The following is a 55814-nucleotide window of genomic DNA, read 5'->3' on the forward strand; positions in this document are numbered from 1 at the left end:
CTGCGCAATGCGCTCTTCACCCATGTGCAGTCGATGCCGATCCGATTCTTCTCGGAGACGCGCACCGGCGAGATTCAGAGCCGCCTCACCAACGACGTGTCGGGGGTGCAATCGGTCGTCAGCGATGCGGCGGCGAACCTCGCCTCAAGCATTGCCATCGTCGTCTCAACGCTGGTGGCGATGACGATCATCGACTGGCGCCTCACAGCAGTAAGCGTTGCCGTTGCGCCACTCTTCCTCTTCTTGAGCTCAAAGGCCTCAGCGGCCCGCCGCAAGGCGAGTGGCGAGGTGCAGACGGCACTCGCCGACCTCACGGCAATTGCCGAAGAGCATCTCTCAGTGGGCGGCGCACTCTTGGCGAAATCATTTGGTCGATCTGAGGCTGGTGCCGAGCGCTTCACACAACGCTCCGACGAGCTCGCCACGCTGCAGTTGCGACAGGCGCTCACCGGCCGCTGGGTTGGCGTGGTGGTGCAGGTGGTCTTCAGCGGCATTCCAGCGCTGGTCTACTTCGCCGCCGGTTCACTCTCTGTCGCTGGCGCACCCGACGCGCCGACGATCGGCGACATCGTCGCCTTTACCACGCTGCAGAGCCGACTCTTCTTCCCGCTTGCCTCACTACTTGGCCTACAAGTAGAGATTGGCGGAAGCCTCGCGCTCTTCGAGCGCATCTTTGCCTATCTCGATCTTGTCCCCGAGATTGTTGACGCGCCGAACGCGGTCACGCTGACCCGCTCCGGCGTTCGCGGGCAGGTCACCGTGCACGAGGTGAGCTTCCGCTACCCGGCGCCGCCAGCAGGGCAGGGGCGGCAGCGGCGTGATTCCTTCGGCCTAACCAACATCTCATTTACCGCCGAGCCCGGAAGCCTCACCGCCCTCGTTGGCCCATCGGGTTCAGGAAAGAGCACGATCTTGAGTTTGATTCCGCGCTTCTGGGATGCGAGTGCGGGCTCAGTGCAACTCGATGGTGTGGATGTGCGCGGCATCAAGCTGCGATCGCTCGGCGAGATGATCGGTGTCGTAACGCAAGAGACGCACCTGCTGCACGCGAGTATCCGCGACAACCTGCTCTATGCGCGACCAGAGGCGACCGATATACAGATCCTCGTGGCTCTCGAAGGGGCGTCACTTGCAGCGCGCATCAAGGAGCTGCCGCAAGGGCTCGATACCGTCGTGGGCGAGCGCGGCTACAAACTCTCCGGTGGCGAGCGTCAGCGTCTGGCCATTGCCCGCGTGCTCTTGAAAGACCCACCAATTCTCTTGCTTGACGAGGCGACCTCGGCACTCGACTCGGTCTCGGAGCGTCATGTGCAACAGGCGCTTGAACGCGCCATGGCGGGCCGCACCACCATCGCCGTGGCGCACCGGTTGAGCACCGTGGCGTCGGCGGATCAGATCATCGTGTTGGATCACGGCACCATCGTTGAGCGCGGTCGACACGAGGAGTTGCGTGCGAAGGGCGGCCTCTACGCCGAACTCGCGGCCGTACAGTTCGGGCTCCACGCGTAGTCGCTGAGGGGTTACGGCGCTAGACTTCCCGTATGCCAATTGCCGCCACCTCGCGTCGCGCTGCTCGCCTCTGCGTCGCGCTGCTCGTCGCCGCACTCAGTGTTTCGGGCCACGTTGCCACGCCAGTCTCCGCGACAGATCCTGTGGACTGGCGCGCCTGTGCGGCACGCCCCGTGCCATTTCCGGTGGCACGTGCCGTTGATCCCACACTTGCCAAGGCCCTCTCCGCCAAGGTCGTCGCCTGGCAGAAGGCGCGTCGGACTCGCCACCCAGGCGTCTCGGTAGCCATTCGCTGGGACGATGGCCGCAGTCTCACCGCTACCGCCGGGATTGGTGACACCAAGAGCAGGCGTACCGTCACCGCATCCATGCCGTTTGCCATTGCGAGCACCAGCAAGGCGTTCACCGCCGCAGTTGCCCTGCTCCTAGATCACTGCGGAATCATGCCGCTCAGCACGCACGCTTCGACGCTTGTCCCCGAAGCTGACGTGAAACCAGAGGTCACCATCGCCCAGTTGCTCTTGCACCGATCTGGCATGAGCGATTGGCTGACCGACAAAGATTCAAGAATGGGGTGGCTGAGCAGAAATCAGAACGCAAAGGTCACACCCCTAACGGCGGTGCAGGGCCTACTTCCGCCCACAACCGTTGGGAACTTCTCGTATTCCAACTCGGGCTTCACCCTCGTTACGATCGCTGCCGAACGTGCCACTGGCGTCGACTGGAAGACACTGGTGCAGTCGTTGCTGCTTGATCCAATGGGTATGACCGAAACGGGATGGGGGCCAAAAGTAGGGGCGGCTCGACCACATATGGGCGGTAAGCCGTACGGGTTTGCTGGATGGGGGCCGAGCAAGGCGGTGGGAGCAGTGCTCCGTGGCGCAGGAGACATACTCTCGACACCGCGTGACCTCGCCCGTTTCGCGGAACTCTTCTGGGGGAATCGACTCACCGAGGGAGAGGCAACGCTCGCCATGAATGGCATTGGGCTCCAGACATGGTCATCGTGGCTCTACAACTACGGCACACAAGTAGATCGAACCTGGCTCGGCGAGCTACGCAGCTACGGCCATAACGGTGGATTCTCGGGCGTCACAAGCTCCCTCCATCGCATCCCCACATTAGGGATCACCATCGCCGCCGTGGCGAACGGCTCACCGACGACGAACTCGTTCGCCGATGACCTTGTGCAAGAGCTCTTCAAGTTGATTGATCAGCCCGCCGTTGATGGAAGCGGCGTGCCGCGCTTGACCGCTGCAGATAGCGGAGATCCAGAGCCACCCGACGCGCCAGTCGTCCTTCCCGCCGATTTCTGCGGCGACCTCACACCGAGCAGCAGCAGCGATGCGCTGGCGGCCCGCTGGATCGCACTCGGCTCAACCGATGGTTGGACGGGGAGCACCACAACGATGGCTGAGCTGCCTGATGGGCGCCTCGCCGTTGGCGGCACTGGTCTCACGATGGCCGCAAGTGTGGGGGTGGCGGGCCTCGCCGTGCGCGACCCACGAACCGGCACATGGCAGGCACTTGCTAACCTGAAGACCTCTGCCGGACGCGTTGCCTCCGTATACGCGCTCGTCGTCGATGCCTCTCGAAATCTCCTCTACGTCGCCGGAAACTTCAGTAGTGTGACGCGGGGTAACCGTCGCGTTGCGGTTGTCGGGATCACCCAGCTCAATCTGAAAACAGGCATCTGGTCGAAGGTTGGCACGGGGCTCAGCGGAAAATCGATATCAGTCAGAACACTCTCACTGGACGCGGTGAGCGGCAACCTGCTGGTCGGGGGCCACTTTAAGCGTGCGGGTGGCGTCGCCTCGGCAAACATCGCCACGTGGAGCCCAGCACGAAAGCGATGGCTCGCCCTTGGCACCGGACTGAAATCTGACGTTGTCACCGTTGCACTTGCAGGCGACGGCACGGTCTACGCGGCCGGTCGGTTTGTTGATGGGTTGGTATCAACATGGAACCCGACAACAAAAGTGTGGAGCACGATCGGCGATGCTCGCCTCTTCTCTGATCTTCCGACGAGCATGGTCGTGGATTCGCTCGGCCACCCGTTGATCGGGCGTGGTGTTGGCTGGTACGGCGAAGCGATCCAGAAGATTGAACCTGCCGCTCCCGGCGGCTGGATCGCGTTGGGTGGTAGCGTTAGCTACCCGCGACGCACGGCGTGGGTCACAGCAATGGCCACGCTCAACGACGGCACCGTTGCCGTTGGTGGCTACTTTGCAAAAGCCGGCGCGCTGGATTCGCCGAACCTCGCCGTGTGGGATCCCATCACGCAGCGGTACACGACCATCGGCACAGGGCTTGTGATTGAGCCCGACGCCCTCGCGTCGAGCGCATTCGGAACGGTGTACGCCGCCACACGAGTGCGCAGCGCAGCACCTGGTGGCAGCGGTGGGCGCTGCATCGGCGTCTGGGCGACCCAGGCACCTGGCGCCCCTGTTGGTGCAACGCTCACGGCGGGGAGGGGCACCATTCGCGTCGACTGGACGCTCCCTACTGATTCAACTCTGACGAGCGGCTGGATCGCCACCGCCACGGCAAAAGGTCGGACGACCCGCAGCTGCACCCTTGCTGGATCTACGGTCAACCCAGCCGCAGGAACCCCTGCGCACTGCACGATCACCAGCCTCGTCAAGGGAGTTACCTACAAGGTGACACTCGTTGCCTGGTCTGCACCGGCCGGACCGTCGCCGCGCGTTGATCTCGGAAAGATAAAGACGCTTCGCTGATGTGTCGTAGTACCCGTGCGGCGTGGAGCGCCGTGGCCCTCGCCCTCGTACTCATCGGCTGCTCGGCTGCGGTGGCTCCAACTACGTCGACAATTTCATCACCAATCACGCGAACGCAACCGTTCAAGGTCGTTGGCTACGTGACGCCAGCGGCAAACATTGATGCGATTGACTTCTCGCTCTTAACGCATATCAATTACTCGTTCCTCATTCCACGAGCGAACGGCACCGTACGCCCATTCAGCGCGCCGAATCACTTGCGCGCTGTCGTTTCGCAAGCGAAGAAGCATGACGTCAAGGTGCTTATCGCCGTTGGAGGTTGGGGCTGGGATAAGGAGTTCGAGACCCTCGCAGCTGATCCGGCGATTCGCGCAAAGCTCGCGAAACTTGTGGCAGAGTTCTGTGCCACCTATCAGCTTGATGGTGTTGACATTGATTGGGAGTATCCAAACGTAGGTGCGTCGGCGGCACACTTCGCTGCACTCGCGGTCGCCTTCCGCTCGGCGCTCCCGACGGGTGCGCTCGTTACGGCGGCAGTGCTCGCCAACGCGACAGATGCGGAGGGGGTCTCGACAGACGCCGTTGAACAACTCGACTTCATCAACCTGATGGCGTACGACGGACCGAGAGACGATCACTCCTCATTTGGAGCGGCGGAGCGGTCGATCGCTAGCTGGCTTGCCCGAGGCATTGATCCCGAGAAGCTGGTGCTCGGCGTGCCGTTCTACGCTCGGCCGGGGAACGCCACCTATCGCACGTTACTTGCGAACGATCCAGTGACTGCCAGTGGTGATCGAGTTCTCTTCAATGGGGTTGAACAGAACTACAACGGGCCAGCCACGATTCGGCGCAAGACAGAGCTTGCCCTGCAGTTAGCCGGTGGGATCATGATCTGGGAGCTGTCGCAGGATGCGCGTGGCAGTGACTCTCTGCTGCGAGTGATTGGCGAAACTGTTGCCGCCCCCTAGGGGTATCCTCCCCCCATGCAACCTCTGCGCATTGAGAGCCTCTCCAACCCGGTCGTGAAAGGGCTGCGCGCCCTGCGCACGCCGAAGGGACGCGACGAGCAGCGCCTCTTCTTGGCTGAGGGTGAGCGCACGATCGCCACCGCCACGGCCGCGGGCTGGATCCCCGAGATGCTGCTGACCGCTGGGCCACTCCGCGCCCCCATCGACGGTGGAGCAAGCCACGCGCGTGAGTCGTTCTCGGTTACGACCGAGGTGCTCGCCAAGATCACCGGCCGCGACAACCCACAGGAGCAGCTCGCCGTCTATGCCGACCCTGCGCCAGAGGCCCAATCATCTGCGAGCATTGATCCGAGTCGCGCTGCGCGTTGGCTCATGCTTGAGGCGCCGCGCGACCCTGGCAATCTCGGGAGCGCCATTCGCAGCGCCGATGCCTGTGCTGCCGGCGGTGTGATTCTCGTTGGTAACACCTGCGACCCGTACTCCATTGAAACGGTGCGCGCCACGATGGGATCAATCTTTACGGTGCCGATCTATCGGGCAACATATGAAGAGGCAGTCGCGCTCTTGAGGCGCTGGCCGGGAAGCACGGTCGCCACAGCACTCGACGGAGCGGCCGATTACAGCGAGCTCTCATACGCAGCACCAACCATGATCGTGATCGGCACCGAGGCGGATGGCTTAAGCGCCAACCTGCGCAGCGCCTGTGCAAGTGCCGCACTCATTCCCATGCTTGGCACCGCTGAGAGTCTTAACCTTGCGGTGGCATCCGCGATCATGCTCTACGCCGCAGAGCGGGCGCAGCGCTAGCGCGGTAGCAACTTCGCGATCTCAACCTTGAGTGGAGCGGTGAGACTCCGTGAGAACGTCTCTGTCATGTGATCCTCGTCGCGATATATCAGAATGTTCCCGGCAATTGGCGAGCAGGGCCATGCGGCGCAAATACTGCCGGTGAGATCAATAAGCTGCGCCCCCGAAAGGGTGGCCGCCACGCGCTCTGCCACGCCAATCTCACCATTGTCTACATCGCCCTGGGCGAAGAAACAGGCGCGAATGTCGTTCGGATGCTTCGAGAGGCAGGCGGGAACGTCACGACCAGGGTCTGGCGTATCGACGATGATCGCCGTTGCACCAGGGAGTCGAGCGACCATCGCGCCGAACGCGGCCCCAGCCAGTTCTGGCGTGTCACCACCGCCGATTGGTCGGAAGGTGCGGCGATTCACGATGATCGTGAGCGCCGGCTTGATTTTATTGAGACGCGCCACCGTCGCCTCGTTGAACGCGGTGCACTCACGATACTCACGCTTCAGCGCCAGGTTGCGCTGCACGAGGGTGGTGAACGAGCACGACACCTTCACGAACGTGAGCAGACGCCAGCCGCGCTCCAGCGCGATTGCTTCGATGGCGGGGAACCAGTGCGAGGCGTGCGAGTCACCAACGAGGGCGATTGTGATCGCTGCGCCCTTGACGCCGTACTCGCACTTTGGCGGTGTCACTACGCGCTCAAATGCGAGGCAGCCGTCGCCGCGTAGCCGCTCCTCATCATCGCGCGCCGATGTTAGCGATGGGGTCAGATCTGCTGGCAGCGTGATTGGGCCGTCGCTCGCCACCGGCGAGCCCGAGGGGCTCGGTGATGGCTGAACAACAACCGCAGGCGCTGCGAGCCCAGCTGCGAGACCCTGCGTGAAGAGGGTGACAGCGAGGATTCCCGCAACGCCAGCACGAATGGCGCTCCATGAGGTGGCGCGCCGTGAGCGATCTCCGTAGCGGAAGGGCTGCTCAACAAAGCGCCAGCTCAGCCACGAGACGCATATCGCTGCAGCAACGGCCACCACGCTGTCAACGCTGGTGAGGTCGCGCTCGAGAAACATGGCGGGGAGGACGAGGAGTGGCCAGTGCCACAGATAGAGCGAGTAGCTGATCTTGCCGAGGAAACGGAGCGGCGCGGCGGCGAGGAGGCGCTTGGGCCCGCTCGGCGCAGCGCCGCCATAGAGCAGCGCAACGGCACCCGCCGTCGGCAGAATGGCGGCGAGCCCCGGATACGGCATCTCCGCGGTGAGGGCCACGCCCGCAAGCGCAATAGCGGCGAGTCCCGCCCACGCAGCAGCACCCGCATGTCGCGAGGTACCCACCACGCCAATGAGAGCGAGGAGACCACCAGCCCCAAGCTGCCAGACGCGCGTCGGCAGTAGGTAGAAGGCGCGTGCTGGCGAAGCGTCGGTGAGCCACACGCTCAGTGCAAAGGAGGCGAACACGGCAATAAGGAGCGCCGCGCTCAGGCGCCGCAAACTGCCGCCCCGCCACGTGAGCAGCACGATGAGGGCCGGCCAGACGAGGTAGAACTGCTCCTCAACACTCAGTGACCAGAAGTGCAGGAAGGGCGACGGGCTCGATGTTGGTGCGAAGTAATCCACCGAACCGATGAACCGCATGTTGGCGATGGAGAGCGCCGACGCGGCACCATCTGCCGCCAACTCGCTGCGATTGAGCGGCGCGGCAATCAGTAGCCCAACCAGTGAGATGAGCGCCACGGCGACGAGGGCCGCTGGGAGGAGGCGACGGATTCTCCATGCGTAGAACTTGGCAATACTCAGCCCGCCAGGCTGCTGTGATTCACGCCAGAGCTTGCCGGTAATGAGGAAGCCGCTAATGACGAAGAACACATCAACGCCAATGAATCCACCGGGCGTCCCCGGGAGACCCGCGTGAAACAGAAGTACGAGGAGGATGGCGATGCCCCGCAACCCCTCAATGTCGGGGCGGAACTCGGCAGTGTTCTTCGAAGCCTGCATCAGGCTATTCGCAGATCTGCGGCTTTGCTACCGGCACCGGCCGCGTCGAGGTTGTCGTTTCAATGTATTTACCGATGACGACCATCTTTGTTCCGTCGTGGTGATCAGTCTCTGAGGTCTGCAAAACGACGCGGCCATTCGGCACATCGCTGATGTCGGCCCAGCTCAAGATGTGCTGTCGCACCTCGATCACGCGGTAGCGAACGCGCATCAGTTGTTGTCCGGCACCGTTCGGCAAAACATCCACCTCAATGACCTGGCCGAGCATCTGCTTTGGCGTCTTGTCGAGGAGTCCACCGAACTCCCAGTAGCGGCCATGTGCGTAGATAAAGAGGATGCCGGTCTTCCCGTCGGCCTTCCCCTTGCTCGGCATCCACTCGGCGACGCGGCACCAGGGGAATCGTGGCGAGCCATCTGTTTCGAGTGGCGGGCGCACCACAGGGAGGTTGATCCAGACGCCGCTCACCAAGACGCGGACAGGGTCACCGGCGACCGAGGGGACGAGCAGGCTCGGATCTACTGGTGGGAGGGGTGGCGGCGTGGTGCGCGATCGCTCAGACGGATCGGACGGGTCCGCCTGTGGGGTAGGGGAGCCACTTGCGCCGGTTGATGGATCCTCAGTGACCACCACCACCCCGCCTGGGGCCCAGGGTCCGATCTGCTGATCAATCCCCCACGTGACGAGCGCACCCGCAGCGAGATTGAACGACGTTGCGAGCAGGATCGTTGAGCCGATATGCCGAAAGGGCATGCGCTCACGCGGAGTGCGGCTCTTGGGCTTCATCGGCGGCAACATGGGGAGAGTGTAGTGCGGGATGGCACACTACCCCCATGCCACGAGACACCCGCGCTACCGACCTTGGAATCCGCATCGGTCGGTTTACCCCGGGCCCAACCGACGGAATCACCGATGTGGCGGGTGTGCGCGTTGCGGCGATCACCATCATCAAGGGCAACGGTGCGCTTGAGCGCGGCGTTGGACCAATTCGCACCGGTGTCACCGCCATCCTTCCGCGCCCGCTCGCCGAGATGGGGCATCCTCTCTTTGCTGGCACGCATCGGCTGAACGGCAATGGCGAGCTTACGGGGTTGGAGTGGATTCGCGAGTCTGGTTTTCTCACCTCGCCGATCTGCCTCACCAACACGCATTCGGTCGGCGTGGTCCATGACGCGATGATCGGCTGGTCGCTGGACCACGTGCCAGACGCGCCACCGTGGAGCCTCCCTGTTGCGGGTGAGACGTGGGATGGCGTACTGAACGATGTGAACGGTTTCCATGTCACCGCGGCGCACGCACAACAGGCGCTCGATGCTGCCGCCGCCCTACCGAACGGCGCACCAGTGCCGCGCGGAAATCAGGGCGGTGGAACCGGCATGATCTGCCACGGCTTCAAGGGCGGCAATGGCACGGCAAGCCGCAAACTCCCAGCAGAACTTGGCGGATACACCATCGGGGTGTTCGTTCAGGCGAACCATGGCCGTCGCCACCGACTAACGCTGTACGGAAAGATGCTCGCCGCTCCCGGTGGCCCACTCTCCACCGAGCACTACCCACTTCCATGGGAGAAGGTTGCTGCTGCGCCAAAGCCCGATGATCCGCGCGGCGGAGCAGGCTCCATCATTGTGATCGTCGCGACGGATGCGCCACTCCTGCCGATGCAACTCGACCGCCTCGCGCAGCGTGCCGTGATCGGCATCGGTCGTGTCGGTGGCGTTGGTGAACATTCGTCGGGTGATTTTGTGCTGAGCTTCAGCACGGCGAATGGGCATCTCCCCGCAGAAGACCTGGAGCCGAAAGAGCCGTTTGAAGCCTCGATCACCATGGTCGTCAACGCGCACCTCTCAGCGCTCTTTGAGGCGACCGCTGACGCGACGGAGTCGGCAATCCTGGACTCGCTCTTCGCCGCTGAAACAATGAGTGGTGCTGATGGCACCACAGCCGTGGCGCTCCCGCTTGACATCGTGCGTGCAGCACTGAACTAGGATCAACTCATGAATCTGCTCAATCCCCTCCGCAGCGATGAGTGGCCACAGAGCGTTCGCCTCATCGCCTGGGCGACACTCGCAAGCCTTGCTCTCGTCGCCATCACGGCGGGGCTTGGCGTAGTTACTACGCTCATTTCAGCGCAAGGCCCCCTCCTCTACGCGCTGGCTGGTGGGTGGCTCCTCGCGACGTTAGCCGACGCTCCAATCAACCAGCTGGTGGCACGCGGCTGGACACGTACACGGGCGGCACTCCTTGTGTGGATTGCTGGTGCTGTTCCAGTCATCATCATCGCGATTGAACTTGCGATCGCGTTCGCTCGATCACTCGGCGGCATCATCGCGGGGCCAGAGCCTACTCCGGCTGATGTAGGCGTAATGGTAGAACGACTAGGTGCCCTGCTCGCCTCTGTTGGGCTCAGCGTGGATCTCGTTCCTCTCGCAACAACGGTGATTCTTGCGATTCGCGAGGTGGCAACCTCCCTGCAATCAAATATTGCGGCGATCGCTGCGGGTGCCATTGGTGCGCTTGGCCCTCTGATCTTGGCGATCGGCATTGGCATCATTCTCTCAGCGAATCCTGCCCATCTTGACTCCGTTGATCAGCTTGCAACGCGCGGGCGAGTCCGCAGCGCACAGCGCTCACGAAAGATTCTCGAAGAGATCATTGCGCGGTTCATCGGTCGCCATGTCGCACTCGGGTTTGTCTACGGCGTAGTCGTTTATGTCGGCGCCACGATTGCCGGAGCGGATGGGCTTCTCGCCGCAGTGCTCGGCGGTATTGTCATGGCGATTCCATCCATCGGGCAGGGTGCTGCGGTACTACCGCCACTCGCGCTCTCCATACTCGCCGCTGGCCCTTACGTTCTTCCCGGTTCCATCGTGATCATTGTGGGCTGGCTCCTCTGTGCCACACAGCTCGCGCCACGACTGATGAACGGTGTGCTGCGCCTCTCAGGAACCACCGTCTTCATTGCGGGCAGCATCGGCGGGCTCGTGGGCGGCGTCCTCGGCGCGATCTTCGCCTTGCCAGTTGTTGCCGCCGTCGCTGCGATTCGCCGCGATGAGCCCCCCGTTAGCGTCAAAATGGTGAAGCGAGCCGCAAAGGGTAAGCGCCGCTAATTCACCCCGCCGCGCGAATGCGTGGTGACTCCGCACAGGTGTAGCCTCTGGGCATGCCTTCACCACGAACTCGATCTCGCGTCGCCCCAGCCTGGCGTGGGCCGTTTCGCCATCGAAATTACCGACTCTTCTGGTTCGGGCAACTCGTCTCGCTGGCGGGCACCTGGATGCAGTCCATTGCCCAGGCCTGGTACATCACCGAGCTCACCCACGAGCCGGCGTGGCTCGGCATCATTGCCGCCGCGCAGTTCACTCCGGTCATGATCCTCGGCCTCTTCGGCGGTGTCCTTGCCGATGCGCTGCCGAAACACCGCGCACTCATGGGAACTCAGGTCAGTCTGATGACCCTCGCACTCCTTCAGGCCACCCTCGTTGCAGCGGGGCTCATGACGCTGTCCCTCCTCGTCCTCATGGCCGTCCTGCTTGGCGTGGTAAACGCTGTCGACATGCCCGTACGTCAGTCGTTCTTCAGTGAGATGGTTCCCGAAGATGAGGTTGGCCGTGCTGTGGCAATGAACTCAGCCATGTTCAATGGCGCGCGCGTAATTGGCCCGGCGATCGGCGGCGTGCTGATCGGCATTATCGGCGTCGCGGGATGTTTTGCCGTGAATGGTGCAAGCTTTCTTGCCGTGTTGTTGGCGCTCATCTTTATGCGTGCCGATGAACTGCGACCCGCGCCGCGCACTCCACGCCCGCGCACCGTTGCCGACGTATTGATCAGCCTCGCAGAAGGAGTGCGATTTGTGGCGCGCACGCCCCTCATCGCCCTCTGCGTGTTTGTGATCGGCGTGGTCTCTGGCGTGGCGATGAATTTCAATGTCATCATCCCGATCCTCGCCCGAAGTGTGCTGCAGGTTGGAGCACCAGGCCTCGGCTTGCTGATGGCCGCGATTGGTCTCGGCTCGCTGAGTGGGGCGCTCGCTGTTGCCATGCTCCGCAAACCCCGCACCGTGGTGATCGTTGGTGGAGCTGCAGCGCTCGGGATCCTCTCGATCGCTGCGGGACTCACGAGCGGCAGCGGCGCAGGGTGGGCAGCAGTCGCCACTGGCGTTGCTCTCTTTGGAGCCGGGTTCGGCGCTATCGCCATGGCCGCCACTGCGAACGCCTCGATTCAAACCTCTACGCCACCGGCGTTGCGCGGACGAGTGATGAGCGTCTACACCACCGTCTTTGCCGGCTCCACACCAATCGGTGGCCTTGGCACAGGCGCGGTAGTGTCACTCATTGGCGCCCCAGGCGCGCTGATCGTTGCTGGTGGGCTTGCGCTCATCGCCACGGCGTACGCGGCGGCGCGGTGGCGGGCGATTCTGTAGTTACGGAATTCGTACGCGGCGCCAGGAACTCTCGTTCCCTGCCGCATCAATAAGGCGTACCTCAACGGTGACACCACGCATCAACAAGACAATCTTCCCACTTGTGGATTTCAGGAACGGGCCAATCTCGATCTCATTGCCAACAGCAAACCTGAGCGGCTTCTCATAACCAACGCGTACCTCAATGGCAACGGCTCCCGAGCCCGTATCGCTGCCAAAAACCGTTAGGAGATACGGCGGTGGGTTTCCGTGAGGTGCCCGACCTTCGCGGACTCGAACGCTGCTGATGCGCGGATCGCTACGATCGCGCCCAGCGGTAACCGCGAACGGCGTCCGCTCTGAGCCGCCAACGAAGCGCATCCACACCGTTGCGCTTGAGGTACCAAGTTGTGGAAGGCGTGACCAGCTACGCACATCACGGAGGGTGTACGTGCGTGCGTTACGGAAGCTTTGTCGATCTGCAACTTCAACGGCACGTGCGCCTGCAGGTGCATAGTCGCGCAAAATCTGCAGCGCAAGGTCGGCATCAAAGGGTGTGCTCGCGGTGGCGGCAGCGAGTAAATCGCCGAGTGTGAGTGCTGGTGGCGTTGGTGTTGCTGGCTCATCACTTGGAGATGCCTCGACATCGCCGCCCTCGCCATCTGTCGCATCAGGGTCTACGGATGCATCAGGGCCAGTCTCGTCTCCTGGATCTTGCCCCGGGTCAGGCGTCGGCTCTTCATCGCCAGGAGGCGAGACATCGGGAGCAAGGCTCTCGTCTGGTGCCACGCTCTCATCGGGAGCAACGCTTTCGTCGACGATCGGATCCCCGCCGATCGGCTCTTCGTCGGCCGCGGCGACTAGGCCAGCACCCCAGCCAAATGTTCGCGGCGCGGCAGCGGAGCCAACGATCAGGGCGACCAGGGCTGCGGTCGCAAGCCAAGGGGTGCGCTGAGTCCTCTTCATGTTCTTAGTCTGGCAGGTGCGCGTGCCAGCAGCGTGGCACGTGCAGGACCCTTAGTCGACTACGAGAAACGCCTCGAACTGCCATGGGTCGGTTGGGAGCGGCTTCGCAGGGTCTGGGAAGAGCTCAAGGCGGTCCTGGAGCGGCGTCCAGTCCACTGTGCCAGACCAGCGGGTGCCGATGTAGCGACGAACGTCTGCCAGGAGCTCGTTGTGCGGTAGTTCGTCGGGTACTCGCAGCCCCTCGCTCGGATGCCGGAGCAGCCACGCCACTGCAGCAATGACCGAACCTGCAACCTGCAGGGTGGTGGCAGAATGCCCTGCCAAGTTCAAGCGCGCCTCATCAATCGACAAGAGCGATCCGCTCCACCACGCCTTGAGCGGGTGACCAAGGAGAAGAACGCCAAGGCGATCTTCGCCTCGAATGATCTCATTGTTCAGCAGACGGAACCGCTCCGGATGTTTCCAGTTGTTGCCGCGAAGCTCGTGCACCGAGGCGATCGCTGAGTCCGATGGGCAGTAGGCGTAATAGACGGTTGGCCGGTATTGCGCCGCACCATCCGCAGTTCGTACGGTGAGCCAGTCGCTCATGGTGAACGACTCACCGTGTCGAATGAGCATGCCGATCGTTGGTAGTCCCTCGCTAGTGGCGCGAGCAGGATCTGCGCCAGGAACCCAGGTGCGCACCAGTGTCTCCATGCCGGCGCGCTGAATCAGGATCTGATTGTGTGGCCCATTGTCGGCATGGGCGAGGCCGCGCGGGGGAAGGGTCTTCTCGTGCGTTCCCCACCCGAGCTCCGCTGGCGCGACTCCCTCTTCGTAGAACCCCTCACCCGACCAGGTGTTGACGAACTCACCGACCTCTTTCGGCTGATCCGTGTGCTGCGTATCGCGTTCCGCAATTTGAATCACCTTGACACCAGAAGCCTCTGCTATGCGCCCGTGATCGCCCGCGATCAACGCCTCGGTAAGGGCATCGCGCGTGGAGCCTGCGACGAGGCCGCGCTTGAGAAGTTCCGCGCCTAGCTCTTCAAGCGCAAATTTCACCTCATGGCTGACCCAGCCTGGATTCGCCCCGTGTTCCACGATCGCACTCGGGCCGCCGTTGTCGCCCCAGCCCTTGATCATCTCGCGCATCGCCATGTGACGGGCGTAGAGCGTTCGCGAGGTTGGCTCCTGCTCTGCAATGTCGGTGTACGGCTCCCACACCTCGACGCTGGTGTTCAGGTATCGCACGCCAGCGGCACGACACCAACCAATAATGGTGTTTGCATCAATGTTCCACGCCAGATCAAGGAGTAGGTCTCCGCTCGACAGTCGTTCAGTTAGAAAGCTGGCGAGGTTCTCGCGGGTGACGGCAGCCTGCTCGTAGGTCACCCCTGCCGCGATGGAGTCGGTGATGCGGTGGCGCGTATCGGTCATCTCTACGACCCGAATGGAGCGGGGATCAAGCCCAAGGTCACGGATCAGCAGCGGTACAACCGCTTGTCCGATCGAGCCACAACCTAGAACCAGTGTCCGTGCCGGGCGCGGCACCGCTGCCGCAACCATCGGCGCGTTAGATGTCACTTCAGCGAGGCAATGAGGTCGGCGACGAAGCGCGGACCATCAACCTTCATCGGTACTCGTACGAGGGGAGGCGTGGCATCTTTGCCGCCGTTGCGCTCTCGTGTTTCGCGAGCGTCGGCCGCTGGGGTCATCCAAGCGCGTCGGTCAATGATCGTTGTGCCGCGCGTTGGGCCGGTGGTGTTCACCTCTACCGCGCGATCGAGCCACTCCGTCATGTAGGTGGGGTCAGCGACGATGCCAGCAGCGAGCGGATCATGGAGTGGGCACTCGCGCGTGCCGAACGTTCGCTGATAGACATCGAGGTAGTGGCTCAACACCTTCAACGCGAACTTTGAGCGCACCGAGCCGAGCGCCTCGATGTCAGCAAGCTCCTTGGTGCGGAGTCGCGTGACCTGGGTCACATCAAGTCCAACCATGGTCACCGGCCACTCGGCACCAAAGACGAGGTTTGCCGCCTCAGGGTCGTGCCAGATGTTGGCCTCAGCGGTAGCCGAGGCGTTCCCCTCGTGGGCTATCGCGCCACCCATCACCACGACAGAGCGCACGCGCCCAGCAAGTTCTGGGTCAAGGCAGAGGGCGAGCCCGAGGTTGGTGAGTGGGCCAACGGCGAGGAGATCGATCTCACCAGGCCGCTCGCGCGTCAGGCGCAGGATTTGCGAGACCGCATCCTCAGTGATTGGCCCGCGCTTTGGCGCGGGCTGGTTGGTATTGCCGAGACCATCTTCACCGTGCACCCACTCGGCGGTGGCGAGCGGCTGCGCCATCGGCCGGCGTGCGCCAATGGCGACCGGAACGTCGTCAAGGCCGCAGAGCTCAAGGAGGCGGCGGGCGTTGGTGGCGGCAAGGTCAGAGGGGATGTTGCCGTGCACACTGCCAACGGCGAGTAGCTCAACGTCGCTGCGCCCAGCGAGGTGCAGCATGGCGATCGCGTCATCGATCCCCACGTCGGCATCGAGCAAGATCTTTCGGCGTTCCATAAGGGGGTGAGTGTACGGGTTTCGCCCCCCACCTGCGTGCCTGATGCACGCCGAGCCCCTGCTACGATCGCCCAGAGTTATTCAGAGAAGGCGAGGGGATCCATGCCACACCTGGCGCTCGTGGTGCACTCGTATGTAGATGAAGATCCACGCGTTCGTCGGGCCGCCCGCGCCGCGGTCGCCGCCGGTTGGCACGTCAGCATCATCTCCCTACAGCGAAACGGCGATCCCGCACGAAGTGAGCTCGACGGCGCTCAGCTCCACCGACAGCCAGTCCAGCGGCACCAAGGGGCCGGGATCAGCACCTACGTGATTGAGTACGGCCGCTTCGCCGTGCTGGCCGCACGCAAGCTGCTTTGCATTGACCGTGAGCGACCGATTGATGTGGTCCACGCGAATAGCGTTCCAGACTGGCTCGTCTTCGCGGCACTACCACTGCGCCGGCGCCACCGCATCGGCCTGATCCTCGATCTTCACGAAGCCTCACCAGAGCTCTTCCGCATGCGCTTTGCGCGATCGTCGCGCTCACTCTTCACGCGAGTGGCTGCGCGGGCAATGGTCTCCCTCGTCTCGTTTGCTGAACGACGCTCCATCGCCATCGCCGATTGGGTCTTTGTCACCGCCCCTCGCCTTCGTGATCGTCTAGTTACGATCGCTCCGCGACGCGCAGATGCGGTGGAGGTGCTCCTCAACGTCCCCGAGACGCAACGCTTTGCAGCCGCAACAGCAGGTGATCGAACCTGGATGGCAGATGGGACCCTCCGGCTTGTCTATACCGGCGCGCTCACTCCCATCTACGAGGTTGACGTCATCATTCGCGCCGTTGCGCTCCTTCGCGCAGCACCAGCACCGCTCCCGGTACACCTTGTGGTTGCAGGTCGCGGTGATCGCGAGCAGGCACTCCGTGAGCTTGCGACAGAACTTGGCGTTGCGAATGCGGTGGAGTTCCTCGGCCGCGTGCCATTTGAAGAGGTACCGGCGCTTATTCGTGACGCCGATATTGCGCTTGCACCAACGCGCCTTGACGAGTTCACCGACCTCTCCATTTCCAACAAGGTGTTTGAGGGGATGGCCAGCGGCCGCCTCGTACTAGGGACACGGCTCAAGACGCTTGACGATCTGGTTCCTGAAGCGTCAGTTGCGCGCTACACGTCGGGGAGTGCGGAGGAGGCGGCCGCAGTTATTCGACGACTAGCGTCAGATCCGGCAGAACGTGCGAGCCGCATTGAGTCTGGCCTCGCAGCGATTCGTGGTGGCCTCAGCTGGGAGGCGGCTGGTGCCGCCTACGTGCAGCGACTTAGCGCGCTGCTGCCGCCGCCCGCCGACCCTCGGTAGCCCAGGAGCTCTTCGGTACCGGCTGCTTCGGTGGCCGTTCGCCGAACCGCCGCTTCCACTCGCGCCGACCAGAGAGATAGCGCGTCACCTCAAGGTCGGCCGACTTAATCGCGGCGCCTCGTAGCCAGGTACGGTGCAGATCGAAGCATTTCTTCGCCCAGGCGTCACCATGCGAATCACCACTGATGAGATGTGCGAGTTCGTGGAGCGCCGTCCCCTTGTCGTAGGAGCAGAGGAACATCTCACCCGTTTCGGTGATCACCCAGCCGAACGGATGCGCCGGTTCACGGCGCGTTCCGGTGTGATCGTGAATGCGCACCCACTCCAGTGTGCGCTTGGCGCGTGCGGTGGCATTTGCAAGTAGTTCGAGGGTGGGGCGCCAGTGCGGCCAGGCAGCGACGGTAAAGCCACGCATTGGGCGCACCTCGAAGGGGAGGTCGAGCGCCCACTTTGGCGCCTCGGTCCAACGCCCGGCGATCTTGACGCGATACATACGGCTCATTTCAGTACCCTATCGCGAACCCCATATGGGCGGCGTATCGCGGCTGGTTAGCGAAGGGCGCTGGCCCCGACAGAGCGCACACGCTTGAGGAAGGCGCGCGTGCGTGGGTCTCGCGGTGCCTTAAAGATCTTCTCGGGGGAGCCCTGCTCAATGATGCGTCCGCCCTCCAAGTAGCAGATGCGATCGGCGACGTCGGCAGCGAACGCCATCTCGTGGGTGGCGATCAACATCGTCGCACCACCCTTTGCCAGCGCACGCAGCGCTTCAAGCACATCGGCAACCAGGACTGGATCGAGTGCGCTGGTGATCTCATCGAGCAACAAGACCTTTGGCTCGGTCGCCAACGCGCGCGCAATTGCAACGCGCTGCTGCTGCCCACCGGAGAGGCTGTCGGGATAGGCGTTCGCCTTTGCGGCAAGCCCGAGCTGCTTCAGGAGTGCGCGGGCACGCTTCTCCGCCGCAGCGGCGGTCAGTCCGAGTGCGACGCGCGGCGCGAGCGCCACATTCTCGAGTGCGGTGAGGTGCGGGAAGAGGCTAAATCCCTGGAAGACGATGCCGAGCTGACGTCGCGTGGCATCTGCGTCGCGGTCGTCGGCCCGCACGGCACGACCATCGAGCGTGATGCTCCCGGCGTCGATCGGCTCTAGGAGGTCTGCGCAGCGGAGCAGAGTCGACTTCCCGGAACCCGAAGCTCCAATCAGGCAGACCACCTCGTGCTCGGCGAGCGAGAGGTCGATCTTGTCGAGTACCAGCGCACGCCCATAGCGCTTCGATACGCTGCGCAGTTCGAGCACTGGCGCAGCCGCAGCTCGCTTCGTTGCCACGCGCGTCATCAGCGGGTACCCCCCTGCTGTGCCGCGCGATCCTTGGCGGCGAGGCGATCAACAAGGCGCGTCATCGGGATTGTGATGACCAAGAAGATCACCGCGGTCACCATCAGTGGCGTGAAGTTGAAGTTTGCCGACTTCAGTATCTGCGCCTGCTTGAAGGCCTCAACAACACCGAGGATCGAAACGAGCGCCGTGTCTTTCTGGAGGCCAATAAAGTCATTGAGGAGCGGCGGCACCACGCGGCGGAGCGCCTGCGGCAACACGACGTAGCGCAGCGCTTGCAGGCGTGTGAGGCCGAGCGCCCGCGCTGCGCGCTCTTGCGACGGGTGAATGGATTCAATGCCGGCGCGGTAGACCTCGCTCACGTAGGCGCTGTAGATCAGCACCAGCGTCACCAGTGCCCAGAAGAAAGGCTCCTTCGGCACGCCAGGGAGGCGCAGCGCAGGCACACCGAATCCGAGCACATAGATGAGCAAGATGCTCGGCACACCTCGGAAGAAGTCGGTGTAGATCGTGGCGAAGATGCGCAGTGGCGCGAGCGCGGGGCTGGTGATCGATCGCGCGAGTGCGATCAGGAGCCCGAGCGGCAGGATGAGGATCTCTGCCAACACGAAGAGTTGGATGTTGATGGCGAATGCGCCAATCACGTCGGGGAGAGAGGTAGAGAAGTAGGTTCCGTCGAAGAAGGCCTTCTGAACGAGTGGCCAGCTCGGCGATGAGCCGATAGAGATCGCGACGATCGTCGCGACGGCGATGGTGCTGATGACGGCGACGAGGGTTCCCTTACGGGCCGACCTCGCCGCCGTCATCCTGCGATTCGCTTACTTCAGGACTGGCGCGCTCGCCTTGTCCGCGATCCACTCCGTCAGGAGTGCAGCCAACGTGCCATCACCCTTGAGGGCCTCAACGGCAGAGGAGACACATGCGGTGAGGGGTGAACCCTTCTCCATCACGATGCCAAACTGCTCCTGAGCGCCGCTCGCGGTAGGGAGCTGTCCAACGATGATGCCGCCGGTGAGCTGTGCATCACGCATGTAGAACGCAGTTGGAACGTCGGTCACGATACCGTCAATGATGCCGCCATTCAGCGCAGCAACAGCCTCGTCATTCGTGTTGAACACGGCGACTTCAGTGTCTGGCTTGATGACGTTGTTGATTGCGTCAAGGCTCGTCGTGCCGATCTGCGCGCCAAGCTTCGCCGTCTTCAGGTCGGCAATGCTCGTTGCACCAGCAATGGGCGAACCCTCGATCGTCACCACACCCTGGGCAACGTCGTAATATCCGCTGCTGAAATCAATAGCCTCTGCACGTGCTGGCTTGATTGAGACCTGGTTCAAGAAGAGGTCAAAGTCCTTCGCGCCTGGTGCGAAAGATGCATCGAAGGTGGTGTGAATCCACACAACGTCGGCAGCGGCGAATCCGAGCTTGGCGGCAACGGCGTATGCCACCGCGCCCTCATAGCCCTGCCCCTTTGCTGGATCATTGTTGTAATCACCGACCCATACCGTGGCGCCCTCATTGCCACCCTGGAACCACGGGCTGTAGGCCGGGTTGTCGGTGGAGAGGGTGAGTTTGCCAGCCGTCTTCACGGCGAGCTTCTCCTTGACGCATGAGGCGTCAACCGAAGATGTTGGTGAAACTGCGGTGCCGCCACAGGCGGCGAGGAGCATCGACATCGCCATGACCACGACCGCCATACGTGTGGTCTGGCCGATTGCGATGCGTGAGCGCGTTGTGCTCATATCCATACCTCCTGTACAGCCGCTATTGGCGACGATCTGACACAGCGTCAGTGCGACGGTGGGGCGGTGATCGGCGCGCGGCGCGCCGTCGACGTTGTGTCCCCACGAGCGGAAGGATAGCAGGGGGGTAGACCGTTTCAGGGCACCTACGCGCGGGTAATGACCACCAGAGTTCGGCGGACTGCACCATATCGTTCAGCGGCGCTGCCACGGTTGACTGCCAGGGCGAGCCGCCCAGCCGAGTCGATGTAGCAGAGTGGCTCCGACTCAGGAACGTCGCCAAAGCGGTTCGCCCAGACGGTGGTCAGGCTCTTGTCGCCCACGTTGATCTTCAGTGGCTCCCCAGCGGTCAGGACGCCGATCGACGACTCAATCGCCTGGCGGTCGCCCGTCAGCACCAGCGTGCCGAAGCCATCCACGATGCGTACAGAGGTGTGCAGCACCCCGTCACCAATCTCAATCGGGAGCTTGGTCGCGGGAACCAGGTCACTTGGGGAGATCGGCGTGCCGAGGTCGCCAAAGGGGACCCCCGCCGCAAGGTGCGCGGCCACTGGCGCAAATAGGTCGCGCCCATGGAAGGTGTGTGAGCGGCTCGAGCCCCACCAGCGCTCGTCATCAAGGATCACCGCCGCTACCGCGCCGCCAAGCGCCGCAGCTGCCGGCAACAGTAGTCCGTTGTCTGGGCCGATGAGCGCGTCACCACGCCCACAACGAATGGCGATTGGCCGTCGCTGGGTGCCGACTCCTGGATCAACCACCGCCACATGGGCGCCGATCGGCAGGTGCACGAGCGACTCAACGAGCGCCTCAGCCCCCGCCTCCACGTCATAGGGAGGAATCGCGTGGGTGAGGTCGAGGGTGCGGGCCTCCGGCGCAATGCCGAGCACCACGCCTGAGAGGACCCCAGCAGAGGGGTCGCGCAGGCCGAAGTCGGTCGTGAAGGTGACCAGCCGCGGCTGTGCGTGGAGTGGACCGAGTGGATCAAAGCTCATGGCTCGCAGCGTAGCGGAGCGCCGTTGATAGTGCGATGGATCACCCTAAGCGGGTCAGCCCCACTTCTGAAGCAAACTTACACACTGAACTCTTTGGCAACCGTGCGCTGCACCGCGAAGTACGTCGTGAAGTGCAGTACCGCATAGATCAGGGCGATCCCCTCCTTAAACGAAATCAACAGCTCGTTCGTCGGATCAATTGGCGATACCGGAATCACTCCCAGGGCCAAGCCGAGCGGCGAGCCGAGCGACATCAGCAAGACAACGAGCGCAGCGCGATCCCATAGGTACCGGCGCCATGTGCCGACAAAGATTCGCGCCACGAGGCCAGCTGCCGCAACACCGCCGGCAGATGCGAATGCAACTCCAGCAACAGTTGGCAGCGTTTCAGCGATTGGCGGCACGACACCCGCAGCTGACGCTACTGACCAGAGGGCGAAGTTGACGATTACCGCGAGTGCCGCGCCGCGATTCACTGCACTGAGCATTAGAAGCCGAGCTCCTCCGCAACGATCACGACGTCAATACGGCCTGGCGCCTCGCCGTGAAGGATGAGGGTCTTGTTGATCGCACTGTTGACGCCATAGGCAGCCTGCGCACGCGTATCTTCGAGTGGCAGGGTGTAGGTGGCAATGCGCTCTGTCGCTTCAGCAAGATCCTTCACGATCTTCTGTGCGCCTACAACGAAGACCACGTGGCCTGCGCCGTAGGCGTACGAAGGGAGCTGTGAGCCGGTTGCCGATGCCATCATCAGCTCACCCGTCTCGGTGACGGCGTGCACGCTGCCCACGGCGAATGCTGGAGCCGAACCGATGGCACGCATCTCAGCACTCTGGGTGTTGCGGTCAAGCCCGTACATCTTGTCGCGCAGGCTCTTGTACGGCGCGTTGTTCAGCGCATCGGTAAGACCGGTCGCGTCGAGAGTTGCCGAGGTGAAGGTGAAGACCTCCGAGCCTGCTGGAATCAGGGCGAGCACCGCATCCTTAGCCTCGGCACCAGTGGCGACGACTTTCGTTGAGAAGCCGTGCTTGTTCAACGCCGCTACGGCGCGATCGATCTTGGCCGTGTCAGCTACCTGCTTAAAACGTGCTGGACTCATGTGGTACCTCCATCGTGCGCCCCCTCAGCGTCTGCCAAGGTAGTTGCAGGCGCAACCATACCACTTGACCAGAATGATTGCAAGTGCAACTATTGCAAGCAATGGCAACAACAGATAAACCCGTAAGCGCGGAAATTGAAGCACTCTCTGCAGTGCTGGGTACAGACGCGTCCAAACTCCTCGATCCAACGGTCGCCCGCGCATGGATCGCCCTGCTCACAGCCTATGGGCGGGTAACGCGCGCCCTCTCGGCAGAGCTGATGGATGCCTCTGGGATGAGCCTCGCTGACTTCGATGTGATGGCGCAGCTCGTTCGATCCGATGGCTACAGGCTACGCATGAGCGAACTTGCTGATGCTGCACTCATCTCGAAGAGTGGCCTCACGCGTCGTATCGACCGACTCGCCGTGAATGGCTGGGTGACACGACGCCGTTGCACCGAAGATGGTCGCGTGCACTGGGCAACGCTCACCCCGCTCGGCTTACGTGCATTCAAGAGTGCGGCGCCCGCACATCTCACTGCAGTCGCCGAGCGTTTCGGCGGCGCGCTGCCGGCGAGTGAGATGGAGCGACTAACGCGCGATTTGCTGAAGATTGCCGAAAAGAACAACGAGCGCACGCGCGACGCGGTCTAGCTGGGCCCCCTGATCAGGCGCTGATTGCGGCGCGCACCTGGCGCTGGATCCGCGCGAGCAGCCCCGTTGCGCCGCGCATGCGAAGTGGCGAGACCAACTCCGTCAGGCCCAGCTGGAGTGGAGCAGCGGCTGGCACGGCGAGAATCTCTTCTGGTGTAAGGCCGCTAAGGCCGAGCTGCATGATGCATGCAAACGCACGGGTAGTTGGCGACTCTTGCGGTGCCGTTGCATGGATCCGCACGCTGTCACCGACCACCTCTGCGATCGCAAAGAGTGGTGACTGGCACTCTTCAACACGCTCCATCAGGTCGGTTTGCGACGCGTACGGTTCTGGGAGTGGCTTCAAGCGATCTGCATACTCGAGGAGTAGCTCGAGGCGCATCTCACGCGGCGTGTCGGCAAAGTCGGCAGCGACCGCAGCGAGTCCAGGTGGAAGCTGTGCTGCGGCTGGGCCTGACATATATGTGCGCCTTGCCTATTCGGCGCCGACGGCGATCGGAAGTCGAACGGCGTTGCCCCACTCCGACCACGACCCGTCGTAGTTGCGGACGTTCTTGAAGCCGAGAAGGTAGGTGAGCACAAACCAGGTGTGGCTCGATCGCTCACCAATTCGGCAGTAGGCGATCACATTGTCGTCCGCCGCAAGGCCCTTTTCACCCTCATAAATGGCGCGAAGGTCGGCGATTCCCTTGAACGTACCGTCATCATTGGCAGCCCGCTTCCACGGAACAGACTTCGCTCCTGGGATGTGGCCACCACGGAGCGTCCCCTCCTGCGGGTAGTCAGGCATGTGCGTCAGTTCGCCACTGAACTCCTGTGGTGAACGAACGTCCACCATGCAGCCATTGGCGCCGACATGCTCGATCACCTGTTCGCGGTAGGCACGAAGGTCACTGTCGTTTCGTGGAGAGAGCGGGTAGCTCGTGGCCGCGCGCGTCGGCACGACCTTGGTCATCTCGCGACCCTCTGCCTCCCACTTCTGGCGACCGCCATCAAGAAGGCGCACATCGGTGTGGCCGAAGAGGCGAAAGACCCAGAGGGCGTAGGCGGCCCACCAGTTTGACTTGTCGCCGTAGAAGACTACGGTGGTGTCGCGGTCGATCCCCTTGCGTGACATCAGCGCCGCAAAGTCTTCAGGTCCGACATAGTCGCGAGACACGGGGTCGTTCAGGTCGGTGTGCCAGTCCACCTTGACGCTTCCTGGGATGTGCCCAGTCTCGTAGAGGAGCGTGTCTTCGTCTGACTCCACCACAACCAGCCCTGGTGTGTTCAGGTTGGCGGCAAGCCACTCGGTTGAGACGAGTGCGCCTGGAGTGGCGTACTCCTGGAACTTTTCTGTTGGATCGAGAGGTACGTTGCTCATTTTGCTCTCCTTAATCATTGATGGGTTTTGTGTTCAATCAGCGTTGGCGCGATGCGAGCGTCAACAGATCGACGGTTCACCCTCAAGTGCGCGGAGCTGCATGCTAGTCATGCAGACACGATACCAGAAGCCGCCTCTTACTCGTTAGCCGAGAAGTGGGAGGAGGAGCCGACGTGCACCGTCAACAAAGATCCCCACGGCGAACGCCGCAAACATCAAGGCAGAGATGAGTAAGACGGCACGAACGGTGCGCGGCCCCGTAAAGCGACGAGTTGCCCCAACAACGCCGGAAAGAACGGCGGAGTGCAGCACTGCCGCCGCTGCGAATCCAGAGATAAACGGTACAAATCCAGCGATGCTCGTTGCCTGCGCGGCAACGACGCTCCCGCCAACGGTTGCGGTCCAGAGGATCAGCGTTGGGGAGCTGAGTGCGACGCCGAGTCCGAGGCCAACGGCACGCAGTCCAGTGGCGCGACGGAGTGGCGATGAGTCATCGATAGATCCACCGCGTGCCGCATCTCGCAGTGCCGCCGCAGCAAACCAGCAGAGGATCGCGCTCCCGCCGATCCAGAGCACCCATGCGGCCGGTGGCCACTGGAGAAGGGCGCTGACACCGAGGGCGCCAGCGCATGCCCAGATCACATCGCCGATGCAAGAGCCAAGCCCGATCAGGAGTGCGGGCCATGCACCGCGATCAATGGCGGTACGCACGATCATGACGTTGACGACACCGAGTTCAATGTTGATGGAGAAGGCGAGGGCAGCGCCGAGAAGGAAGATCTCCACCGCTACTCGTTCCCCGATTCGATGACGCTGGTCGGTGTGTTGTGAGGATTGCTATGGGCCGCCGGAATTACGCCAAGCTTCCCAGCCTGGTAGTCCTCGAATGCCTGCACCACCTCGTCGCGCGTGTTCATCACGAACGGCCCGAGCCAAGCCACCGGCTCCTTGATTGGGAGCCCGCCAAGGATCAGCACGTCGAGCGCGGGGGTGCGCTGGTCCTGATGCTCGGAGGCCTTCACGACGATGCGATCACCGGCGCCGTAGACGGCGAGCTGCCCCGCCTGAATGCCGACGCGCTCCGCGCCAACTGCGCCGCGACCAGAGAGGGCGTAGACGAGCGCATTGAAGTCGGGGCGCCACTCAAGGTCGAGCTCTGCGCCTGGCTGCAGCGTTGCATGCACCAGTGCGATCGGCGTTTGTGTGGAGCCTGGTCCGCTATGCCCACCAACGTCGCCAGCAATCAGTCGAAGGAGTGTTCCGCCGTCAGGCGAGGCAAGGAGCTTTACCTCACTCGAGCGAATGTCTTGATAGGCGGGCGGTGACCACTTCTTGGCGCGCGGCAGATTCACCCAGAGTTGGAATCCGTGAAAGAGACCACCGCTTGCGACCAAGAACTCTGGTGGCGTCTCAATGTGCAGGATGCCGCCACCGGCAGTCATCCACTGCGTGTCGCCATCACTAATTCGTCCACCGCCACCATTGCTGTCGCGGTGATCAAGGATGCCGTCGAGCATGTAGGTGACGGTCTCAAATCCGCGATGCGGATGCCATGGCGTCCCCTTCGGTTCGCCGGGGGCGTACTCAACCTCGCCCATCTGGTCGAGCATGATGAATGGATCAATCGCCGCCAGCGGCGCTCCCATAAAGGCGCGGCGCACCGGGAAACCCTCGCCCTCAAAGCCGCTCGGCGCAGTGCTCAACGAGATCACGGGGCGCGGCCGTGCGGTGAGCAGGTCAACGACAGGTGTTCGCGCAAGAAGCGTAATGTCGGGAACGGTTACAGCTGGCATGCGCAGATCATACGTGCGGCGGCGATGCGCTGTCGGTGGCCCGATTCGTTCGGAGCGGCGCTCCCCTTACGGGGCGAGAACGTCAAATTCGGCGTACATGCCAGCTTTGTAGTGGCCCTCAATGTTGCACATCACCACGTAGTGGCCAGGGGGCAGGTCCACGGTGACGGTGCCTGGCACGCCTGGTAGGTACTCCGGCTGCTCGTTCACCACATCGAGGAGTGCCTCGTCGATGCGATGGGTTGTCGGATCAACACGGGCGAGTAGGTCTGTAGTCGTGAGATCAGTGTGCACTACGAGGAATTCGTGGGCGATTGTGCCTGCATTCGTAAGATCAAAGGTGATGGGGCCAGCGATGTGCGAGTACGCGTCGAGCGAGATGTTCCACTCCTTCTCCGTACCGTTAACGGCACCCGTTGCTGGCTTTGCCGCAACAACATCAAGGTCGGCATGCATCCCCGCCTTGTAGTGACCAGGGATATTGCACATCACCACATAGTGGCCCGGCTCAAGATTCACCGTCACCATGCCCGGCACGCCCGGGTCGTACTCCGGCTGCTCATTAACAACGTTCAACTGCGCCTCGTCGATGCGGTTTGTTGCTGCATCAACGCTGGTAACAAGTTCCGCCGCGCTCTTGTCGCTGCGCACTACGAGGAACTCATGGGCGATTGTTCCGAGGTTTTGCAGATTGAAGGTGGTCGTACCAGCCTCGTGCAGGCTTGAAGAAATTTCGATCGCCCACTCCTTCTCGCTGCCGGAAACCGGCCCAACGTCAGCAACTGGCTCTGGTGGTGGCGTCCGCTCCACCACCGAACCGTCTGGGGAGTCGGAGATGATGAGATCGGCAAACATGCCGTTCTTGTAGTGACCTTCGATATTGCACATCACCACGTAGTGACCCTTCGGCAGTTTGACGGTCAGCGTTGCCGTAGTGCCAGGTTCGTACTCAGACTGTTCATCAACGACATCAAGGTTGTCCTCGTTGAGGCGATTAGTGGTGGGGTCAACGGTGTCGAGTAGCTGCGTGCCACTCATATCGGTGGCGACGACGAGGAACTCGTGCGGCACTGTGCCGCGGTTATCAAGGTGGAAGGTAACGTCGCCGGCGGTGTGAGCATTGGCAGAGATGACGATCTTCCACTCACCCTCTTTCGCGGCGATAGCGCCCTGGGTTGGGATCTGGTGCCAGATGGCGATGCCGATGCCGATGGCAACGGCGAGGCCCAAGACGATCGAGGCGGTGCGCCCTGGGGCGAGGCCGGCTTTGGCGAGGGTGCTCTTTGACTTCGATGTGCCAGCTGCCCGCTTCGGGGAACGCTTTGCTGCTCTAGCCATGACGTATGGCCTCCTCACCTGCGCCGCCAAGGTGGCGGGTATCGGGGAGAGTGTGTACCATCGCGGCTCAGAACTTTCGACTGTTGCGATTCTGGTTCACCTCCGCGCCAGGGGGGCAGGTGTCGGCTATGATTCCCACGAATGAGTTAGACGCCCAGCCGCAGAGAGGGAGTCACGATCAGATGAACCGTCGATACGCATTGCCGCTCCTGATCGCCGCAGTCGCCCTTATCGCCGGTGGCTGCCAGGCCGTGAGCCTTCGGGACCCCGTAACGGAGCAGGCACTCCAGGTGCGTGACCTCTACAACCTGGTGTTTATCATCGCCGCCATTATCTTCTTCTTCGTTGAGGGCCTGATCGTATGGTCGGTGATTCGCTACCGCCGTAAGCCAACCGATACGAATCTGCCGGTCCAGACCCACGGCAACCTCATCTTGGAGGTGGTGTGGACGGTCATCCCATTGGTCACCGTCTTCTTGCTCTTCATTGCCTCATGGAACGTGCTGAGTGTGGTCGATGCCCGGGATGCTTCGAAGGCTGAGATTAAGGTTGAGGTCGTTGGCTATCAGTGGCAGTGGAAGTTCGCCTATCCCGACAATGGCATTGAAGTATTCGGCACCCCGGAACAGAACGCCGAACTCGTCGTGCCGATGGGGAAGGTGATCCAGGTGACCCTCGTCTCGCAAGATGTGAACCACGGCTTCTACATTCCGCAGTTCCTCTTCCAGCGCGACCTCGTGCCTGGTCATGTGAACGTCTTCCAGTTCACCCCGAACAAGGTCGGCACCTTTACAGGGCAGTGCTCCGCCTTTTGCGGCCTTATGCACCACGCCATGCGATTCACCGTTCGCGTGGTGACGCCTGAGGAGTACACGGCGTGGCTCGCCGAGTCCAAATCGAAACCATCCCCGTCGCCATCGGAATCGCCATCACCGTCACCATCAGCTATTCGGCTCACAACGAGCGCAGCCTTTTAGATAGAGGAGGAGTAAATCATGGCAGCCACCGCAGTTCGACCGATAGCACGACCGCGCACCACCCTCTATGAGTGGCTGACGACGACCGACCATAAGAAGATCGGCATCCTCTATACGATCTCGTCGTTCATCTTCCTCGGCGTCGGTGGCTCCCTTGCCCTCTTCGTCCGCGCTGAGCTCGCGCAGCCGGGCCTCCAATTCCTCACGGAGTCAACCTATAACCAGCTCTTCACGATGCACGCATCGGTGATGATCTTCTGGGTCATCATTCCGTTCCTGGCGGCGATCGGTAACTACGTTGTGCCGCTCATGATCGGCGCGCCCGACATGGCCTTCCCGCGCATCAACGCCCTCAGCTTCTGGATGGTCCCCTTCTCTGGCCTCGTTGTCGTAACGGGCTTCTTGCTCGGCGGCGCAGCCGATGCGGGTTGGACTGCTTATCCACCGCTCAGCAGCATTAAGTACAGCCCTGGCCCAGGCATGAACCTGTGGATCGTGGCGGTGATGCTCGTCGGCACCAGCTCGATCCTTGGCGCCGTGAACTTCATGGTCACCATCTTCCGCATGCGCGCCCCAGGAATGACCCTCTTCCGCATGCCGATTCTTACCTGGACGGTGCTCGTCACCAGCGTGCTGGTGCTGATGGGCACGCCCGTGTTGACCAGCGCGCTCGTAATGCTCTTCATTGACCGAAACTTTGGTGGCGCGTTCTTTGATCCAGCGCTTGGTGGCTCGGCCATTCTGTGGCAGAACATTTTCTGGTTCTATAGCCACCCCGCCGTTTACATTATGGTGTTGCCTGGAATGGGTGTGATCTCCGAAATCCTTCCAGTGTTTAGCCGCAAGCCACTCTTCGGCTACAAGGCGTTCGTCTTCGCCACCGCTGGTATCGGCGCCCTTGGCTTCAGCGTGTGGGCCCACCACATGTTCACGACCGGCAGTGTCTTCTTGCCCTTCTTCTCGGTGATGACCTTCCTCATTGCGGTGCCAACAGGGGTGAAATTCTTCAACTGGATCGCCACAATGTGGCGCGGCCAGATCACGTTCACGACGCCGATGCTCTTCTCTGTCGGATTCCTGAGCATGTTCCTAATCGGGGGCATCAACGGCGTCTTTAGTGCGTCTGTGCCAGTCGATTACGCCATCCACGCCACCTACTGGATCGTCGCGCACATTCACTACGTGCTCTTCGGCGGATCGTTCCTCAGCATCATGGCCGGCATCTATTTCTACTTCCCGAAGATGTCGGGAAAGATGCTCGACGAACGTCTCGGCAAGATCCACTTCGCGCTGATGTATGTCGGGTTGAACCTGACCTTCCTACCAATGCACCTTCTTGGCCTCGCGGGGATGCCCCGACGCATCGCTGACTATTCGCCAACCGCTGGCTGGAACGACCTGAACTTGGCGGCAACGATCGGCGGATTCATGATCGGTGCGAGTTTTATTCCATTCTTCTGGAACGTCTTTATCTCGCTGCGCAGCGGTGAAGAGGCGGGCGATGACCCTTGGGAGGCGAACACCCTAGAGTGGGCGACCTCGTCGCCGCCACCAGCGTGGAACTTCGACCGACTACCAGCTATCACCTCCGAGCGACCACTCTTTGACGCCCGACACGCACGCACGGGGGCAGAGCACGAATAATGAGTGACGGCGCAGTCATGACGAGCGGCCACAGTGCCGGTCACGGCAAGAAGGGGCTCGGCAACCCTGTACTTGGGATGCTCCTTTTCATCGTCTCCGAGATCATGTTCTTCGCAGGGCTCTTCGCCGCCTACTTCAACCTTCGTACCGCAACGGGCACGTGGCCACCTGCGGGAAATGGAGCGTTCGAGCTTCACGGCGAGATCCTATTCCCCGCAATCATGACCAGCCTGCTCGTGCTCAGCTCAGTCACCTGCCAGGTCGCCGTGTGGCGCATTCGCAAGGGTGATCGACAAGGAATGAACCGGGCACTCCTCATGACCGTGTTGCTTGGCGTGACCTTCTTGCTCGGCCAGGCGTACGACTACACCCAGCTAGGCTTCGGCATCGCCGACGGGGTATTCGGCAGCACCTTCTATGTGCTGACCGGCTTCCACGGCGCACACGTCCTTGGCGGGGTGTTGATGCTCACCGTCTGCCTTTATCGCGGTGGACTTGGCCAGTTCTCGGCAGAGCACCACGACATGGTCGAAGCAACCTCGATCTACTGGCACTTCGTTGACGTCGTCTGGCTACTCCTCTTCGCCCTGCTCTATATCGCCTGAGTCGTCTGGTTCGGGAGGGCACACCATGTTTGGTCTCGCACTCGTAATCGGCGCAATCTTTGAGGCGGCGGCACTTGTCTTCTTCATCGTGGCCGACGACCCACACATGGCTTTCATGCTGGCGATCACTGGCCTTGCCATGGGCCTCATGACCTACATTCTGCTCTATGCGCAGGGCACAGCCGAGAGCCATGCCGCCATTCCAGCATGGAAGAAGTTCCCTGGAAAGCACTCACCAGCCGCGAAGAGCGCGCCAGCTGGCGTGCATCTGCCTTCGTCATCGTTCATGCCGATTGCGATCTGCGCCGGTGCTGCGGTGATGTTCTTTGGCCTCGCGGTCAACTTGCCGTTCTTCACCCTCGGCACGGTGTTGCTTGGCATCGCCATGATCGGCTGGCTGATCGACTCTCGTCGAGAGTGGAAGGCTGTCGTCACAGCAGGCAGTGGTGCGATCAAGAATCCAACACCACTGCGCCCATCACGCCGCATCGTTGACGTCGTTCTCATTGCCTTCTTCAGTCTGCTAATCGGTCAGTCGGCCATCTTTGCTGGCGGCGCAAAGGCCGACCCAGGGCCAACAGGTGCAGACCCAGCGGCTCCCGAGATTGTTGCCTCGGGCGTGAAGTTCAATCTCGACAAGCTCGTTGTCAAGGCTGGCACGGAAGTCACGCTCACATTTACCAATAAAGACAGTGGCATCCCCCACAATTTTGCGATTGTGGAGAGCGGCACGACCGTCTTTTCTGGCGAGCAGTTCGCTGGTGTGGCAACGAAGGAGTACACGCTCCCCGCCTTCGATGCGAACAAGATCTACACCTTTAGGTGCGAAGTGCATCCGAACATGAAGGGGACGATTGAACTCGTTCCATAATCCTTAGTGCAAAAAATCACCCCGACCCACCAATCGGTGAGCCGGGGTGATTCTTTAATTGGGCGCCAGTGGCTAGTTTGACCCTGGCTGGAAAACTCCTGTCCAGACCTGCCACGCGAGCAGGGTCTTTGCCACCAGTGAAAGGATCATGTAGCTGCGCTCACCGTGAAGGTAGTCAGCCCACTTACCAATCTTCAAGCGCTGCAAGACCATGTTGATCGCGAAGATGTTGAAGCTCACGAAGAGGCTTACATAGATCACGATCAGAACAGTTTTGAAGGCTGCAAAGTCCACGCCGTTTGCCGTGGTGCCCGTTGGCCAGTGCGCGAGCGAGAGGCCAAACGAGATGAAGATGGCGATCCACGGCGCAATGCCGGCGATGCAGCCAAAGATGTAGTGGCTCCACTGCACGTTCTTGCGGCCGATGTTCGCCTCTTCCATTGACCAGCCGAACAGGTTCATGGAGGCATTCGCCACGGCGAGTGCGATCAGTGCGCCTGCATCGGTGATGAAGCTCAGTGAGGCGATACCGACGATCATGAGTGTCGAGCTCAGCGCGTACTCAGCCCAACGCATTGGGTTGAACTCGCGAGCGAGCCAGCCCTCATAGCGCTTGCGCAGAGGGAACGCCACCAGGAAGTGCGCCAGGGCCGATAGGCCGAAGAACGCCGCAACCAGGTAGGCGAGCGGGAAGCTAAAGAGCAGCTGCGATTCGGAGCTCAGCGTTGGCACGCCATTGACGATTGGCCCCTGGACTGGGTAGTGCCCAATGAAGCGGACCGCCGCTGCAGTAGGGCTGATCACCACAATGATGATTGCCTGGATGCCGTGCAGCACGACGAGCGCACGATTCCAGTTAAAGAGCTGCTTCGCTCGGGCAGCCGGAATGGCAGCAAACGATGTTGCTACCCCGGTGCTGGCGGCGGCCGCGCGCGTTGGCGCGGACTTCTTGGCTACTGCCATAAAGGTTCCTCCCTTTTTCTTTCTGCAGACTGGACTTCAGCCTGATGCCCCTGAGGGTAGCGGCGCAGGCGCGCTCTATCCAAATCGTGCGTGAAATCGGCCGAATATTGCGCTATCTGAACCTAATTCGTGCATAGGCTGCGTTAGGATGAGGCGATCGTGGAAACCCCGCGACGGCCGGGCAACGGGCCCGGGCAAACTCGCCACTGTAAGGAGAACACATGAAGAACCTACGGATCGGTGCCATTCTTGGCGCCCTCCTCATGGTCGCCGCGGCGTGCTCGAGCACCCCTGCAGCGAAAGAGGGTGGAACCCTCATTGTCGCCCTGCCAGGCGACATCGTGCGAACCGACACCGCACTCACAGACGACAGCAACTCGTCGTATGTGATTCAGCAGGTTGTCGAAACCCTCGTCGGCCTTGAGCCAGGATCAACCTCAAAGGTTGTTCCAGTGCTCGCAGAGAGCTATACGATGAGCGCCGATGCACTCACCTATACGTTCAAGCTGCGCAGCGGCGTCAAGTTCCACGACGGCACCGACTTCAATGCCGACGCAGTCGTGTACAACTACAACCGCTTCATCAACATCCCAACTGAGCTCCAGGACTACACCTATTACATTGGCGCTGTCTTTGGCGGCTACGGTGCAAATAGCAACCTTGAGTCGGCTACCGCTGTAGACGCCTCAACCGTCGCATTGAAGTTGAAGAAGCCAAGCTCAAACTTCATCTTGACCCAGACCCTTCCGGTCTTCGGGATCCAGTCGCCAACGGCGCTGGCCCTGGGCAAGGGTGACAACACCGAGTCCGATGTGACCAAGATCACCGGCGCCCAGGGTGGCGCTGGCTCAATGGTTGGCACGGGCCCATTCACGTTTGACAAGTGGACGGTTGGCGACAGCGTCGAAATCGTCAAGAACGCAACCTATTGGGACACCAAGCACATTGCGCACGTCGACGCGATCGTCTTCAAGGCCGTTGCCGAAGAGGCACAGCGCTTGAACGGTCTCGCTGCGGGCGAAATCGACCTTGCCCAGACGATTGCTCCAGTGGATGCGGCAACCATCAAGGCCAACGCAAAGCTGCAGCTGATCGATCGTGGTTCGTCGTTCAATACGTTCCAGATCTCAATGAACCAGAACTACACGCCGGTAAACAACGTGAAGATTCGTGAAGCGATCGCCAATGCGATCGATTACGACTATCTGATCAAGACCTTCTACGCCGGCGCGGCGGTGAAGGCCACGAACTGGATGCCAGCAGGCGTGTTGTACGCCAAGGATCTTGGCCTCCCAACGTATGATGTTGCGAAGGCGAAGGCCCTGATCGCAGAGTCGGGTGAAACCGACCTTACGATCGACTTCTGGTATCCAAACGACGTGACCCGCCCGTACATGCCTGATCCAAAGGGCATCTTCGAAGCGATCACGGCGAATCTCGAGGCCGTTGGCTTCACCATTGTTCCTAACAACGCCCCGTGGCGCGGTGGGTACCTTGATGATGAGTACGCCGGCAAGTACGAGATGTGGCTGCTCGGGTGGACCGGCGATTGGGCCGGACCGGACAACTTCTTGAAGACTGCCTTCTTCGGGTATGTCAATGGAGCTCCGTCAACCGAGTTTGCCTACAAGAACGATGCAGTCGAGGCCGCGATGAATGCCGCACTTGCGGCAGGCACCGAGGCTGATGCGAAGACACAGTGGGAGCTGGCGCAGGACTTGATCCGTGCCGACATGCCATCCGTGCCAGTCGCCAACTCGAAGCCGCAGGCAGCTGCCTCGATTGACCTGAAGGGCTTCATCGGCTCTGCAGGATTGAACGAGCCGCTCAACCTGGTCTGGCTCGATCGTCCGTAACTGAGTAGCGCGCCGCCCCAGGCGGTGCGTTTCTCGCTCTAACCAGAGCATCTGTCGCCGCTCCCTTGGCCGTGAGGCTGAGGGGGCGGCGACGGCGTTTCGCCCCTAGAATGCCCTGATGGGCAGATACATCGTTCGCCGCTTGATCGCCGCGATTCCCGTGCTCATCGGGCTCTCCATTCTGCTCTTCGCCTACATCCGCATCCTCCCCGGCGACCCGTGCGTTGCCATCCTTGGGCAGCACCGCACCCCTGAGGCATGCGCCGCGCTCCGCGTCAATCTGGGCCTCGACCTGCCGCTCTGGCAGCAGTACATCTCGTATCTGCTCAAGTCGCTCTCTGGCGATCTCGGCTCCAGCGTCGTGAACTCGCAGCCATTCTTGGGTGAGTTCCTGACTCGCTTCCCAGGCACGATTGAGCTCACGATTGGGGCGCTGATCTTCTCGATCGGCGTTGGGATTCCACTCGGCCGCCTCGCAGCCCGCAAGGTGGGCGGCTGGGTCGACGGCCTTATTACCGGAGTCAGCCTCTTCGGCGTGAGCATCCCGGTTTTTGTGCTTGGCCTCGCGCTCGTCGTGATCTTTGGCGTGATCTTGGGCTGGCTCCCAACTCAGGGTCGAATTGATGCGCGGGCACGATTTGATGCCACCTCGGGCATCTTGCTCATTGACACACTGTTGGCCGGGCGCCTCGATCTCTTTGTCGACGTGGTGCGCCACCTCATCCTCCCCTCCATTGCCCTCGGCTCAATCCCTCTGGCGATCATCACGCGCATCACCCGCGCCTCCGTGATCGAGGTGGCGAACGAGGACTATGTGCGCACCGCACGATCTAAGGGTCTGAAGGAGAAGACGGTCGATAACCGTCACGTCATGCGCAACGCCTGGCTCCCAGTGACCACCGTCGTTGGTCTACAGATTGGCGGCCTCCTTGGCGGTGCGGTGCTCACAGAGACGGTGTTTGTGTGGAATGGTGTCGGTCGCTGGGTGGTTGACGCCATCGAGAACCATGACTATCCCATCGTGCAATCGACGATCCTGGTGTTTGCCGTGATCTTCCTCGTCGTGAATCTGATCGTCGATGTGGGCTACGCCCTGCTGAATCCAAAGATTCGCTACCAATGATGTTCCGCACCGCCCTTGTCGACCCACAGATCGCGCGAGCCTCGCGTGGGCTCTGGGGTGATGCCGCCCGCCGCCTGCGCCGCAACCGCCCGGCACTTGTCGGGCTCGTCTGTATCGTGCTCTTCGCCCTTGCAGCAGTCCTTGCGCCGTTCATTTCGCCGTTTGACCCATATGCCATGAACGGGAGCAGCCTCGATGCGCCGTCGTTGACACACCTCTTTGGCACTGACCTGTTGGGGCGCGACATCTTCTCGCGCGTCCTCTACGGGGCCCAGATCAGCCTCTTCGTTGGCGTTGGTGCCGTTGTCCTGGCCCTCGTAATCGGTGGCGTTCTTGGGGCCATTGCCGGCGGATTCGGCGGGCGCATCGATGGCGTGATCATGCGCCTAACCGACGTCTTTCTTTCGATCCCGAGCATCCTGCTGGCGATCGGTATCGTGACTGCCCTTGGGCGTGGCATGGTGCAGTTGATGTTCGCCATTGCGGTGAGCTACGCGCCGACCTTTGCACGACTGCTGCGCGGCTCACTTCTGGCGCTTCGCGAGGCCGACTACGTTGTGGCTGCACGAACTATTGGTGCCTCGCGTATGCGCATCCTGGTGCGACACATGTTGCCGAACGCGCTCACCCCGCTCATCGTGCAAGCGACGCTGGTGCTCGCCACCGCCATCATTGACATCGCTGGCCTCGGCTTCTTGGGCCTCGGACCAGCTGACCCGCGCACACCAGAGTGGGGGACGATGCTCGTTGACGCACGGCGCTTCATGCAGACCGCGCCACACATCGTGGTCTTTATTGGTGGTGCAATCGTCATCTCGGCGATCGGATTTAATCTTCTCGGAGACGGGCTGCGCGAGTCGCTTGACCCGAAGTTGAAGCGATGAGCGACCAACACCTGCTCGAGGTTCGTGACCTCGTGGTGCGCTTCCGCACGCATGACGGTGCGGTGCATGCCGTGAACGGTGTCTCGTTTGACCTCGCGGCGGGTGAAACGCTTGGCGTGGCGGGTGAGTCTGGCTGCGGCAAGAGCGTCACGAATTTGGCGATCGTTGGCCTGCTGCCGAAGCCTGCTGGCCGCGTCGAAGGTGGGAGCGTCAAGCTCGACGGGCGTGAGCTCACCACCCTCAAGGAGGAGGAGCTGCGCCAGGTGCGTGGCAGCGAGATCGCCATGATCTTCCAAGACCCAATGACCTCGCTCAACCCGGTGCTCCGCATTGAGGAGCAGTTGATCGAAACGATTCAGGCCCACCGCGAGGTCACGAAGGAGGCGGCGCGGACTCGCGCTATTGAGCTGCTCACCGCGGTTGGCGTTGCCAATCCAGAGTCACGACTCCGTAGCTACCCACACGAGTTCTCTGGTGGCATGCGGCAGCGCGTAATGATTGCCATGGCCCTCGCCCTTGAGCCCCGCGTGCTCATTGCCGACGAGCCAACCACGGCGCTCGACGTCACCATCCAGGCGCAGGTGCTCGACCTGCTCCGCCGCCTCACCGAGGAGCGCGGTACCGCCACGATCCTGGTGACGCACGACCTTGGCGTCCTCGCCGGCATGGCCGATCGCATCAACGTGATGTACGCAGGTGCGGTGATTGAATCAGGCACCACCGACGACCTCTTCGCCAACCCACGCCATCCGTACACCGTTGGCCTGTTGCGCTCCATCCCGCGTCTCGACGGCGAGACGGGCGGCAAGCTGGTGCCCATCGAAGGTCGACCCCCGGATCTTATTGATGCGCCAGTGGGCTGTTCGTTCTACGCGCGCTGCGCCTGGCGCACCGAGCGCTGCGCGACCGAGACGCCTGCCCTGTCGCCGATTGATGGCGGCAAGGGCCCAATCGTGACGAATGGCCCAACCGCAACGCACGTGGCGGCCTGCTTTAACCCAGTCGCCCCTGCAGAGGTTGCCGAAGGGCGCCCACTGCCACGCACAGGAGGAGCCACCCGATGAGCGGCGAGCCACTACTAACAGTCAAAGACCTCGCGGTGCGATTTCCAATCCGCGAAGGCCTGGTGCGCGAGCGCACCGTCGCCGAAGTGCGCGCGGTTGATGGCGTCTCGTTTGAAGTAGCGAAGGGGGAGATCCTCGGCCTTGTTGGCGAGTCGGGCTGCGGCAAGAGCACGGTCGCACGTGCGATCACCCGCGTCGTGAAGCCGAGCGCAGGCACGATCAACTTTGACGGTCACAATCTGGCGACTGCCGAGGGGAGAGAGCTACACGACCTTCGACGCCGCGTGCAGATGATCTTCCAGGATCCATATGCCTCGCTGAACCCCCGCATGACCGTTGGCGCGATCCTGCGCGAGCCAGCCGACATCTACAACGTTGGCACTAGCGCAGAACGAAGCGGTCGTGTCTCCGAGCTCCTCGAACTCGTCGGACTCGATCCGCGCTTCGCCGAGCGCTACCCCCATGAGTTCTCTGGTGGGCAACGCCAGCGCATCGGTGTGGCACGTGCGCTCGCCCTCAACCCAGACCTGGTTGTGGCCGACGAGCCGGTCAGTGCGCTCGACGTGAGCGTGCAGGCCCAGATCCTCAACCTGCTTGCCGAGCTGCGCCAGCGCCTTGGGCTCGCCTACCTCTTCATTGCACATGACCTCTCGGTGGTGCGCCACATCAGCGACCGCACCGCGGTGATGTATTTGGGAAAGATCGTTGAGGTTGCGCCTTCGGCCGAGTTGAATAGCTCGCCGGTGCACCCGTATTCGATTGCACTACTTTCGGCGGTGCCGATTCCTGATCCAGCCATCGAGAAGAGGCGCAAGCGCATCATCTTGAAGGGTGACGTGCCGTCGCCAACGAATCCGCCGAGCGGTTGCGCCTTCCAGACGCGCTGCTGGCTGAAGGAGAAGCTCGGCAACCCGGAGCGCTGCAACACGGAATCGCCGCAGCTGGTGCAGGTCTCAACGGGCCACCAGGTCGCCTGCCACTTCCCCGACAAGGCGTAGCGCGGAAGAGCGCTTAGCGGTTGCGCTCGCTGCGTACGAAGAGGAAGGTGCCCACAGAGAGCATGACGACGGTCGAGATTGCGATGACACCAACCGTCCACGTTGGGTCACCGAGCACCGCCGGATTCGGGTATCCGTAATAGGCACCACGAATGAGATCGACGGCGTAGCGCAGCGGCGCGATGTGGCTGACGATGTCGAGGTACCAGGGCAGGTTGCGGATCGGGTTGAAGGCACCGGCGAGGAAGAACTGAGGCAGGAAGATGAACGGGAAGAGCAGGTTCGCTGAGCGCTGATTTGGCAGCAGGCTGACGATCAGTGCCCCAAACGAGGCGCCGAAGATGGCGACCAGGATGAGGGCAGGGATGATCGCGAAGACCTGCGCCAGCGTGAGCGGGATGCCGAGCACGATGCCGAAAGCCATAACGGTGAAGGCCTGCGGGAAGGCGACGAGCGACTCGCCGAGAATCTTGCCGGCAAGGATCGTGCGTCGTCCGATCGGCGCAACGAAGATCTCCTGGCTGAAGTCGTTCTCGCGATCCTCAAGGATGGAGACGAGCCCGAGCGCCGATGACTGCCAGACACCCTGCGCCAGCTGCCCCGCAAAGATGAATGGGAGCAGGTCGATACCCGGCGACTGGAAGTTTGAGGCGAAGGCTCCACCAAGTACGCCAATAAAGAGGGCGGGGAAGACCAGTCCGCCAACGAGGCGGATCGGATCGCGCAGCAGCTTGGTGACATCGCGAGCGGCGATGGCCGCCGCAGCTGCCGCCTCACGGCGCAGGCTGAACCGCATCGTGGTCGAGTAGGTGTTCGGCGTGCTCATCGGCGGAACCCACGTCGCGGCGCATCGTCGAGCGGCGACTCTTCGCGATCATCGGCGGTTGCGGCAACGATCTTCAGGTAGGCATCTTCAAGGCTCGGGCTGCGCACTTCGAAGCGGGTAAGCGGCGTCTTCAGGTCACGCAAGAGCGTGTGGGCTGGCTCCGCACCCTTCACCTCAACGGCGAATCCGGCAGAGATTACCTGCGGCGTGTGGCCGAGCCGTTCGATCTCTGCGCCGAGGGCGACACGATCCGCCGCCTCAAGTTCAACGCGAGTAACGCCAGTGCCAACGCGCAGCTCAGCCGGCGTGCCGTTCGCCACAATCTTGCCGCGATCGATGATGCAGACCTGATCGGCGATCTCCACCTCGTCGAGGTAGTGCGTCGTAAGGACCATCGTCGTTCCTTCACTGCGACGGATCGCGTCGAGGTAGCCGGCCACCGAGCGACGCGACTCTGGATCGAGGCCAACGGTCGGCTCGTCAAGGAAGAGCACCTGCGGCTTGTGCAGCAGAGAACGGGCGATCTCAAGCTTGCGACGCATGCCGCCGGAATACTTGGAGATCTTTTTAAAGAGATCGTCGCGGTCAAGGCCAACAAGTGCGCCCAGCTCAACAACGCGGTCGCGGTACTCCTGCGGCATGAGCGAGAACGATGGGCGATAGGCGTAGGCGCCGTAGAGGGCAGCATGGAAGCGGCAGTTCTCCTCGCCGGTTAAGGCGCGATCGAGGGATGGCTTCTGGAAGATGATGCCGACGCGGCGGCGCACCTCTGACTGGTCCTGCGCCAAGTCGGCGCCTGCAATCTGCACGCTCCCTGAGGTTGCGGCGAGTGTGGTCGTAAGGATGCTGATCGTGGTGGTTTTACCCGCGCCATTTGGCCCAAGGAGGGCAAAGAGGGAGCCCTGCTCAACAGAGAAGGTGACGCCATCAACGGCATTGCGGTCCGCGCCCTTGTAGCGCTTGACGAGGTCCGTGACGACGATTGCGGGGGTAGGTGCCATGTTCGCAATCCTACCCCTCTCAGGGTAGGCTCGCTCTATGAACAGCCTTCCCGCGTTAATTCGTTTGGCGCACCCGCTCCCGACGACACTGAATGCGGTCGTGGCAGCGGGCCTCACCCTTGTAGCCGGTGGAAGGGTGGACCAAGCTGCCCTGGCAGCAATCACGATGCTTGGCGTCCACACATCAATTGGGGCCCTCAACGACCTCCTGGATCGCGGTACGGATCGCGGACGAGTGGAGAAGCCGATCGCAACGGGCGAGGTGAGTGAGCGCACGGCGCGAACCGTGATCGCAACTGGGGCTGCGATCGGCCTCGGCGCGGCGAGCATGCTGGGGGCGCTCAGCCTGCAGATTGCGGCGCTTGGCGCAACGCTGGGCTACCTCTACGACATAGGGATCAAGCGGACCTGGGCCTCGTTCCTCCCTTTCGCCCTTGGCGTTTCTCTCATTCCGCTCTTCGCCTGGAGTGCCGCCAGCCGCGAACCCTCGCTGCACATTCTTCTACTCAGCGCCGCAGCGATTCCTGGCGGAAGTGCGTTGGCACTACAGAACGCGCTCGCCGACTTCAGCCTTGATGCTGCCGCGGGCATGCGCAGTGTTGTGGTGCGTATTGGTGAGCGAGCGGCACGTGCCGCTGCGGCGGTGCTGCATCTTGTCGCATGGCTCACCATCAGCCTGAGTGGGGCTGCGCTACTTTCTTCGCAAGTGATTGGCGGAGCGCTGTTGCTCATCGGCCTGGCGCTCGGGTGGCAGCCCGGAGTGCAAACCCGTCGGCGCGGCTGGGAGATCAGTGCGCTCGGTCTTGCCTGCTGCGCATTTGGGCTCGCCCTTTCGCCTTCTTGAACAACGCCTCACATCTGCGTGAGGAGCGTGTCAGGATGCGCCTATGGGATTCCGCCTCTTTCGACGCATCCGCATTGCCCCTGGACTGAGCGTCAACCTTAGTAAGGGCGGGCTCTCGCTCTCGGGTGGCGTTCGCGGCGCCCGTGTCACCGTTGGCCGACGCGGCATCCGCCGCACAATTGGCGTTCCTGGGACCGGCGTCTCCTATACCGAAAATTCAGGCGCCGGCGATGTAGATTCTGGCGCGCAGACGCCGAGTGGCGGAGGGGTTGGTTGCGGCACCATCTTTCTCGCGCTGCTCGCCCTTGGCCTCATCGTTCAGCAGTGCGCCCCGAGCAACGGTGGCTCGCGACCGTCGTCGGACCCGACCCCAGAGCCGACGCCCATCGCCTCACCAACACCCGATGCGAGTGTTCCGCTGGCACTCTCTGTAGCGCCGCTGGCGGCGGTGAAGCGCGGTGCCGATGTCAGCCTCGAAATCAGTGCCGCCTACGGATCCGCGTGTGAGCTCGGCGTGCCGCTTGCGGCGCGCACAGGCGAGGCGCCACAGCCTTTTGAGATTCCCGAGAGTGGGACCGCCTTGGTCACATGGCCCGCTGGGGCGAAGGCTGCGAGTTCGGTGATCACCGTGGTCTGCACGCTCGGCGACCAGCGTGAGGCGCTTGAGATCATCCTGGTGGTGAGGTAGCGCGACCCGCCCTTCTGACCCCATACTGACGCGGTACGGCACGATGGCGGTACGTCCTCCAAGGGGGGGTAGCTCAGTTGGTTAGAGCTCCGAGCTTATATCTCGGCGGTCCCTGGTTCGATTCCAGGCCCCCCTACCAAACTCAGATCAACGCCTAGTTTCGAGCCCGTTTTGTGGTGCGCGTTCGGCTCGTGCGCCGTGCGGGCGCTTTGCTCGACTGACCACCAATGACGCTGACCTCACCATCGGCCTCAAGGATCGCCAACTTGATCTGCGTAATGTCGCCGATGCCAACGCGCCGCGCCGCGAGGGCAAGGTCGTCGGTGTTCATATTCGCAAGCGCAAGGCCACTGCGCAGCGCGCGTCCGTTGCGTGCCAGAAGGATTGGCTCACCCTCAATACCGCGACGTAACCGGGGGAAGCGCATCTCAAGAATATGGAGAAGGCGGGCAAGGATTAGGAGTGTTGCCGCGGCGACGATGCCGCCCAGCAAACTCGTGTCGGCGCCGACCATAGCGTTCTGCAGAGAATTAGCCAACACAAGAAGCAGAACTAAGTCGATCGTGCGGAGCTGTGCCGCTTCGCCGCGGCCAAGCAGGCGCAAGCCGACGAGAAGGAAAAAGTAGACGGCAGTGGTGCGCAGAACGATTCCCAGCAGAAGTTCCATGCCCAGAGCATACTCCTCTCATGGCACGTCCAATTGCGCTGATTACGGGAGCCTCGTCGGGCATTGGCGAGCGCATCGCCCTGCGTCTGGCATCGAGTGGTCATGATCTCGTGCTCGTGGCACGCCGCGGAGATGAGCTGGCGCGCGTCGCCGCTCTAGCTGCCGTAGCCGGCGCCGCGAGTGAGACGATCGTTGCCGACCTCTCGCAAGGTGTCGACGTGGCGAAGGTCGAAGCACGCATCGCCGATGAAGCTCGACCGATTGAGATTTTAGTGAACAACGCAGGCTACGGACGGTTCCGCAAGATCACGGAGCTCGATGGCGCTGGCGAAGCGAATGAGATCGCAGTGAATGTCACCGCACTGACGCTCCTTTCACGCGCGGCACTCGTTGCCATGGCGCCACGAAAGCGCGGCGGAATTCTGAATGTTTCCTCACTTGCATCGTTCATTCCGTTTCCTGGATTCACCACCTACGCTGCGACGAAAGCCTACGTGCGGCACTTCACCCTTGCGTTGCATGAAGAGGCGAAACCGTTCGGCGTCCGCGTCACCTGCGTCGCTCCAGGGGTTACGCCAACAGGATGGCAAGATCGCGCGGGGCTGAGCCAGAGCTCAGGCCTGCCGAGCTTCTTGCTGACCTCTGCGGACACTGTTGCCCGTGTTGCCCTTGAGGCGCTCCGTGATGGACGTGCGCTTGTGGTGCCGGGATGGATGAATGCACTCTCAGCACGATTCTTGAGCCTGATGCCGAGCTTCCTCCTGCGCCGCATGGGAGCGATCAGCGCCCGCTTCCCTCGTTAAGCGCGAAGACTCCAGCGCGCTCCGGTCGGCTCGTCGATCAGCTCCACACCAAGTGCTTCAATCGCTGCGCGGAGTGCGTCTGCATCACTGAATCGGTGCTCGGCGCGCGCGGCTGCACGGAGCGCGATTAGCTGTTCCACGGCGATGCTCACATCCACCCCAGGGCTCGTTGTGGGCACGGGGAGAGGCACTTCGGTCGTCGAGATGGCGGCGCGCGGTGCGCCGGCTGCGGCACCAAATCGTGCGACAAACGTTGCCAGGGACTCTGTTGCGCCGCCGTGCATTGCTGTTTCGCCAATCCCTGGAATGCGAATGGTCACCGCGCCTTTGCCGCCAACGGTGACGCTGTTCGCACCAAGGTCGATGGTGAGGGCGGAGTGCTCGTCGATGCCAAGGATGGCAGCGCCATCAGGGAGCGCGCGCTCCAACTGCTGCAGGCGGCCTTCGCCGATGAAGCAGCGCGAGGTGTCGTGCGTGGCGCCCTCGCTGTTGTTCCAGTGAGGAACGATCGCAACAGCAAGACCCGTGAGCGCGCCGATGATGTCGAGGCCATCAAGCCAGACCGGGTTCGTTCCCGCCTTGTAGATCTCATAGACCGGGATCGTGAATCGCCCTGATGCGGCTGCCGCAGCCGACGATGCGATCAGCGTGGCGTCGCTCTGAATGCGAGCGACGAGTTGCTCAACGATCGGCGTGCCGCCCCAACGACGCAGGGCGCGCGAAGGGGAGCCTGGTCCCAGGAAGATCAGGTCAGCCGCGTTCAGACCGGCGATCGTTGGGGCGAGGGCCGACGGGGCAAGATCGGCGCCGGCCCGATCAGTCTCTGGGAGACCAATCACCGTCGTCGGGATGCCGACCTTCGAGCGGAAGAAGACGGCGATCTTCTCGCCCATCTCGGCACGGTTCGTTTGAAAGTCGTAACTCCCGTCGAGGGCAACGAGTGACGACGGGGTGCTGCGCTTCGGCAGGGAGGCGACCAGGCTGCGGTGTAGCGGCGCCATCGATGGGCCGATCTCACCGGAGCCGATCAGGACGATTCTCCCTGGAGCCGTTTCTGCCGTCATGCCGTAAGTATGGCGCAGCCCAGTACGATCAAGGCATGGCAACCCTCTACCTCTCTGGCGGCGGACTCGGACGCTCAGCCCAGGCATGGCCCGAGGCGCTGCACTGGCTCGCCGCACAACCTGGCCCCCTGCTGCTCGCCTCCATTGCCTCAGACGACGATCGGCAGGCGCGCTCCCTCCAGCAGCTCCTCGCCGCCGTTGGTCGTGAGGCGACCCTCATCAGTCATCTGCCGCAGGAGTCAACTGAGCCAACAACGCTCTTCTTATGCGGTGGCGATGCTACGAGACTCCTTGATCAACCAGAGCGGGTACGTGAACTCACGAATGCCCTCACGCTGCCGCATCTCACGATCCTTGCCGACTCGGCGTCAGCGATGGCGCTCGGTCGGCGCGCCGCCTCGTGCACCTGCGGCGGCCACGCTATTCGCGTGATTGATGGCATCGGCGCGCTCGGCGCGTGGAGCATTCTGGCGCACGCGACTGGCGGCAACGATGAGCGACTCGCCGACCTTGCCGATGCGGCGTTGCCAAACGGTGGCCCGCGACTTGCGCTGCCAACCGGCGCTGCAGTTGAAGTCCTCGGCCTTGGATCGCGCACATCGGGCGAGCCCGGCGGCCTCGACTTTAGGAGCACACCCTGGTCACAAGTGAGCGCACACCGCAGCGACGCGCGCTAGAAAACACAACGCGCTACGGTGCGCGCTTTTCAACGTAGCGACAACGCACGCGAATCGGACAGCGCTCGCAATCTGGACGGAGCGCATCGCAGTGGCCGCGGCCGTGACGAATCAGCGCAACGTGTGCCTCGTACATGCGCGACGGCTCTACTAGATCGAACCAGGCGTCATGAGCGAACTGCAGACTCGCCTTTGGTGGCAGAAGGCCGATCCGCTTTGAGACGCGCTCCACATGTGTGTCGACCGGCATCAGTGGCACGCCAAAACAGAAGAGCATCACGATCGAAGCGGTCTTCGGTCCGATCCCCGGAATGGCGGTGAGCCAGTCACGCGCCGCCAGCGGCTCCATTGCCGTAAGAAATGTCAGGTCATACGAGCCGCTCTGTTCGCGCGTAGCGCGGAGTGCCGCCTTGATGCGCGGCGCCTTCTGCGCGGCAAGCCCGCCACTCTTGATGACCGCCGCAATAGAGCGCACCGGTGCTGCCTCAACCGCCGCCCAATTTGGGTAGCGGGCGCGGAGCGCCGTAAAAGCACGTTCCGCATTGGTGTCGCTGGTGTTCTGGCTCAGGATCGTGGTGACGAGCTCACTGATCGGGTCCATCCGTGGCTTCCAGACCGGAGTACCATAGAGGGTGGCGAGGCCCGATAGGGCGTCCTCGACGAGCCCAGGGCGACCCTTCTTCAGCCGCTTCACCCAGGTCTGCGCCGGGCTACTTCGTGCGGAAACTGGCCGTTTTCGTGCGGGTGGCATGCCTGCATCGTAGCCTCCCAGCCGCGCCAATTCACGGCGCACTGTGCGCGCCTAGAGGGGCATAACGCCCCCTGAACCCTCATCATGTCTCCTGACCGAACCGACAGCGTGCCCGCGCTGCGGATTCGGGATTGGGAGGACAAACATGGCGACACGGAACGCCGCCGGCGGCGTCAAGATCACCGTTCCGGCGACCTGGATCGCCTCGTGGACCCTCTACGACTTGGCTAACACCATCTGGTCGTACGGAATCTTTTCGTATGCGATCGGCCTCTACCTCACACGCCAACTCGGGGAAGCCGATGGCGGGCTTTGGTTCCAGATCGCAATTGCCATTTCAGTCGGCTTCAACGCACTGATCTCTCCTGCGATCGGCGCGGTATCTGATCGAGCAGGTAAGCGGCTTCCATATTTGCTCTTCTTTACCCTGATGGCAATTGTCCCCGCTTTCTTCATCCCGGATGCTCCGGTCCAAATTGGCGTCGTACTGTTCTGCTTAGCCAACTTTGGCTACCAGGCCTCGTTGGTCTACTATGACGCAACCATTAAGTTGGTCAGTACGCCAGAGAATCGCGGTTGGGTATCGGGTCTAGGAAACGGCCTCGGGTATTTGGGAACAATTTTGATTGGCGTCATCATTCTTGTGATGGCAGGATCACTCCCGGATGTTCCTTCGGATACCGAGTACTACACCTTCCTATCAAACATCTTTAAGCTTGCCCCAGTACTCTTCGGGATCTTGGCAATCCCAATGTTTGTCTTCATTAAAGAAGTGCCAGAGCCAGCTGGCCGGGCGACGAAGAAGAATTCACTCTTGGCAACCCTTGACACTATTCGTGAACTCAAAAAGGTGCCTGGGCTTCGCAGATTCCTAACCGCCCGATTTTTCTATACAGATGCGCAAAATACAGTGATTTCAATTATGACCGTGTTTGCAGTATCTGCTGTCGGATTTACGGTGGGCATGGCAAGTGTGGTACTTGTAGCGCTCGCGACCACGGCTGTAGTAGGCGGTTTGTTTTGGGGCCGTCGCACCGATAGCCACGGACCCAAGGCCTCACTCAACAAGGTGTTAGCCCTTTGGTCTGTCGCCCTGGTGATTGGGTCGATCTCACTCTTCTTCACGGGAGAGGCTGTCGCCGGGTTTACCGTCGGCCAGATCATGTTCATTGTCGCGGGTGTAATTCTCGGCTTCGGCTTCGGCGGCCTCTCGGGCGCTGACCGAATCCTTATGTATCGACTCTCGCCACCAAAGCAGCTGGGTGAGTTCTACGGCCTCTACGGCCTCGTGGGCAAGGGCTCCCAGGTACTTGGTGGACTTCTGTATGGCGCAACGCTATTCCTTTTGCATGAGTCGTTGGGCAATCTGGCATACGCTATTGGCCTGCTGACTCTACTCGTGACGATGCTCGTAGGTTGGTATCTCTTGCAAGGAGTTCCAGAGCAGCGCGAAGGCTGATATTCGACGCGCTCGGAGCGCTGCGTTAGCGAATGCGCGCAGCGCTCCAGCGAGTCAGCGCCGGGCCCCAGGCTCGCTCGCCGTCACCCTTACTAATCGCATCCAACTCAACAAGGCCGTTGATCGCGTCGGCGATCTCTGCGCTGCTCCACTTACGTGCCGCCTCGGCAAGCTTGCCGGCGGGGAACTCATGCATGCCAATCGTTCGCGCTGCGGTGGCTACTGACACACCCTCAACAACGGTTGCGCCATGAATCTGCGCGAGGTCACGCATTTTGCGATGCAGCGTTGCCACCACCATTGGCCCTGGCTCACTGACAGCACGTAGCAGGTGCTTTGAGACAAGCGTGCCGCTGCGTGAGACGATTGCGTCGGCGAAGGCAAAGAGTGAGCCAACGCCGCGATCGGCAACGAGTGCGTCAACGGCACGAAGTGAGATCGGCCCGGTGGGAATCGCCAGAATCAACTTCTCAAGCTCCACGACCGCCGTCATGCGAATGCCGCTGCGATCAAGGTCGGGCTCGCGCACCTCGGCTCCAAGCCGCTCGGCAATTGACTTCGCCGCATCGCCTGCGATCTCGCGGCCGGCACTCTTCGCGCGCGCGAGCAGCCACGATGCCAGCTCACCCGGTCCAGGCGATGCGCAGAGCACCACACTGCCGCCGCGATCCTGCACCAACAGCCCAAGTTCGCCAGGCCCGTCGGGACGCGCTCCCTTGAGGTTCGGTCGGCGCGCGCGTTGATCGACGAAGACGACACCGTTACCTGGCGCCATGTTGGCGAGGGTGTCGGTGAGGTTGGCGCGCAGATCCTTGGTGCGCCCGAGCCGACCAGCGCCAGCCACGACCATCAGTGAGCCGCCCCCGAAGAGGCCGCCCGTGCCGAGCCGGCGGCGTAGCTCGCCGAGCACTTCGGCCCCGTCGCCAGAGCCGCGCCCCTCAGCCTTGAGTCGCACCTTCTCGGGGAGCCCTCCTCCCATAGGGTCCTCGGCAGCCATGCGGACGCCCAGCGCCGCCACCGCCTCCTCGATGAGGAGGAGGTCGTCGCCCCAGGCTAGGAGGATCGGTGCCGTTCCCATGGGCGGATCCTAGCGCGTGGGATGGGGCAGCCTGAGCCTTCACCCGCCACGCCAACCGATGCGAGGCGGGTCGGCCACAGGGCATCGGCGGCTGCTGCACTTGGAGCGCGACGACCAATGGCAGAACGCGCAGGGGCAAGGCGTTCGCCGACACCACTCCGAACAACGATGCGATCTGGGCGTCGCAACGGCACGGTGATGGTCGCAGTGCCGTTGAGGTCTGTTCGCTCAACTACGGCACCGTGCTCCCCAAGGCGTTGAAGAGTCTCAGTAGAGGGGTGGCCATAGGAGTTCTTTGCTCCAACGGATACGACAGCAACCCGTGGATTAAGCACGCTCAGTAGTGCCCTGCTCGCCGACGCCTTACTTCCGTGATGCGGCGATTTCAGAAGGTCAACGGGGGTAGTGATGTTGTGGATGATGCGCGCGTCAATGTCGCTTTCGATATCTCCTGTGAACAGCGCACTAAAGCCTGGAACGTCAAGTCGCAAGACGATTGATCGATCATTGAGCGCGCGACCATCGTTGCCAGGCGGCAACGACAGGTACGTTTTATCTGGCCAAAGGACACTTAACCGCGCAGCTCCAAGCTGGAACCTCTCGCCAGTAAAGACCTGGTGGTACGAGATACGACTCCGATGCAAGATTTCTCTCCAACTTGATGCAGCTGGCCCCCCGCCGCGGTCTTCTGAACCGATGACCGAGGCAATGCGATATCGGTCTAAAAGTTTTGGGAGTCCGGCGAGGTGGTCCTCATGTGGGTGGCTAGCCACAAGCAGATCAATTCGACGATCCCAAGCCGGGATGATGCGATCTAACTCAGCGCTAAGGCGCGAAGGGTCAGGACCGCCGTCAATCAACATGCGACGGCCAGATACCTCAACAAGGATTGCATCGCCTTGCCCAACATCAAGCACGGTGATTCGTAGGGATCCTCGCGGTGCAGCGCTGCCAAGTGAGGTGAGCGCACTCACTGCGATCAACAGCGCGATGCCAAACGCCAGCCGCTCTGCTGCCGCACTGGATGATCCCGAGTTACCATCCGCTTGCTTTAGGTTGCTTTGCGGCTCATCTCGCAGGAGAAGCCAAACACCAGCCGCGCTGAGGGCGAGTCCAATACTGAGCGTGGCCCCACGAGGCACCTCGATGCCGCCAGCGGGTAGGTGTGCGCCGACCTGGGCGATCCACGCGGCAGCACTGAAGAGCGCCGTTGCCGGAAGAGCCAGCAGGCTCGGCACGATTACGAGTTGGGGCGGCAGCATGCGCACTAGCCCACCAGCAATCGTGGCGAGAATCGCGGCGGCGGTGGCCGGGGCAATAAGAGGGGCGATCAAGAGCGTCAGAGGAATAGACCAAACCGCAACTCGCCCAAAGAGGGCAATGACGAGCCCAAGCGTTGCCGCCTGGGCGGCGAGGCTCACGGCAACATCGCCGCCGATAAAGGACCAACCTGTGCGGAGGTGCTTGGGGAGCCTCTCGCCAAACGCTGTGGCCCACTCGGACCAGCGCTGGCTCTTTGCCAGCAGCCCAGCAGTCGCTAGTGCCGAGAGGCGAAAGCCAGGGTCAGCCGCAATCGCGGGATCAAGCACCATCAGGGCGAGAACGGCGTGTGACAGCGCAACCGCCCCGGAGCCAGGTCGACCAGAAGCCGCACCGATCAGCGCCGCGGCAGCCATAAAGCTGGCGCGGATGACGCTGGCGCTCGCGCCGGCGAAGAGACCATAGCCAATTGCTACAGCAATCAGCAGAGGGCGACGCCGTTTGGTAGGGAGCCGTTTCGCAAATCGATCAGCCACGGCCATGGTGATCGCGACATTCCAGCCAGAGAGCGCAACAACGTGTCCGAGGCCCGTCGCCGTAAAGTCTGCCGCGAGACGTTCGTCGACTCGCTCCCGCAAGCCGATCACGATTGCCGCGGCAAGCCCACCAGCTGGTGCTGGAAGCACGCGTTCAATGGCGTCGCCGAGGGCCGCCCGAAGTGACTCAAGCGGACTACCTCGGGAGACGATCTGCACACTTCGCGTTCGCGCTGTCGCTGAAATGCCCCGGATGCGCAGTCGCTCTTGAGCATCGGGCGTTACGGACCGCTGCGCAAGTGTCGTGAGCAGGGTGTCGCCGGTACGCACACTTGGATTTGGCGGCGCCTCCACCTGAATGCGCAACCCATCAACTTCGATGATGAATCGTTGTGCCCCACGAAGTGGGGCAAGGAGCGCCGCGACTTGTCCATGAACCTCGCCTGTTGGCACGAGGGCCGCTGCACCATCTGCGAGAGGGATGGGCGGGCCAAGTAGTGCTATGCGCGCACTGATGAGTAGAACGCCTAGGAGCGCCGCACGGATTAGGTCGTTCACTCTGAGATGCGCGCTTCGTGCCAGCGGCGCTAGTAAGACAAGTGCGCCGAGCGCAAGGGTAGGTGCGCCAGCGCGTAGGGTCGTGGCGGGGATGGGCAGCAACGAGAGCTGAGCGGTCGCCACTGCTGCGATGGCGGCCCACCCAGCGCGCCCCCCGAGTCGTGGCGCCCCGCGGCGCCATTTGCTCACGGTGTTACGAGCGGGCGGATCTGCTGGAGAACTCGATCGCTGATGATCCCTCGCGTGCGGAGATCGTCAACGATCAGAAATGGCGCATCTTTGCGCGCGGCAATGATCTTTGCCGCCGTAGCAGGGCCAATGCCTGGCAGCGTGTCGAGCTGCTCTGCACTCGCGGTATTTAGGTCAACCTTTCCACCTGTAGCAGTTGTAGCGACTGAGCCCGCTACGTCAGCCGCCGCGATGTCCCCAGGGGCGGCGTAGAGCGTTCCGCAGAGTATCCCCTGCACGCCGAGCATGAAGCGGTCATCTCGCGATGGGATGCGAATTGCAGAGCCGTCAGTGAGCGGTGCAGCGAGATTGAGGCAGATCTCAATGCGGAGCGGATCAATGCGTTCCCCCCACCCACCAGCGGCCGTAATGGCATCAATCAGCCGAGATCCGGCGGGTAGCGCGTAGACGCCAGGAGAACGGACTGCCCCGCTTACCTCAACGCGAAGTTCAGAGGTTTGAAATGACTCTTGCGGTACCCCTGTTGACTCTGTTGGGGTCGCCGCCACCGTGAAATCCGGCTCCGCAGAGAAGTTGAAGATCAGGGCGACTGCGAGTACGGAGCCAATGATCAGCGCCGGCCATCGATATCGGTGCAACACGAATGCATCGTGCGTTCCGCGAGGTATTACGCACGTACCGCGCCAATGCGGTGTGGCCCGCGGCTAGATCTGCTTGAGCTTCGGCAGCACCTCTTCGGCGAAGCGGATCATTGACTCCTCATCGTGTGGGGTAGAGAAGCCGGCGATCAGGTGGCGGTAGCCGATCTTCACGTACGGAGCGAGGTGCTCCACGATCTGATCAACGGTGCCTACCGGCTGGTTCTCCCAGGCTGGCTCGATGCCGTTGGCGGCGAATTGGGTCTTGTGGATGCGCAGGGCCTCGGCGGCATCGTTGCGAATCACCACGTTGCCAATGCCAATGGTGCGGTCGATCGTGCCGGGATCGCGGCCAATCGCCTCGCAGTGCTTCAGCAGCACCTCTTCTTTGTGTGCGACCTGCTCAGGGGTGCCGCTCACGTTGTTAGCGTCGCCGTACTTGGCAACGAGTTTTAGCGTGACCTGCTCGCCGCCGCCGCCGATCAGGATCGGCAGGTGCTTCTGAATGGGGGCAGGAAGGTTGCGCACCGTCTTCGCCTTGTAGCGCGGGCCGGTGGCGGTCGGTTCGGTGCCGTCGAGCATGCCGCGCATGATCGGCAGGGCCTCGCCGAGCCAGCGCAGTCGCTCAGGGAAGCCATCACCGAAGTTCAGGCCGAAGTGCTCGTGCTCCTCTTCGAACCAGGCGGCACCCACACCAAGGATGGCGCGGCCGTTGGAGATGTGGTCGAGGGTGGTGGCGAGCTTCGCCGTAAGGGTTGGCTCACGGAAGGTGTTCGCGCCGACCATCAGGCCGATGCGAATCTTCGAGGTGTTCTCGGCCCACGAGACAAGCGTCGACCAGCCTTCGAACATGGGGCCATTCGGGTTGCCGATGATCGGGTACATGTGGTCCCAGGTCCAAAGGGTGTCGAAGCCGACGCGATCGGCGGTAACGCCCATCGACTTGACCGACTTCCACTCGGTGAACTGTGGCCATACCAGCGCGCCAATCTTGACCTCACCCACGATGAACCCTCCTTAACCCCAGCGGCAGGCCGCCGCGTTGCGCCAAGGGTACTCCTCAGCGCGGCTCTCGCGTACAGTGTGCCAACTGTCAACCAGGGAATCTGGTTCAGCCCGCCAGCTTGAGGTGCATCGTGGCCCAGGAAACCGTCGACGGAGAGACACAGCCAAAGAAGAAGAAGATGAGCAAGACCCGCAAGTTCCTCATCGCCCTTGGCGTGATTGCTGGCCTGCTGGTTGGCGCCTGGGTCCTTGTCGTCACCCCTGCCATCAACAAGCTCGCAACCGAGCAGCTTCAGGCCGCGGGCCTTGAGGGCGCGATCGTTGAGATCCGTGCCGACGGCGCGAAGCTCACCCTTCCAACACTCCCTGCCTCGGTAGGTGGTGGCAACCTGATGGCGACCAATCTTGTCTTTGAGTTTGGCGGCTTCGGTATTGACGACATCAACGGCCTGATGGCCGGTGCCGAGTCGGGCACGATCGTTCTCCCTGAAGGGACGCGCTTCACGATGACAGCGGACACCTTCTCCTCGTTTGCGGATCTAACCGTGATCGGCACCGATAAGACGGCCGCTCTCACCGGAACGATCTCCAACGAGCTCGCCCAAGCGCTTGCAGCGGCGATCAAGGATGGAAAGATCGAAGGCTCTGATGCGACTGCGGGGCTTCCAATGAGCGACATCGTCTTGACCCCTGGAACTGGTGGAACGGTGATGACCGCAACCGTTGACGTTGCGGCGATGTTGGCGCTACTCGCGCAGTAACTGCTGGTTGCGCAGCGCGGCTGCGCTGTTCGCTAGCCGACGATATTGACGAGACGCCCGCCGGCGTGGATCACCTTCTTCGGCGCGCGCCCCTCGAGGGCGAGCTGCACCTTTGGTGAGGCGAGGGCGAGCGCTTCGATCTCGGCCTCGGTTGCGGTGGCGCTCACGGTGAGCTTGTCGCGCAGCTTGCCGTTGACCTGCACTGGCAGTTCGCGGGTGCTCTCGGTGAGCAGGCTGGCGTCCACGGTTGGCCATGCGCACTGATGGATCGAGGTCCAGCGCGGGTCGCTGCCGCTGATGCCCGCGGCCGCCTGCACGCGGCTGTGCATCTCGTCGGCGAGGTGTGGCGCCATCGGGGCGATGCCGGCGAGCAGGTAGTGAATCGCCTCGTTCCACGCCGCGGTACCAGCAACAGGGCTGCCGCGATACGGGAAGAGCGCGTTGGCGAGCTCCATCAGCTTGGCAACGGCGGTGTTGAAGCGGAAGGCCTCGATGTCGGTGCCCACGCCGCCGAGCGCCTTGTGCGCGGCGCGACGAACGGCGGCTTCGCCGGCGGCCTGATCTTGGCCCGCGGGGAGAACGCCAGAGTTCGGATCACCCGGCTCCTTGCCGTGTGGGTCGAGGGCGAGTGTCCAGATGCGGCCAAGGAAGCGCACCATGCCGCTGATGCCGCTCGACGACCAGGCGCCACCCTGATCCCATGGGCCCATGAACATCAAGAAGAGGCGCACCGCATCGGCGCCGTGTCGGCTGACGAGTTCGTCGGGGTCTTGCACGTTGCCGCGCGACTTCGACATGCGCTCGCCGTCGGCGCCAAGGATCTGCCCCTGATTGAAGAGGCGCGTGAACGGCTCAGATTCGCCGATCAGCCCAAGGTCGCGCATTGCCTTGGTAAAGAAGCGCGAGTAGAGCAGGTGCATCACCGCATGTTCAGCACCACCGGTGTACTGATCGACTGGGCACCAGGTGTCAACGAGCTTGCGATCGACTGGGCCAAGTTCGTTCTTTGGCGCGAGGTAGCGATACCAGTACCACGACGAATCGACGAAGGTGTCCATCGTGTCGGTCTCGCGCTGACCAGGGCCGCCGCACTTCGGGCACGGCACGTTCAGCCACGCGGTGGCGGTCTTCAGTGGCGACTCGCCGGTCGTCTTGAAGTCGACGTCATCAGGCAACGTGACTGGCAGCTGCTCCACCGGCACGCCAACGGGGCCGCAGGTGGTGCAGTGAATGATCGGGATCGGTGTGCCCCAATAGCGCTGGCGACTGATCAGCCAGTCGCGCAGGCGGTAGGTGACCTTCTTCTCGCCGCTCTTACTGCTCTCGAGATGGGCGATCGCCTTGGTGAGCGACTCAGGCCAGGCGGCGCCGTTCCAGGCGGGGCTGTTCACGGCGACGGCGGCACCCTCTGCCTTCTCTACGTACGGGAGCGGTACGTCGTTTGGTGTAGCAGCCAAGTTTGCTGGCGCCACTACTGGAACAATCGGCAGGCCGAACTGCTGGGCGAATTCGTAGTCGCGCTCGTCGTGCGCTGGCACCGCCATGATCGCGCCCGTGCCGTAACCGGCGAGCACGTAGTCGGCAATCCAGACTGGAACCTTCTCACCGTTCACCGGATTGATGGCGAATGCACCGGTGGCCACACCGCTCTTCTCTTTTGTGGTGGTGAGGCGGTCAATTTCGGTCTTGCGCTTCGTTGCCTCGATGTAGGCGGTGACTGCGGCGCGCTGCTCTGGTGTGGTGATGGTGTCGACAAGCTCATGCTCTGGTGCGAGCACCATGAAGGTTGCGCCATAGAGCGTGTCGGGGCGCGTGGTGAAGATGCGCAACTTCTCGCCGCCCGTGTGATGCGCCGCAGGTGCAACGGTGAAGTCAACCTCGGCACCCTCGGAGCGACCGATCCAATTTGTCTGCATCGTACGAATCGGCTCTGGCCAGCTCAGCCCCTCAAACGAGAGAAGTTCGTCAGCGTAATCGGTGATCTTGAAGAACCACTGCGTCAGGTCGCGCTTGGTGACCTGGGTGGAGCAGCGCCAGCAGACGCGATCAACACCCTCAACCTGTTCGCGCGCGAGGGTGACTTGACACGATGGGCACCAGTCGACCGGCGCCTGCTTGCGATAGGCGACACCCTTCTCGTAAAACTTCAGGAAGATCCACTGGTTCCAGCGGAAGTAGACCGGATCGCAGGTGACGACCTCGGCGTTCCAATCGAATGAGGCGCCCATCATGCGGAACTGGAGGCGCATCTTCTCCATGTTGGCGACCGTCCATTCGCGCGGATGGATCTTGCGCTTGATCGCGGCGTTCTCGGCGGGGAGGCCGAAGGCATCGAAGCCGACCGGGTAGAAGACGTTGAAGCCCTGCATGCGCTTGTAGCGCGCGATGACGTCGGTCGGGGTCTTTACGTACCAGTGGCCAATGTGTAGGTCGCCCGACGGGTAGGGCCACATCGTGAGCAGGTAGTAGTTCGGCTTGCTGGTGT

Annotated in this window: 52 protein-coding genes and 1 tRNA gene (2 of these 53 cut by a window edge); 25 read left to right on the plus strand and 28 right to left on the minus strand. The window is 62.2% G+C overall.

Going from position 1 to position 55814, the window contains the following annotated elements; translation table 11 throughout:
- The 4 genes in view from AC3LCN_RS01625 to AC3LCN_RS01640 are tightly spaced (at most 32 nt apart) and all read left to right on the plus strand, a layout consistent with a single transcriptional unit that may run on beyond the window.
- Positions 1–1509, plus strand: the 3' portion of a protein-coding gene (locus AC3LCN_RS01625) for an ABC transporter ATP-binding protein (RefSeq protein ID WP_488648345.1). 354 nt of this gene lie to the left of the window's left edge; 1509 of the gene's 1863 nt are visible here — the last part of the coding sequence; its start codon lies beyond the left edge, outside the window; it ends in the stop codon at positions 1507–1509.
- Between the two features lie 32 nt (positions 1510–1541).
- Complete coding sequence (locus tag AC3LCN_RS01630) at positions 1542–4247, plus strand: serine hydrolase domain-containing protein (protein ID WP_488648346.1); 2706 nt, start codon at positions 1542–1544, stop codon at positions 4245–4247.
- Positions 4247–5215, plus strand: coding sequence for a glycoside hydrolase family 18 protein (locus AC3LCN_RS01635; protein WP_488648347.1), 969 nt, complete (start codon positions 4247–4249; stop codon positions 5213–5215). The genes AC3LCN_RS01630 and AC3LCN_RS01635 overlap by 1 nt, the downstream gene beginning before the upstream one ends.
- 15 nt (positions 5216–5230) lie before the next feature.
- On the plus strand, positions 5231–6022 hold the full coding sequence (locus tag AC3LCN_RS01640; protein WP_488648348.1) for a TrmH family RNA methyltransferase: 792 nt from the start codon (positions 5231–5233) through the stop codon (positions 6020–6022).
- Here AC3LCN_RS01640 and AC3LCN_RS01645 read toward each other — a convergent pair.
- Both AC3LCN_RS01645 and AC3LCN_RS01650 read right to left on the minus strand, forming a co-directional pair.
- Positions 6019–8004, minus strand: a complete 1986-nt coding sequence (locus tag AC3LCN_RS01645) for an acyltransferase family protein (protein WP_488648349.1) — start codon at positions 8002–8004, stop codon at positions 6019–6021. The genes AC3LCN_RS01640 and AC3LCN_RS01645 overlap by 4 nt on opposite strands.
- Positions 8005–8008: 4 nt before the next feature.
- Positions 8009–8800, minus strand: coding sequence for a hypothetical protein (locus AC3LCN_RS01650; RefSeq protein ID WP_488648350.1), 792 nt, complete (start codon positions 8798–8800; stop codon positions 8009–8011).
- Positions 8801–8835: 35 nt separating this feature from the next.
- Here AC3LCN_RS01650 and AC3LCN_RS01655 point away from each other — a divergent pair, with 35 nt between their 5' ends.
- The 3 genes from AC3LCN_RS01655 to AC3LCN_RS01665 are packed head-to-tail and all read left to right on the plus strand — an operon-like array spanning position 8836 to position 12422.
- On the plus strand, positions 8836–9987 hold the full coding sequence (locus AC3LCN_RS01655) for a P1 family peptidase (RefSeq protein ID WP_488648351.1): 1152 nt from the start codon (positions 8836–8838) through the stop codon (positions 9985–9987).
- Positions 9988–9996: 9 nt separating this feature from the next.
- Positions 9997–11109, plus strand: a complete 1113-nt coding sequence (locus tag AC3LCN_RS01660) for an AI-2E family transporter (protein WP_488648352.1) — start codon at positions 9997–9999, stop codon at positions 11107–11109.
- Positions 11110–11162: 53 nt separating this feature from the next.
- The gene (locus tag AC3LCN_RS01665; RefSeq protein ID WP_488648353.1) at positions 11163–12422 is read left to right on the plus strand and encodes an MFS transporter; all 1260 of its coding nucleotides are present in this window, start codon (positions 11163–11165) and stop codon (positions 12420–12422) included.
- Here AC3LCN_RS01665 and AC3LCN_RS01670 read toward each other — a convergent pair whose 3' ends face one another.
- Genes AC3LCN_RS01670 through AC3LCN_RS01680 form a run of 3 tightly spaced genes read right to left on the minus strand, consistent with a single transcriptional unit; the run spans position 12423 to position 15910 of the window.
- Positions 12423–13367, minus strand: a complete 945-nt coding sequence (locus AC3LCN_RS01670; RefSeq protein WP_488648354.1) for a hypothetical protein — start codon at positions 13365–13367, stop codon at positions 12423–12425.
- Positions 13368–13418: 51 nt separating this feature from the next.
- Complete coding sequence (locus AC3LCN_RS01675; protein WP_488648355.1) at positions 13419–14933, minus strand: saccharopine dehydrogenase NADP-binding domain-containing protein; 1515 nt, start codon at positions 14931–14933, stop codon at positions 13419–13421.
- Positions 14930–15910, minus strand: a complete 981-nt coding sequence (locus AC3LCN_RS01680; protein ID WP_488648356.1) for a nucleoside hydrolase — start codon at positions 15908–15910, stop codon at positions 14930–14932. The genes AC3LCN_RS01675 and AC3LCN_RS01680 overlap by 4 nt, the downstream gene beginning before the upstream one ends.
- A gap of 102 nt (positions 15911–16012) precedes the next feature.
- Here AC3LCN_RS01680 and AC3LCN_RS01685 point away from each other — a divergent pair, with 102 nt between their 5' ends.
- Complete coding sequence (locus AC3LCN_RS01685; RefSeq protein WP_488648357.1) at positions 16013–17245, plus strand: glycosyltransferase family 4 protein; 1233 nt, start codon at positions 16013–16015, stop codon at positions 17243–17245.
- Here the strand turns inward: AC3LCN_RS01685 and AC3LCN_RS01690 are convergent.
- From AC3LCN_RS01690 to AC3LCN_RS01720, 7 genes are all read right to left on the minus strand, one after another.
- A complete protein-coding gene (locus AC3LCN_RS01690; protein WP_488648358.1) occupies positions 17208–17747 on the minus strand; it encodes a hypothetical protein in 540 nt (179 codons plus the stop codon). The genes AC3LCN_RS01685 and AC3LCN_RS01690 overlap by 38 nt on opposite strands.
- 47 nt (positions 17748–17794) lie before the next feature.
- Positions 17795–18580, minus strand: a complete 786-nt coding sequence (locus AC3LCN_RS01695) for an amino acid ABC transporter ATP-binding protein (RefSeq protein WP_488648359.1) — start codon at positions 18578–18580, stop codon at positions 17795–17797.
- On the minus strand, positions 18580–19386 hold the full coding sequence (locus AC3LCN_RS01700) for an amino acid ABC transporter permease (RefSeq protein WP_488648360.1): 807 nt from the start codon (positions 19384–19386) through the stop codon (positions 18580–18582). Before AC3LCN_RS01700 ends, AC3LCN_RS01695 begins: the two co-directional genes overlap by 1 nt.
- 12 nt (positions 19387–19398) lie before the next feature.
- On the minus strand, positions 19399–20319 hold the full coding sequence (locus tag AC3LCN_RS01705) for an ABC transporter substrate-binding protein (protein ID WP_488648361.1): 921 nt from the start codon (positions 20317–20319) through the stop codon (positions 19399–19401).
- 146 nt (positions 20320–20465) lie between these two features.
- The gene (locus AC3LCN_RS01710; RefSeq protein ID WP_488648362.1) at positions 20466–21311 is read right to left on the minus strand and encodes an SAM hydrolase/SAM-dependent halogenase family protein; all 846 of its coding nucleotides are present in this window, start codon (positions 21309–21311) and stop codon (positions 20466–20468) included.
- A gap of 77 nt (positions 21312–21388) precedes the next feature.
- The gene (locus AC3LCN_RS01715; protein ID WP_488648363.1) at positions 21389–21799 is read right to left on the minus strand and encodes a hypothetical protein; all 411 of its coding nucleotides are present in this window, start codon (positions 21797–21799) and stop codon (positions 21389–21391) included.
- Complete coding sequence (locus AC3LCN_RS01720) at positions 21799–22410, minus strand: LUD domain-containing protein (protein ID WP_488648364.1); 612 nt, start codon at positions 22408–22410, stop codon at positions 21799–21801. The genes AC3LCN_RS01715 and AC3LCN_RS01720 overlap by 1 nt, the downstream gene beginning before the upstream one ends.
- Before the next feature lie 101 nt (positions 22411–22511).
- Between AC3LCN_RS01720 and AC3LCN_RS01725 the strand changes: the two genes are divergently transcribed.
- Entirely contained in the window at positions 22512–23045 is a 534-nt protein-coding gene (locus tag AC3LCN_RS01725) for a MarR family winged helix-turn-helix transcriptional regulator (RefSeq protein ID WP_488648365.1), read from the plus strand.
- Positions 23046–23058: 13 nt separating this feature from the next.
- Here AC3LCN_RS01725 and AC3LCN_RS01730 read toward each other — a convergent pair whose 3' ends face one another.
- The 5 genes from AC3LCN_RS01730 to AC3LCN_RS01750 all read right to left on the minus strand — a co-directional run bounded on the left by AC3LCN_RS01730 (position 23059) and on the right by AC3LCN_RS01750 (position 27539).
- Positions 23059–23505, minus strand: coding sequence for a SufE family protein (locus tag AC3LCN_RS01730; RefSeq protein WP_488648366.1), 447 nt, complete (start codon positions 23503–23505; stop codon positions 23059–23061).
- Positions 23506–23520: 15 nt separating this feature from the next.
- A complete protein-coding gene (locus tag AC3LCN_RS01735; protein WP_488648367.1) occupies positions 23521–24408 on the minus strand; it encodes a sulfurtransferase in 888 nt (295 codons plus the stop codon).
- A 144-nt stretch (positions 24409–24552) separates the two neighbouring features.
- Complete coding sequence (locus tag AC3LCN_RS01740; RefSeq protein ID WP_488648368.1) at positions 24553–25194, minus strand: LysE family translocator; 642 nt, start codon at positions 25192–25194, stop codon at positions 24553–24555.
- 2 nt (positions 25195–25196) lie between these two features.
- A complete protein-coding gene (locus tag AC3LCN_RS01745; protein WP_488648369.1) occupies positions 25197–26201 on the minus strand; it encodes a pirin family protein in 1005 nt (334 codons plus the stop codon).
- 66 nt (positions 26202–26267) lie between these two features.
- Positions 26268–27539, minus strand: coding sequence for a sulfocyanin-like copper-binding protein (locus tag AC3LCN_RS01750; RefSeq protein ID WP_488648370.1), 1272 nt, complete (start codon positions 27537–27539; stop codon positions 26268–26270).
- A gap of 182 nt (positions 27540–27721) precedes the next feature.
- On the opposite strand from AC3LCN_RS01750, the gene coxB reads away from it, so the two are divergent.
- Genes coxB through AC3LCN_RS01770 form a run of 4 tightly spaced genes read left to right on the plus strand, consistent with a single transcriptional unit; the run spans position 27722 to position 31636 of the window.
- Positions 27722–28516 (plus strand): cytochrome c oxidase subunit II, encoded by a 795-nt coding sequence (gene coxB, locus AC3LCN_RS01755; RefSeq protein ID WP_488648371.1) that lies wholly within the window; start codon positions 27722–27724, stop codon positions 28514–28516.
- Between the two features lie 18 nt (positions 28517–28534).
- Positions 28535–30160, plus strand: coding sequence for a cytochrome c oxidase subunit I (ctaD, locus tag AC3LCN_RS01760; RefSeq protein ID WP_488648372.1), 1626 nt, complete (start codon positions 28535–28537; stop codon positions 30158–30160).
- On the plus strand, positions 30160–30765 hold the full coding sequence (locus AC3LCN_RS01765; protein ID WP_488648373.1) for a cytochrome c oxidase subunit 3: 606 nt from the start codon (positions 30160–30162) through the stop codon (positions 30763–30765). The genes ctaD and AC3LCN_RS01765 overlap by 1 nt, the downstream gene beginning before the upstream one ends.
- A 25-nt stretch (positions 30766–30790) precedes the next feature.
- Positions 30791–31636: a cupredoxin domain-containing protein gene (locus AC3LCN_RS01770; protein ID WP_488648374.1), complete on the plus strand. Its 846-nt coding sequence runs from the start codon at positions 30791–30793 to the stop codon at positions 31634–31636.
- A 72-nt stretch (positions 31637–31708) separates the two neighbouring features.
- Here the strand turns inward: AC3LCN_RS01770 and heR are convergent, their stop codons facing one another.
- Positions 31709–32599 (minus strand): heliorhodopsin HeR, encoded by an 891-nt coding sequence (gene heR / locus AC3LCN_RS01775; protein WP_488648375.1) that lies wholly within the window; start codon positions 32597–32599, stop codon positions 31709–31711.
- Positions 32600–32820: 221 nt separating this feature from the next.
- Between heR and AC3LCN_RS01780 the strand changes: the two genes are divergently transcribed.
- From AC3LCN_RS01780 to AC3LCN_RS01800, 5 genes are all read left to right on the plus strand, one after another.
- Entirely contained in the window at positions 32821–34455 is a 1635-nt protein-coding gene (locus AC3LCN_RS01780; protein WP_488648376.1) for an ABC transporter substrate-binding protein, read from the plus strand.
- A gap of 118 nt (positions 34456–34573) precedes the next feature.
- Positions 34574–35578, plus strand: a complete 1005-nt coding sequence (locus AC3LCN_RS01785) for an ABC transporter permease (protein WP_488648377.1) — start codon at positions 34574–34576, stop codon at positions 35576–35578.
- Positions 35578–36462 (plus strand): ABC transporter permease, encoded by an 885-nt coding sequence (locus tag AC3LCN_RS01790; RefSeq protein ID WP_488648378.1) that lies wholly within the window; start codon positions 35578–35580, stop codon positions 36460–36462. Before AC3LCN_RS01785 ends, AC3LCN_RS01790 begins: the two co-directional genes overlap by 1 nt.
- The gene (locus tag AC3LCN_RS01795) at positions 36459–37526 is read left to right on the plus strand and encodes an ABC transporter ATP-binding protein (RefSeq protein ID WP_488648379.1); all 1068 of its coding nucleotides are present in this window, start codon (positions 36459–36461) and stop codon (positions 37524–37526) included. Before AC3LCN_RS01790 ends, AC3LCN_RS01795 begins: the two co-directional genes overlap by 4 nt.
- Complete coding sequence (locus tag AC3LCN_RS01800; protein WP_488648380.1) at positions 37523–38524, plus strand: ABC transporter ATP-binding protein; 1002 nt, start codon at positions 37523–37525, stop codon at positions 38522–38524. Before AC3LCN_RS01795 ends, AC3LCN_RS01800 begins: the two co-directional genes overlap by 4 nt.
- A gap of 13 nt (positions 38525–38537) precedes the next feature.
- On the opposite strand, the gene AC3LCN_RS01805 is transcribed toward AC3LCN_RS01800, so the two are convergent.
- On the minus strand, positions 38538–39350 hold the full coding sequence (locus AC3LCN_RS01805) for an ABC transporter permease (RefSeq protein WP_488648381.1): 813 nt from the start codon (positions 39348–39350) through the stop codon (positions 38538–38540).
- Complete coding sequence (locus AC3LCN_RS01810) at positions 39347–40351, minus strand: ABC transporter ATP-binding protein (RefSeq protein ID WP_488648382.1); 1005 nt, start codon at positions 40349–40351, stop codon at positions 39347–39349. Before AC3LCN_RS01810 ends, AC3LCN_RS01805 begins: the two co-directional genes overlap by 4 nt.
- Before the next feature lie 37 nt (positions 40352–40388).
- Here AC3LCN_RS01810 and AC3LCN_RS01815 point away from each other — a divergent pair, with 37 nt between their 5' ends.
- The 3 genes from AC3LCN_RS01815 (at position 40389) to AC3LCN_RS01825 (ending at position 42022) form a co-directional block, all read left to right on the plus strand.
- A complete protein-coding gene (locus tag AC3LCN_RS01815; protein WP_488648383.1) occupies positions 40389–41195 on the plus strand; it encodes a UbiA family prenyltransferase in 807 nt (268 codons plus the stop codon).
- Positions 41196–41238: 43 nt separating this feature from the next.
- Complete coding sequence (locus tag AC3LCN_RS01820; RefSeq protein WP_488648384.1) at positions 41239–41883, plus strand: DUF4236 domain-containing protein; 645 nt, start codon at positions 41239–41241, stop codon at positions 41881–41883.
- Between the two features lie 62 nt (positions 41884–41945).
- A tRNA-Ile gene (locus AC3LCN_RS01825) sits at positions 41946–42022 on the plus strand.
- A gap of 15 nt (positions 42023–42037) precedes the next feature.
- Here AC3LCN_RS01825 and AC3LCN_RS01830 read toward each other — a convergent pair.
- Positions 42038–42550, minus strand: a complete 513-nt coding sequence (locus AC3LCN_RS01830) for a DUF421 domain-containing protein (protein ID WP_488648385.1) — start codon at positions 42548–42550, stop codon at positions 42038–42040.
- A 20-nt stretch (positions 42551–42570) separates the two neighbouring features.
- Here AC3LCN_RS01830 and AC3LCN_RS01835 point away from each other — a divergent pair, with 20 nt between their 5' ends.
- Complete coding sequence (locus AC3LCN_RS01835; RefSeq protein WP_488648386.1) at positions 42571–43353, plus strand: SDR family NAD(P)-dependent oxidoreductase; 783 nt, start codon at positions 42571–42573, stop codon at positions 43351–43353.
- On the opposite strand, the gene AC3LCN_RS01840 is transcribed toward AC3LCN_RS01835, so the two are convergent.
- On the minus strand, positions 43350–44417 hold the full coding sequence (locus AC3LCN_RS01840) for a type 1 glutamine amidotransferase family protein (RefSeq protein ID WP_488648387.1): 1068 nt from the start codon (positions 44415–44417) through the stop codon (positions 43350–43352). The two genes, AC3LCN_RS01835 and AC3LCN_RS01840, sit on opposite strands and share 4 nt — an antisense overlap.
- Before the next feature lie 35 nt (positions 44418–44452).
- Here AC3LCN_RS01840 and AC3LCN_RS01845 point away from each other — a divergent pair, with 35 nt between their 5' ends.
- The gene (locus tag AC3LCN_RS01845; RefSeq protein ID WP_488648388.1) at positions 44453–45094 is read left to right on the plus strand and encodes a hypothetical protein; all 642 of its coding nucleotides are present in this window, start codon (positions 44453–44455) and stop codon (positions 45092–45094) included.
- A gap of 13 nt (positions 45095–45107) precedes the next feature.
- Here the strand turns inward: AC3LCN_RS01845 and AC3LCN_RS01850 are convergent, their stop codons facing one another.
- Positions 45108–45845 carry an endonuclease III domain-containing protein gene (locus AC3LCN_RS01850; RefSeq protein ID WP_488648389.1) on the minus strand — a complete coding sequence of 246 codons (738 nt, stop codon included), beginning with the start codon at positions 45843–45845 and terminating at the stop codon, positions 45108–45110.
- 145 nt (positions 45846–45990) lie between these two features.
- Here AC3LCN_RS01850 and AC3LCN_RS01855 point away from each other — a divergent pair, with 145 nt between their 5' ends.
- Positions 45991–47304: an MFS transporter gene (locus tag AC3LCN_RS01855; RefSeq protein ID WP_488648390.1), complete on the plus strand. Its 1314-nt coding sequence runs from the start codon at positions 45991–45993 to the stop codon at positions 47302–47304.
- Between the two features lie 25 nt (positions 47305–47329).
- Here the strand turns inward: AC3LCN_RS01855 and holA are convergent, their stop codons facing one another.
- The 4 genes from holA to AC3LCN_RS01875 form a co-directional block, all read right to left on the minus strand.
- Positions 47330–48382, minus strand: a complete 1053-nt coding sequence (holA, locus tag AC3LCN_RS01860) for a DNA polymerase III subunit delta (RefSeq protein WP_488648391.1) — start codon at positions 48380–48382, stop codon at positions 47330–47332.
- Positions 48358–50859 carry a ComEC/Rec2 family competence protein gene (locus AC3LCN_RS01865; RefSeq protein ID WP_488648392.1) on the minus strand — a complete coding sequence of 834 codons (2502 nt, stop codon included), beginning with the start codon at positions 50857–50859 and terminating at the stop codon, positions 48358–48360. The genes holA and AC3LCN_RS01865 overlap by 25 nt, the downstream gene beginning before the upstream one ends.
- Positions 50860–50921: 62 nt before the next feature.
- Positions 50922–51566: a ComEA family DNA-binding protein gene (locus AC3LCN_RS01870; RefSeq protein WP_488648393.1), complete on the minus strand. Its 645-nt coding sequence runs from the start codon at positions 51564–51566 to the stop codon at positions 50922–50924.
- Between the two features lie 63 nt (positions 51567–51629).
- A complete protein-coding gene (locus tag AC3LCN_RS01875) occupies positions 51630–52568 on the minus strand; it encodes an LLM class flavin-dependent oxidoreductase (protein WP_488648394.1) in 939 nt (312 codons plus the stop codon).
- A gap of 179 nt (positions 52569–52747) precedes the next feature.
- On the opposite strand from AC3LCN_RS01875, the gene AC3LCN_RS01880 reads away from it, so the two are divergent.
- The gene (locus tag AC3LCN_RS01880) at positions 52748–53329 is read left to right on the plus strand and encodes a hypothetical protein (RefSeq protein WP_488648395.1); all 582 of its coding nucleotides are present in this window, start codon (positions 52748–52750) and stop codon (positions 53327–53329) included.
- 32 nt (positions 53330–53361) lie between these two features.
- Here the strand turns inward: AC3LCN_RS01880 and leuS are convergent, their stop codons facing one another.
- Positions 53362–55814 carry the 3' portion of a leucine--tRNA ligase gene (leuS, locus tag AC3LCN_RS01885; protein ID WP_488648396.1) on the minus strand. It continues 106 nt past the right edge of the window, so the window shows 2453 of its 2559 coding nt (coding positions 107–2559); its start codon lies beyond the right edge, outside the window — the gene reads right to left on this strand; the stop codon is at positions 53362–53364.

It is taken from the genome of Candidatus Limnocylindrus sp. (assembly GCF_040397215.1).
Classification (GTDB): domain Bacteria; phylum Chloroflexota; class Limnocylindria; order Limnocylindrales; family Limnocylindraceae; genus Limnocylindrus.

Coding starts and splice junctions, on each gene's coding strand:
- AC3LCN_RS01630 (WP_488648346.1), top strand. CDS start 1,542: ATGCCAATTGCCGCCACCTCGCGTCGCGCTGCTCGCCTCTGCGTCGCG.
- AC3LCN_RS01635 (WP_488648347.1), top strand. CDS start 4,247: ATGTGTCGTAGTACCCGTGCGGCGTGGAGCGCCGTGGCCCTCGCCCTC.
- AC3LCN_RS01640 (WP_488648348.1), top strand. CDS start 5,231: ATGCAACCTCTGCGCATTGAGAGCCTCTCCAACCCGGTCGTGAAAGGG.
- AC3LCN_RS01645 (WP_488648349.1), bottom strand. CDS start 8,004: ATGCAGGCTTCGAAGAACACTGCCGAGTTCCGCCCCGACATTGAGGGG.
- AC3LCN_RS01650 (WP_488648350.1), bottom strand. CDS start 8,800: ATGTTGCCGCCGATGAAGCCCAAGAGCCGCACTCCGCGTGAGCGCATG.
- AC3LCN_RS01655 (WP_488648351.1), top strand. CDS start 8,836: ATGCCACGAGACACCCGCGCTACCGACCTTGGAATCCGCATCGGTCGG.
- AC3LCN_RS01660 (WP_488648352.1), top strand. CDS start 9,997: ATGAATCTGCTCAATCCCCTCCGCAGCGATGAGTGGCCACAGAGCGTT.
- AC3LCN_RS01665 (WP_488648353.1), top strand. CDS start 11,163: ATGCCTTCACCACGAACTCGATCTCGCGTCGCCCCAGCCTGGCGTGGG.
- AC3LCN_RS01670 (WP_488648354.1), bottom strand. CDS start 13,367: ATGAAGAGGACTCAGCGCACCCCTTGGCTTGCGACCGCAGCCCTGGTC.
- AC3LCN_RS01680 (WP_488648356.1), bottom strand. CDS start 15,910: ATGGAACGCCGAAAGATCTTGCTCGATGCCGACGTGGGGATCGATGAC.
- AC3LCN_RS01685 (WP_488648357.1), top strand. CDS start 16,013: ATGCCACACCTGGCGCTCGTGGTGCACTCGTATGTAGATGAAGATCCA.
- AC3LCN_RS01690 (WP_488648358.1), bottom strand. CDS start 17,747: ATGAGCCGTATGTATCGCGTCAAGATCGCCGGGCGTTGGACCGAGGCG.
- AC3LCN_RS01695 (WP_488648359.1), bottom strand. CDS start 18,580: ATGACGCGCGTGGCAACGAAGCGAGCTGCGGCTGCGCCAGTGCTCGAA.
- AC3LCN_RS01700 (WP_488648360.1), bottom strand. CDS start 19,386: ATGACGGCGGCGAGGTCGGCCCGTAAGGGAACCCTCGTCGCCGTCATC.
- AC3LCN_RS01705 (WP_488648361.1), bottom strand. CDS start 20,319: ATGAGCACAACGCGCTCACGCATCGCAATCGGCCAGACCACACGTATG.
- AC3LCN_RS01710 (WP_488648362.1), bottom strand. CDS start 21,311: ATGAGCTTTGATCCACTCGGTCCACTCCACGCACAGCCGCGGCTGGTC.
- AC3LCN_RS01715 (WP_488648363.1), bottom strand. CDS start 21,799: ATGCTCAGTGCAGTGAATCGCGGCGCGGCACTCGCGGTAATCGTCAAC.
- AC3LCN_RS01720 (WP_488648364.1), bottom strand. CDS start 22,410: ATGAGTCCAGCACGTTTTAAGCAGGTAGCTGACACGGCCAAGATCGAT.
- AC3LCN_RS01725 (WP_488648365.1), top strand. CDS start 22,512: ATGGCAACAACAGATAAACCCGTAAGCGCGGAAATTGAAGCACTCTCT.
- AC3LCN_RS01730 (WP_488648366.1), bottom strand. CDS start 23,505: ATGTCAGGCCCAGCCGCAGCACAGCTTCCACCTGGACTCGCTGCGGTC.
- AC3LCN_RS01735 (WP_488648367.1), bottom strand. CDS start 24,408: ATGAGCAACGTACCTCTCGATCCAACAGAAAAGTTCCAGGAGTACGCC.
- AC3LCN_RS01745 (WP_488648369.1), bottom strand. CDS start 26,201: ATGCCAGCTGTAACCGTTCCCGACATTACGCTTCTTGCGCGAACACCT.
- AC3LCN_RS01750 (WP_488648370.1), bottom strand. CDS start 27,539: ATGGCTAGAGCAGCAAAGCGTTCCCCGAAGCGGGCAGCTGGCACATCG.
- coxB (WP_488648371.1), top strand. CDS start 27,722: ATGAACCGTCGATACGCATTGCCGCTCCTGATCGCCGCAGTCGCCCTT.
- ctaD (WP_488648372.1), top strand. CDS start 28,535: ATGGCAGCCACCGCAGTTCGACCGATAGCACGACCGCGCACCACCCTC.
- AC3LCN_RS01765 (WP_488648373.1), top strand. CDS start 30,160: ATGAGTGACGGCGCAGTCATGACGAGCGGCCACAGTGCCGGTCACGGC.
- AC3LCN_RS01770 (WP_488648374.1), top strand. CDS start 30,791: ATGTTTGGTCTCGCACTCGTAATCGGCGCAATCTTTGAGGCGGCGGCA.
- heR (WP_488648375.1), bottom strand. CDS start 32,599: ATGGCAGTAGCCAAGAAGTCCGCGCCAACGCGCGCGGCCGCCGCCAGC.
- AC3LCN_RS01780 (WP_488648376.1), top strand. CDS start 32,821: ATGAAGAACCTACGGATCGGTGCCATTCTTGGCGCCCTCCTCATGGTC.
- AC3LCN_RS01785 (WP_488648377.1), top strand. CDS start 34,574: ATGGGCAGATACATCGTTCGCCGCTTGATCGCCGCGATTCCCGTGCTC.
- AC3LCN_RS01790 (WP_488648378.1), top strand. CDS start 35,578: ATGTTCCGCACCGCCCTTGTCGACCCACAGATCGCGCGAGCCTCGCGT.
- AC3LCN_RS01795 (WP_488648379.1), top strand. CDS start 36,459: ATGAGCGACCAACACCTGCTCGAGGTTCGTGACCTCGTGGTGCGCTTC.
- AC3LCN_RS01800 (WP_488648380.1), top strand. CDS start 37,523: ATGAGCGGCGAGCCACTACTAACAGTCAAAGACCTCGCGGTGCGATTT.
- AC3LCN_RS01805 (WP_488648381.1), bottom strand. CDS start 39,350: ATGAGCACGCCGAACACCTACTCGACCACGATGCGGTTCAGCCTGCGC.
- AC3LCN_RS01810 (WP_488648382.1), bottom strand. CDS start 40,351: ATGGCACCTACCCCCGCAATCGTCGTCACGGACCTCGTCAAGCGCTAC.
- AC3LCN_RS01815 (WP_488648383.1), top strand. CDS start 40,389: ATGAACAGCCTTCCCGCGTTAATTCGTTTGGCGCACCCGCTCCCGACG.
- AC3LCN_RS01820 (WP_488648384.1), top strand. CDS start 41,239: ATGGGATTCCGCCTCTTTCGACGCATCCGCATTGCCCCTGGACTGAGC.
- AC3LCN_RS01830 (WP_488648385.1), bottom strand. CDS start 42,550: ATGGAACTTCTGCTGGGAATCGTTCTGCGCACCACTGCCGTCTACTTT.
- AC3LCN_RS01835 (WP_488648386.1), top strand. CDS start 42,571: ATGGCACGTCCAATTGCGCTGATTACGGGAGCCTCGTCGGGCATTGGC.
- AC3LCN_RS01840 (WP_488648387.1), bottom strand. CDS start 44,417: ATGACGGCAGAAACGGCTCCAGGGAGAATCGTCCTGATCGGCTCCGGT.
- AC3LCN_RS01845 (WP_488648388.1), top strand. CDS start 44,453: ATGGCAACCCTCTACCTCTCTGGCGGCGGACTCGGACGCTCAGCCCAG.
- AC3LCN_RS01850 (WP_488648389.1), bottom strand. CDS start 45,845: ATGCCACCCGCACGAAAACGGCCAGTTTCCGCACGAAGTAGCCCGGCG.
- AC3LCN_RS01855 (WP_488648390.1), top strand. CDS start 45,991: ATGGCGACACGGAACGCCGCCGGCGGCGTCAAGATCACCGTTCCGGCG.
- holA (WP_488648391.1), bottom strand. CDS start 48,382: ATGGGAACGGCACCGATCCTCCTAGCCTGGGGCGACGACCTCCTCCTC.
- AC3LCN_RS01880 (WP_488648395.1), top strand. CDS start 52,748: ATGAGCAAGACCCGCAAGTTCCTCATCGCCCTTGGCGTGATTGCTGGC.